This is a genomic window from Paludibaculum fermentans (genome assembly GCF_051172195.1).
Classification (GTDB): Bacteria; Acidobacteriota; Terriglobia; order Bryobacterales; family Bryobacteraceae; genus Paludibaculum; species Paludibaculum fermentans_A.
Genome location: NZ_JBPJAQ010000002.1, coordinates 115,344 through 173,014, shown reverse-complemented (window position 1 = coordinate 173,014; position 57,671 = coordinate 115,344). Strand labels below are relative to the sequence as shown.

28 protein-coding genes (2 of these 28 cut by a window edge) are annotated in these 57,671 nt (G+C 62.2%); 12 read left to right on the top strand and 16 right to left on the bottom strand.

Going from position 1 to position 57,671, the window contains the following annotated elements; all coding sequences use genetic code 11:
- Nucleotides 1-432, top strand: the 3' end of a protein-coding gene (gene hpnE / locus ACR9Y2_RS27375) for a hydroxysqualene dehydroxylase HpnE (protein WP_435045053.1). The gene continues 879 nt to the left of window position 1, outside the view; only the last 432 of its 1,311 coding nucleotides appear in the window; the start codon falls outside the window, past its left edge; it ends in the stop codon at nucleotides 430-432.
- A gap of 9 nt (nucleotides 433-441) precedes the next feature.
- Nucleotides 442-816 carry a hypothetical protein gene (locus ACR9Y2_RS27370; RefSeq protein WP_435045052.1) on the top strand — a complete coding sequence of 125 codons (375 nt, stop codon included), beginning with the start codon at nucleotides 442-444 and terminating at the stop codon, nucleotides 814-816.
- On the opposite strand, the gene ACR9Y2_RS27365 is transcribed toward ACR9Y2_RS27370, so the two are convergent.
- The 3 genes from ACR9Y2_RS27365 to ACR9Y2_RS27355 are packed head-to-tail and all read right to left on the bottom strand — an operon-like array spanning nucleotide 813 to nucleotide 5,102.
- The gene (locus ACR9Y2_RS27365; RefSeq protein ID WP_435045051.1) at nucleotides 813-1,442 is read right to left on the bottom strand and encodes a cyclase family protein; all 630 of its coding nucleotides are present in this window, start codon (nucleotides 1,440-1,442) and stop codon (nucleotides 813-815) included. The two genes, ACR9Y2_RS27370 and ACR9Y2_RS27365, sit on opposite strands and share 4 nt — an antisense overlap.
- Nucleotides 1,443-1,447: 5 nt before the next feature.
- Nucleotides 1,448-2,212, bottom strand: coding sequence for a 3-keto-disaccharide hydrolase (locus tag ACR9Y2_RS27360; protein ID WP_435045050.1), 765 nt, complete (start codon nucleotides 2,210-2,212; stop codon nucleotides 1,448-1,450).
- 7 nt (nucleotides 2,213-2,219) lie between these two features.
- Nucleotides 2,220-5,102 carry a hypothetical protein gene (locus ACR9Y2_RS27355; RefSeq protein ID WP_435045049.1) on the bottom strand — a complete coding sequence of 961 codons (2,883 nt, stop codon included), beginning with the start codon at nucleotides 5,100-5,102 and terminating at the stop codon, nucleotides 2,220-2,222.
- A gap of 183 nt (nucleotides 5,103-5,285) precedes the next feature.
- On the opposite strand from ACR9Y2_RS27355, the gene ACR9Y2_RS27350 reads away from it, so the two are divergent.
- Nucleotides 5,286-6,656, top strand: a complete 1,371-nt coding sequence (locus ACR9Y2_RS27350) for a hypothetical protein (RefSeq protein WP_435045048.1) — start codon at nucleotides 5,286-5,288, stop codon at nucleotides 6,654-6,656.
- A 10-nt stretch (nucleotides 6,657-6,666) separates the two neighbouring features.
- On the opposite strand, the gene ACR9Y2_RS27345 is transcribed toward ACR9Y2_RS27350, so the two are convergent.
- Nucleotides 6,667-7,587: an alpha/beta hydrolase gene (locus ACR9Y2_RS27345; protein WP_435045047.1), complete on the bottom strand. Its 921-nt coding sequence runs from the start codon at nucleotides 7,585-7,587 to the stop codon at nucleotides 6,667-6,669.
- An 82-nt stretch (nucleotides 7,588-7,669) separates the two neighbouring features.
- Here ACR9Y2_RS27345 and ACR9Y2_RS27340 point away from each other — a divergent pair, with 82 nt between their 5' ends.
- Nucleotides 7,670-8,353, top strand: a complete 684-nt coding sequence (locus ACR9Y2_RS27340; RefSeq protein ID WP_435045046.1) for a DNA alkylation repair protein — start codon at nucleotides 7,670-7,672, stop codon at nucleotides 8,351-8,353.
- A 56-nt stretch (nucleotides 8,354-8,409) separates the two neighbouring features.
- Entirely contained in the window at nucleotides 8,410-8,835 is a 426-nt protein-coding gene (locus ACR9Y2_RS27335; RefSeq protein ID WP_435045045.1) for a hypothetical protein, read from the top strand.
- A 91-nt stretch (nucleotides 8,836-8,926) separates the two neighbouring features.
- Here the strand turns inward: ACR9Y2_RS27335 and ACR9Y2_RS27330 are convergent, their stop codons facing one another.
- Nucleotides 8,927-15,658, bottom strand: a complete 6,732-nt coding sequence (locus ACR9Y2_RS27330) for a hypothetical protein (protein ID WP_435045044.1) — start codon at nucleotides 15,656-15,658, stop codon at nucleotides 8,927-8,929.
- A 693-nt stretch (nucleotides 15,659-16,351) separates the two neighbouring features.
- Here ACR9Y2_RS27330 and ACR9Y2_RS27325 point away from each other — a divergent pair.
- Nucleotides 16,352-16,531 carry a hypothetical protein gene (locus ACR9Y2_RS27325; RefSeq protein WP_435045043.1) on the top strand — a complete coding sequence of 60 codons (180 nt, stop codon included), beginning with the start codon at nucleotides 16,352-16,354 and terminating at the stop codon, nucleotides 16,529-16,531.
- Nucleotides 16,532-17,337: 806 nt separating this feature from the next.
- Here the strand turns inward: ACR9Y2_RS27325 and ACR9Y2_RS27320 are convergent.
- Together ACR9Y2_RS27320 and ACR9Y2_RS27315 are read right to left on the bottom strand one after the other, a co-directional pair.
- Nucleotides 17,338-24,624, bottom strand: a complete 7,287-nt coding sequence (locus ACR9Y2_RS27320; protein ID WP_435045042.1) for a putative Ig domain-containing protein — start codon at nucleotides 24,622-24,624, stop codon at nucleotides 17,338-17,340.
- Between the two features lie 243 nt (nucleotides 24,625-24,867).
- Complete coding sequence (locus ACR9Y2_RS27315) at nucleotides 24,868-25,770, bottom strand: hypothetical protein (RefSeq protein WP_435045041.1); 903 nt, start codon at nucleotides 25,768-25,770, stop codon at nucleotides 24,868-24,870.
- Nucleotides 25,771-26,054: 284 nt separating this feature from the next.
- Between ACR9Y2_RS27315 and xrt the strand changes: the two genes are divergently transcribed.
- The gene (gene xrt, locus ACR9Y2_RS27310) at nucleotides 26,055-26,855 is read left to right on the top strand and encodes an exosortase (protein ID WP_435045040.1); all 801 of its coding nucleotides are present in this window, start codon (nucleotides 26,055-26,057) and stop codon (nucleotides 26,853-26,855) included.
- The gene (locus tag ACR9Y2_RS27305; protein ID WP_435045039.1) at nucleotides 26,848-27,513 is read left to right on the top strand and encodes an exosortase C-terminal domain/associated protein EpsI; all 666 of its coding nucleotides are present in this window, start codon (nucleotides 26,848-26,850) and stop codon (nucleotides 27,511-27,513) included. The genes xrt and ACR9Y2_RS27305 overlap by 8 nt, the downstream gene beginning before the upstream one ends.
- 231 nt (nucleotides 27,514-27,744) lie before the next feature.
- On the opposite strand, the gene ACR9Y2_RS27300 is transcribed toward ACR9Y2_RS27305, so the two are convergent.
- Complete coding sequence (locus ACR9Y2_RS27300) at nucleotides 27,745-34,254, bottom strand: BACON domain-containing protein (RefSeq protein ID WP_435045038.1); 6,510 nt, start codon at nucleotides 34,252-34,254, stop codon at nucleotides 27,745-27,747.
- A 553-nt stretch (nucleotides 34,255-34,807) separates the two neighbouring features.
- The gene (locus ACR9Y2_RS27295) at nucleotides 34,808-41,650 is read right to left on the bottom strand and encodes a hypothetical protein (RefSeq protein WP_435045037.1); all 6,843 of its coding nucleotides are present in this window, start codon (nucleotides 41,648-41,650) and stop codon (nucleotides 34,808-34,810) included.
- A gap of 294 nt (nucleotides 41,651-41,944) precedes the next feature.
- On the opposite strand from ACR9Y2_RS27295, the gene ACR9Y2_RS27290 reads away from it, so the two are divergent.
- The gene (locus tag ACR9Y2_RS27290; protein ID WP_435045036.1) at nucleotides 41,945-43,348 is read left to right on the top strand and encodes a sulfatase family protein; all 1,404 of its coding nucleotides are present in this window, start codon (nucleotides 41,945-41,947) and stop codon (nucleotides 43,346-43,348) included.
- 134 nt (nucleotides 43,349-43,482) lie between these two features.
- Nucleotides 43,483-44,886 (top strand): aldo/keto reductase, encoded by a 1,404-nt coding sequence (locus ACR9Y2_RS27285; protein WP_435045035.1) that lies wholly within the window; start codon nucleotides 43,483-43,485, stop codon nucleotides 44,884-44,886.
- Here the strand turns inward: ACR9Y2_RS27285 and ACR9Y2_RS27280 are convergent.
- A complete protein-coding gene (locus ACR9Y2_RS27280) occupies nucleotides 44,864-45,493 on the bottom strand; it encodes a PAS domain-containing protein (protein WP_435045034.1) in 630 nt (209 codons plus the stop codon). The two genes, ACR9Y2_RS27285 and ACR9Y2_RS27280, sit on opposite strands and share 23 nt — an antisense overlap.
- A 232-nt stretch (nucleotides 45,494-45,725) precedes the next feature.
- Between ACR9Y2_RS27280 and ACR9Y2_RS27275 the strand changes: the two genes are divergently transcribed.
- Complete coding sequence (locus tag ACR9Y2_RS27275; protein ID WP_435045033.1) at nucleotides 45,726-50,597, top strand: tetratricopeptide repeat protein; 4,872 nt, start codon at nucleotides 45,726-45,728, stop codon at nucleotides 50,595-50,597.
- Entirely contained in the window at nucleotides 50,594-51,448 is an 855-nt protein-coding gene (locus ACR9Y2_RS27270) for a VWA domain-containing protein (protein ID WP_435045032.1), read from the top strand. The genes ACR9Y2_RS27275 and ACR9Y2_RS27270 overlap by 4 nt, the downstream gene beginning before the upstream one ends.
- Nucleotides 51,449-51,466: 18 nt before the next feature.
- Here ACR9Y2_RS27270 and ACR9Y2_RS27265 read toward each other — a convergent pair whose 3' ends face one another.
- From ACR9Y2_RS27265 to ACR9Y2_RS27240, 6 genes are all read right to left on the bottom strand, one after another.
- The gene (locus ACR9Y2_RS27265) at nucleotides 51,467-51,973 is read right to left on the bottom strand and encodes a hypothetical protein (RefSeq protein ID WP_435045031.1); all 507 of its coding nucleotides are present in this window, start codon (nucleotides 51,971-51,973) and stop codon (nucleotides 51,467-51,469) included.
- Nucleotides 51,970-52,923 (bottom strand): heme-binding domain-containing protein, encoded by a 954-nt coding sequence (locus ACR9Y2_RS27260; protein ID WP_435045030.1) that lies wholly within the window; start codon nucleotides 52,921-52,923, stop codon nucleotides 51,970-51,972. Before ACR9Y2_RS27260 ends, ACR9Y2_RS27265 begins: the two co-directional genes overlap by 4 nt.
- A gap of 162 nt (nucleotides 52,924-53,085) precedes the next feature.
- A complete protein-coding gene (locus ACR9Y2_RS27255; RefSeq protein ID WP_435045029.1) occupies nucleotides 53,086-53,982 on the bottom strand; it encodes a glycosyltransferase family 2 protein in 897 nt (298 codons plus the stop codon).
- Nucleotides 53,964-55,844, bottom strand: a complete 1,881-nt coding sequence (locus tag ACR9Y2_RS27250) for a Gfo/Idh/MocA family protein (protein ID WP_435045028.1) — start codon at nucleotides 55,842-55,844, stop codon at nucleotides 53,964-53,966. Before ACR9Y2_RS27250 ends, ACR9Y2_RS27255 begins: the two co-directional genes overlap by 19 nt.
- Nucleotides 55,845-55,964: 120 nt before the next feature.
- Nucleotides 55,965-57,284 (bottom strand): Gfo/Idh/MocA family protein, encoded by a 1,320-nt coding sequence (locus tag ACR9Y2_RS27245; RefSeq protein ID WP_435045027.1) that lies wholly within the window; start codon nucleotides 57,282-57,284, stop codon nucleotides 55,965-55,967.
- 93 nt (nucleotides 57,285-57,377) lie between these two features.
- A protein-coding gene (locus ACR9Y2_RS27240; RefSeq protein WP_435045026.1) for an FAD-binding protein crosses the window boundary here: on the bottom strand, nucleotides 57,378-57,671 show its end. 1,053 nt of this gene lie beyond the right edge of the window; 294 of the gene's 1,347 nt are visible here — the last part of the coding sequence; its start codon lies beyond the right edge, outside the window; the stop codon is at nucleotides 57,378-57,380.

Here is a 57,671-nt window from a genome sequence, read left to right as displayed (position 1 = left end):
TGGTTCGATCGCCCGGTGACCGGCCTGCCGCACGCCACCCTGCTCGACCGCACTATCCAATGGGCGTTCAACAAGCAGGATGGGCGCTATATCCAGTTGGTCGTGAGCGCCTCGCGCACCCTCACTGATTTGCCGCGAAACGAAGTGATCGATCTGGCCGTCCGAGAATTAAAGGAGTTCTTCCCTGACGCGCAGAACGCGCAGCTGGTGAAAGCACACGTCGTGAAGGAAGTCCGCGCCACGTTCTCAGCCAGACCGGGATTGGAGCAACTGCGGCCGGAAGCGCGCACCCACATCCCCAATCTGGTCCTGGCCGGTGACTGGACCCGTTCCGGTTGGCCTGCCACGATGGAAGGCGCGGTTCGCAGCGGCTACAAGGCGGCCGACGTTGTTTACCCGGCTGGAAGCTACCTTCTGCCCGACATCGCTTAGAATTAGAGTATGCGATCGCGTTTTTTCGCTCTGATGGCCCTGCTGGCGTTCGCCTTCCCTGTGCTGGCCGACCCGCCGATGACTTCGCTGAAGATCGAAGTGAAGACCTACACCGAGAAGCCCATCGATCGCGCCAGCGTGATCGTGAAGTTCTCGCCCGGGCGGAACTACGTCAAGCTGGGTAAGCGGACCCACACTGCCTGGCAGATGAAGACCAACCAGGAAGGTGTGGCGAAGATCCCGCCGTTGCCGCAGGGCAATATTCTCATCCAGGTCATCGCCAAGGGTTACCAGACCTTCGGACAGACGTTTGAAGTGAACGAGGCGGAGCGCACCATCGAGGTGAAGCTCAACGCCCCGCAGCCTCAGGTCAGCGCCCACTAGGGCAAGGGTCGAATCAACGCCCGGGCCGGCGATCCGTCCGAGCCCGGAATCAGCAAAGGCAGACACACCAGTTCATACGAACCTGGCTCGACGTGTGTGAGCACCAGGCCTTCGATCACATAGATCCCCGCACCCAGCAGCACTACGTGGGTCTCGCGCAGGTCGTTCCGGAAGCCGCCCACGGACAGGTAGTCCACCCCGACCATGCGTACCTGGGCTGCCGCCAGCTTCAAGGCAGCTTCTTCCGAAACGTAGACGAACTCCTCGACGAATTCCGGGCAGGCCAGGTACTCCCGCGAGTTCCTCGTCTTGAATATCACCCGCGCACCAGGCGGCAGATCATCCGGCACGTGCCGCGCCCGCACGGCTTGCGGGTCATCGACATCCACGACAAGGGCCGGCCCCATCAAGGTGTCCAGCGGCATGTGCTCCATGCTCACGCCGCCGGCCAGGAAATGGCGCGGCGCATCGACATGCGTTCCGGTATGGGCGGTCATGCCGAGCACTGTGAGATTGAAGGGATCACCCCGCTCCAGCGACATCGTCTGCTCGACGCGGACCGGCGTGTCTCCGGGCCACACGACCATCCCGCTGCGGACTGGGGTGGAGATGTCGATCCAGCTCATGCGCGTTAACGTTCGGGGATCTCGCCCAGCGGACGCCAATAGATGTTGCGGAAAGCCACTGGGCCATGGTCGCCCTGCAGCATCAGGGAATTCATAGCAGCTTCTGGAATCTCCATATGCGCCCGTGTGCCTTCGGGCACTTCGACATCCCGCTGCACTTCCACTCCGTTGAACATCACCAGCAGGAACCGGGCGTTTTCCGTCTTCTTGCCTGAAGCATCGAACCGCGGAGCACGGAACCAGATGTGATACCGCTGCCAATTGCCCGGCGCCAGCATGGCATTCACCCTCGGAGCAGAGCCGCCCACGGGTCGATTGTTGATCCAGCGGTGATAGACCGCAGCGCAGTCGCCTGTGGTCAGATCCTGCGATCCGAAGCTGTCCAGAATCTGGATCTCATACAACCCCTGCAGGTACACACCGGAGTTTGCTCCCTTGGGAATCATCCATTCGATGTAGAGCTCCACATCGCCAAACTTCTGATCGGTGACGATGTTCTGAGTACGGCCGTTCTTCCCGTTCACCATGCGATCGCCCGAACTTCCGACAAAGGACAAGGCCTTCGGCGAGTACATACGGTCGAAGCGGATGCCGCGCGCCGCCACCCATTCATGCGGCTTCGTCGGATCCATGGCGTGCCATCCTTCGAGGTTGTTCCCATTCAGTAGAGGCTTCCATCCATCCTGGATGAGATAGGGCGCGTCCTGGGCCGACAGCCCGAGCGTCGCTACGAGGACGCTGGCGAAGAGGAGAAGACTACGTCTGAACATGGGGACATTATTTCACGGCGCCAGCAGGAGGGGGAGCGCTTTCATTGGGCGGAGGCGCCGCGGGCGGAGGCGGCGGCGGAGGCGGAACCTCGATCTGAACAGTCGCTACAAAGTAGGGCCGCGTCTGTTCAGGATCCGGGTAAAACCAGCCCGAGCCCTCGTTGTTCAGGATCTCGAAGTAGTACTGCAGATCCCAACGTGGATCCGTGTCCTCCGCGGTGAGCTGGAACAGGGCATGCTGCGGTGTCGCCTCCATCGTCTTCCAGGCCGCCAGTTGGTTCAACGGCCGGTAGTGCAGCCGCACTGTTTTCACGTTGTTGAAGGGATACACACGCAGCAGCAGTTGAATGGGCTTGCCGGCGAAGATCAGCCTGGGCGCGTTGTGCTCGATCGTGGGTTTGGCCACGGGATTGGGCCAGCGTTGGGGGATGGGCGGCGGCGCCGTGTTCTGCAGGATCAGGCCGCTGTACTGCCAGGCACCGTCCCGCATCGCCACTTCCAATACGCCTGACTGTGCTTTGACCGTGCTCTCATCCACGCTGCCATCCGGTTTCACGAGCAGCGCCTTGAACTCTTCGCCCTTCACTTTGACCCGAAAGATCTGCGCGCCAGCACCCTGGATGGAGTCGCCCAGCAGAAGATTCGACGGCAAATGCTTTGGATCCCGCGCCACAGCCCGAACTTCGGCATACGGCACCAGGGGAAGAGGATTCGCGGTTCGCTCGCCCGTCTGGACCCAGCCGTAGCCGCGCTGCTCGTCATAGAGCGTTTCCGGCGAGACTGCCGCGAAGCCGGCCAGAACATTACTCTGCTCGATCGAGCGGTTCTGGCGATAGCTGCTCTCGCGCGGCTCCTGAACAGCCGCTCCGAAGTCGAATCCGTAATCGGCCCGGCCATACTTCTTCCAAAGTTCCACTCGCTCTTTCAAGGTCTGAACGTCGTGCTGTGGATAGGCCACCTTGTCTTTCCAATGACCCACATCCTCAGGACCAAAAGCCATCTCAGGCGGATACAGTCCATCCGTCAGCTTCACCAGTTGCAGCCAGACCAGGAGCGCCCCGGACACCTCGCGCTGCGCCGCATACAGTGCATTCTCATCGCTGGTATGTTCGAACCACACCAGGTGATCCGCCGCCATCTGTTTGCGGCCGTGATAGCGGGCCAGCAGCGTCAGCACATCCAGATCAGGCTTTGTACCAGACCATTCCTGATGGCCATCACCCAGCACCGCCTGGGCTCGCGCGACCGCCTGCTCCGTGGCTAAGGCGTAGGCGTGAAAGTGTTCCGCCGTCTCCACCGCCGTCTGCTTGGCGGAGCCGCGCCCTTCCAGTCGATTCCGCGTGCGCTCTTCAAACGACGCGACATACCGCCAGTCGCTGGGCCGCACATCGGCGTAGGAATCGATCAGGCCGCCGGGATTGATCTCCGGCCAGATGTACATATTGGGATCGGCCAGATGCACCGCCACCAGTTCGTTCAGAAACTTACTGGCGTTTCGCGTAGCCTCGAACACATCTTTCCCCGCCGCCCCAAAGCGGCGCTGGAACTCGTCCATCCAAAGTCGCGCGGGCTCTTCGGGGTTGTAGCTGAGCCGGCCCCACAGCAGGTAGAACAGCCAGTACCTTTCCCATTCCCACTTCCAGAACACCCGGCTCTGCTGGCCCTCCGCGAAAACACCCCACTGTCCCGGGTGATTGCCAAAGCCCTTTTGCGCCAGCGGCGGATCAATCTCGAAGCCCGCCGCGCCGCTCATCGGGAACGTCGCCACTGCCCGCTTCACATAGTCCGGATCACCCCACATCAGCAGCCTGTGCGAGCCCAATCCCCACAGCTCCCAGTAGAACTGCCACAGCCGGGGCCGCTCCGAAACGGGCGGCTTCTCCAGGAAGTTCAGGAACGAATAGTTCGGCCAGGTCTCCGCCGGCGGATACGGCCGTCCAAGGTCTTCCGCCCAATACTTGGACGACAGCCGCAACGGGACCTTGGCACTCACCGCCGCCTCCATCAGCCCGGACTGCATCAGCCAGCCGCGCAGGTCCAACTGCACCAGCCGGCCCGTGTCACGCAGTGCTTTGAAGACGTAGTCACGGTAGAACGCCACCTGCCGGTCGGATGGGATACCCGACTCACCATTCGTCCGCATCTGCACGCTGCGGATGCCCGGACAGGCCTGCAGCACCATCTTCAACGCCGCGTAGGAGTACTGTCCGATGTTGTCGGGAGTCAACCCTTCCACGCTGGGCGTCATCCCGCGCTGGATGTCATGCTCCCAGACGCCCAGCGTGAAATCGATGCCGAACTCATTCGCGGTCTGCGCGATGAACTTGAGGGTCTCCAGGTTCTTTGCCCGCTGTTCCGCCGTCAGCCCCTTGGCGCGAACCTGCGGAAACTCCGGAACCTCCACCCAGAACGGATAGGGCGGCGCCAGGTAATCCGTCTGGTGCGCGAAGACCAAGTTGAACCGGTTGTAGCGGTTCCGCGCCAGCATCTCGAAGAAAGCGCGCCAGTGCTCGTGGTCGTAATACCAGCCGCGTTCCAATTCCTCGTTATGCAGGAACCAGCGAATTCCACGCATCTGATTGGGCGGATCGACCTTCGCCGGAGCCAGATGGCCCAGCCGCCGGATCTGTTCGGCCGCCTCCAGCAGTCCATACATCAGGCCGCGCTGGCTGCCGCCTCGGATGATATTGCCGGTGATCGAGAAGCCGTCGCCGGAAAGCACCATCGAGAACTCAGTGAGAATCTGGTTGCGTTCCGGAGCCAGGCCCCGGGCCTCCAGGGCCTTCCTGTACTCCGCCATGCCGAAGTCGAGCGGGCCCGCAGCCCGCAGCGCCCCACCAGCGGCCAGCAGGGCAATCGCGGTCTTGAAGAACCAGGAGGAGAGATGCACGGCGGCCTCCATTATAACGGCGGATCCAGGCACTCAGGCGGCCGGGCCGATGTTTGGAATTTCCGGATACTTCCCCAAAACATCCGTAAATTCAGCGCGAAGCACCACGGCAAATTGCTCGAATTCGGGAACCAGCGTGGTGTGGTCAGTGTCTCAATGCACAACAGTCCACATGGAGAAGCCATGCCCATAAGTCTTTCGGTCGTGGCAGGTTCGCGCCCGGTCGAGGACTTTGCGGAACCTGACCTGCCCTGGCTCCCGTTCGCAGCCTGCCTTGTGGCGGGACTGGCCGCTGCGGCACTCACCGCGCCCAGGCCGCAGCCCATGTCGGATCCCGCGGGCTGGACTCTGGCGAAAGCAGTCTTCACCGTGGCGATCGCCGCGGGCGCCACAGCGCTCGTGGCGCGGCTCACCCTGCCCTATTTCACTGCCTGCTCCGACGAACAGGCGTCCCGGCTCGCCTGGAGATCCGCGGCGATTGGCGTCTGGTTCGCCCCGATGGCCGCTCTCGCCACTCAGCAATCACTGCTCGCCCTGCCCGTCGCATTGGTGTGCGGCCTCGCCGCGGGCCGCCTGCTGCGCGGATCCGCGCGGCTCATTACGGAGCCGGCGGCCGCCAGGGATGACGATCCGGCCCCGATCTTCTCCGCACATTACCCCAGCCCCCTCACCCGTGAACTCGCCTATGCCATCGCCGCGGCGGCCACCCTGGAGTTCTCAGCGATCAGTGCCGTCGGCGGCCAAATCCTCGGTGCCGCGATCCTATCGGGTGTCGCGGCCTCTCTTATGGCTGCCTCGGCGCCGGATACTCAGGCCCCTGAGGAGAACGGCCGCGCGCCGCTCCGCTTCCTGCTCCAGGCCGGCCTGGCCCTGGTGTTGGCTTGTTTTGCACTGATCCCCCTTCCGGCATTCCGTGCCGTCAAGAGCCGAACCGTCGCGTCCCTCGGGCACGAAATGGCAGGCGGCCCATCCGGCGCGGATCTCATCTCCGGGGCCATCCTTCTGGCCGACAGCCGGAATGCGGCCAAGCTGACTATCCCAACTCCATCAGGCCGCGCGGGATCGGCCCGGCCTCGGGCAACCCCACCTTCGGTCCTGCCCTTCTCGGGTCTCTATTGGATCCTCTCGCCGCCTCACCGGCGCCCCTCAGCCAGTGCCCGTGTCTATCACGACTCACCCATCAGCTACAGCTTCACTGCCGGACATCACGGCTTCATCACGATGCAGGCCCACCAGCAACTGCCCGCCGCCCTTGATCCGCGTTGCTGCTCGGCCCTGGATGTGACCGTCGAGAGCGCCGACCCCCAGCCGCAGTCCGTTGCCTTGGAGGTCTTGCTGACAATCTCCGAACTCCGTAAGGCTCCTCGTCAGTCTCTCGGCGTGCAACGAGTCGACGGGACAGGTGAATCAGTCCTGCACTTCCCCATCCCAGCGCGCCCTACCATCGATAGCTTCGACCGCATCATCATTGATTTCCATCTGGGTGGCCGGAGGTTCAACCAAAGCGCCAACGTCGCCATCCGAAGCTTCACCTTCGTCCCCAAGGCCCGATGAGGCGCCCCCCTCAGTTCTGCGGCATCGGCTGCGGCTGCACCGGATGCGGCTGCCCCATCGGGAAGCCCGGCGTGTGCGCCAGAATGCCCAGGAAAACATCGATCTGGTCGTCCCAGAAATCCCACGAATGCACACGCGGTGAGATCTCCCGGTATTCGTACGGTATCTTCTTCGTGGCCAGCAGATCGACGAAATCCCGATTCTGCTTGATCAGGAAGTCCTGGCCGCCGCAAGCGATATACAGCAAGGGCATCTGACCCGCCGGAACCTTGTCCAACAGTTCGAAGGGATCCCGTTCTTTCCGCGCCGCTGAGTCAGCGGGACCGAACAGCGAGTTCATATCCTCGGTCCGCTTACGAGCCTCGGCCGTAGCAGTCGAAGGAACAGACATAGGCGCGCCATGCGAGATCGCCAGGGCTCCGCTGAAAGCGCCAATTGCCGCAAAGCGCCCCGAGTGCTTCAAGCCCAGGAACATCGCCCCATACCCGCCCATCGACAATCCGGCAACTGCCCGCGCACGCCGCAGCGGGATGCTGCGATAGTTGCTGTCGATGTAAGGAATCAGGTCCTTCACGACCATGTCTTCATACTTCGCGGCGGGATCGGCCGCGCTGTTCACATACCAGTTGCGGCCCACATCCGGCATCACCACAATGATCCCGAAGCGGCTCGCATAGGCGGAGACATTGGTCATGAACGTCCAGGCGGTGTTATCGTCGCCGAGCCCGTGCAACAGGTAGAGCACCGGGTATCGGCGAGTCGACTGCTGATAGTCCATGGGCAGGATCACGGTGCAGAGGCGATCGGCATTCAGCGAGTCGCTGTGATACCTGAGTGTCGAAACGTTGCGCGCCGCAACGCCTTTACTGACTTCGGCAGCCTGCGCGATGCCCAGCACGGCAACCAGGGTGAACAGAATTCGGTGAATCATGCTGAGGCGGAGTATATCGCACGGTGCCGCCGCTCATCCGGGCTGCTATCCTGTGCGGATATCGGGTATCGAGGAGGGCAGTATGAACCTGCAGGAAGTGATGCAGACACTCGAATCGCTGGGGACTGAGCAGGCCCGCAAAATCTATCGACGCCATGGAGCGGTCGATCCCATGTTCGGCGTATCGTTTGCCCATCTCGGCAAACTCCAGAAGAAGATCAAACGGGACCACGCATTGGCTGCCCAACTCTGGGCTACCGGCAACTTCGATGCCCGCGTGCTGGGGACAATGATCGCCGATCCCCAAGCCATGACTCCGGCGGAGCTCGATCGCTGGGTCAAAGACCTGGAAGGCGCTCCGCTCACGGATCTGTTCGGGAAGTTCGCCGCCCAGACGACCCATGCCCGTAAGATGCGAGAGAAGTGGATGAAGTCGAAAGAGGAGTTCACCGCCCAGGCCGGCTGGTTGCTTCTGTCCTACGCCGTTTCGGGCGGCGAGGATCTCTCCGACGACTACCTCAAAGAGACGCTCTCCTTCATCGAGAAGCACATCCATGGATCGATGAACCGGGTACGCCATTCCATGAACGGCGTACTGATCAACATCGGCGTCCACCGCGAGCCGCTCCGCCCGCTGGTGCTCGCTACCGCGGCCCGCATCGGCAAAGTCGTGGTCGACCACGGTGAGACTTCCTGCGAAACGCCGGATGCCGCGGCTTATATCGCAAAGACCTTGGCCCACTACGCCAAAAAGAAGAGAGCCTGACCGCATGACATTCTGACGGCTTGATCTATCCGAAGTGACTATCGTAGGATAGGAATATGACCAAGTTAGTCATGTTCACCCTCGGGGTGCTCTGCGCCCTTCCCTCGTTTGCCTTTGACCAGCCCAGGATTGTTGTCCTTGACCGTGCCAGAGACTTCGGACCCCACATCCGGCGCGCGGCCGAGAACCTGAAGCTGAACGTGGAATTCCACGAAACGCACACAACTCCGCACTTCACCGTGAATCTGGGCCCGAAGTTCGAGACCGTGGCGGCCCAGGTCATGCACCGCAAGGTCACGGGCCGGGCTGAAGATGCCAGGCTCGAACTCCGCGAAGCCGCAACCCGCAAGGTACTCACCTCGCATGAGTTCCGGATGGGCACAGACGACTCGTCGCGCCGGGCTGCGGCGAAGGAGTTTGTCCTGAAACTCCGCCAGCATTTGGACCCCGCGGAGCCGGCCGCCTTCGAAGTCCGGGAGTGATCCCCGGTTCGATCCGAAGAGTAGTTACCGCCCGCACGCCGACTCAGGTGTGCGGGCGCCGGTAGTCGAGGGCTCGGTGCAGTTAGTCTTCTTATGGGATCGTCCAGGTGCCTTTCTGCTGCCAGCCGGTGTCGCGGTTTATCGCATCCAGGGTCCGCAAGTAAGTGTTTTTGGTTCCGCTCATCGTGGATTTTAAGTTCACAGGAATACTCAGGTTGAGATTGCCAGCGCTGTTTTGCACCACCGTTCCGGCTGTGTTCACGGTACAGGCGGAACTGCTCAGCGCGGTCGATGACACGCCTGGCGTCACAGGCCCCAGGAAGAAGCCGACATCGGAGGAGTACATCCAAAGCCCATTGCCTGCGCGGTCATAGTGGACGAAGCAGAATGGCTGTCCACCCCCATCGGTTGCGGCTGCTACCAGGAATTCCTCCCAACCGAGTGCCGATCCGGTAAACCCTGCCGGGTCCGGGTAGGTCAGGATGAAGGTGGGATTGGCGCCAGTCCCACTGACTGGAGTCACCTCAAGTGCAGCCACCGGAGCGGCGACCTGCGTCCACATGCCACGCAGTACTGTCCCCGTATCGTAGTCGGTATTGTCCATGACCCGCATGTAGACATTGCGGGCAGCGGCGGCCTTGAAAACCACGCTCATGCTCACGGTGAGATTGGAACCACTGCCGGAGATCCAGGAGTCTCCTGTATTGAGCGCGCAGTGCGAACCCTGTAGTTCGCTGGAGACCACGCCCGGCGCAACCGGACCACGGAAGAAACCGAATACATCGGAGTAAAGCCAGAAGGCATTGCCCTGCACGTCATAGTGCAGGAAGCAGAAGGGCTGCCCACCGCCATCCGGAGCCGTAGCAAACAGAAGCTGCACCCACCGCAATTTGCTGTAACCTTGCGCTCCGGTGAAGGAAGCCTGGAAGATCTGCTCGGAGCCGCTGCCCGAGGAAGGGGTGACGCTCAAAGCGGCCGTCCCGCCGACGCTGAGTGGATCACCGGTCACATTGTTATTGGCATCGGCATCGCTCGCATTGGAGAGCGAGGCGATGTTGGTGAACGACGCGCCGGCCGCGGTCAAGACGGTAGCTTTGATGGTGATGACGCTGGACGCGCCAGCATTGATCGGGCTTGGATTCGTGCAAGTGACGACCTGCCCGGACGCGGTGCAGGCCCAGCCCGAACCAGAGGCGCTAACAAACGCGAGGCCCGCAGGCAGCGTGTCCGTCACGGTCGTGGCGCCTGTGTTGGTATTCTGACCCACATTGGTGACAGTGATCGTATACGTCGCCTGACCTCCGACAGCCACGGAACCAGCGTCTTTGAGCGAGATGCTGAGATCAGCATTGCCGAGAGGCAGAGAGGCTATGGGCACGAAGGAGTTTGCAGCCTTGCCATCGCCAACCTGCCCGTAGGTTTCCGACCCCCACGCATAGACCGTGCCATCGGCCATCACCGCAAGACTATGGTCCCCACCGGCGACAATCGAGGATACGTTCAGCGGCAGTGGGACCGGGATGGGCGGGAATCGGGTCGTAGTGGTTCCGTCGCCAATTTGACCTGAGGCGCTGTTGCCCCAAGCCCAGACTTTGCCTGTGTTCTGTAGCGCCATGCTGTGAGAACCACCGGCCGATATCGCCGCTATGCCGGAGAGCATGGAGACCGAAGTTGGCGCGGTAACGGGAGAGGAGCCCGAGTAGCCCAGTGCTGCCCGGCCGGACCCCCAAACCCAGACCGTCCCGTCCGTCTTTAGCGCCATGCTGTGGACATAGCCGGTCGCGATTGCCTTCACACCGGAAAGGCCTGGCACTTGCGTGGGCGTCGAATGCTGAGTAGTGGTGCCATCACCAAGCTGGCCCTCAGTGTTCCTACCCCAAGCCCAGACAGTTCCATCGGATTTGAGCACCAGTGTGTGCTCGTCACCTGCAGCGATGGCTGTCACCCCGGCAATTCCGGCAACCTGCAGCGGGGTATTGCGCTCAGTCGTAGTGCCGTCGCCCAACTGGCCCGAGTCATTCGCGCCCCACGTCCAGACTGTGCCGTCACCCTTCAGCGCAACACTGTGGAGATAGCCCCCAGCTACTTTGATGATTCCGCCCAGGCTGGCGATCTGCGCTGGGGTCGAGCGGTTGCTATTTGTGCCGTCCCCCAATTGCCCGTAGTCGTTGCCTCCCCAACTCCAGACTGATCCATCGGCTTTCACGGCCAGACTGAACTTGTCACCGGCGGAAGCCGTCAAAACGCCGCTGATCCCGCCGACTACTACCGGAGTGGAGCGCAGCATGGTGGTGCCATCACCCAATCCGCCATACTCGTTGGAGCCCCAACTTCTCAAGGTGCCATCCGTCTTGAGGGCAAGGGTGTGCACCCAACGCGCACTGGCGGAGGCGACCCCGCCAAGCCCTGGAACTATACTCGGAATTGCGCGCCGACTCGGAGCGCCCGTGCCCAGGGTGCCGTAGACATTGCTACCCCACGCCCACTGGGATCCATCATTCTTCAGCGCGATGCACCATCCGTCGTTGTAGTAGCCGGCCCCTGCCAAGGCGGCCACCCCGCTGAGCCCGGCAACCACCACAGGGGAGGTCCGATAGACATTGGTGCCATCCCCAAGTTGCCCGGAGCTGTTGTTGCCCCACGCTCGAACCGTACCATCGCTGAGCAGAGCGTAGCTCGCATAGGAGATACTGGCCACTACTGCCTTTACTCCTGACAGTCCGGCAACCTGAATTGGGGCCAAACGCGACGAGGAGGAACCATCGCCCAGTTGGCCGTAGAAGTTGCCACCCCACGCCCAGACTGTTCCATCGGCCTTGAGACCGAGGGAGTAGTCGTAGCCAGCCGAGAGAGCAAGCATGGCACTCAACCCGTTGATCTTCACAGGGGTCTTCCGAGTTGAAGTGGTACCGTCGCCGAGTTGGCCGCCTTCGTTGCTGCCCCAGGCCCAGACGGTGCCGTCTGCACGAATGGCCAGTCCATGCCGCCGCCCGGCCGAAATAGCTGTGATCCCGGAGAGGCCGCTCACCGCGGCAGGTGAGGATCGTGCAGTGGTAGTTCCGTCACCAAGTTGGTAGTTGGCGTTGTACCCCCACGCCCACAGTGTGCCATCTGACTTGAGTGCGAAGGAGCAGTAGATGCCGGCGGCGACCGAAACAACACCACTGATTCCGGGCACCTGAGTGGGTGTGAGGCGTTGCATGGTCGTACCGTCACCGAGTTGCCCATAGGAGTTATAGCCCCAGGTCCAGACGGTCCCGTCCGACTTTAGCGCAACGCTGTGATAGTAACCCGCGGCAATCGCGATGGCATTGGTAAGACCAGGAACGGGCACAGGAATGTTCCTGCGTGTAGTGGTGCCGTCGCCCAGTTGGCCGTAGCCATTTTCCCCGGTAGCCCACACAACCCCGTTCGATGCCAGACGAAGCTGATGGTAGTACCCCCCAGCTAGGGATGCCTGGTTGGCCCCTGTGCCCTGCAGCGATACCGGGGTGACCGTGGTAGCGGAGTTATTCGCCGCGTTGGCATCTCCGCTGGCTGTCACCGTAGCCGTGCTGGATACCGATGGGTAGGCCGCCGCACCGACCTTGGCCAACAGGAAGATCTCAACGACTTGTGCAGCGGCCAGCGGGTTGTTGCTGGCACAAGTGACTGTCTGCCCTGCGGCTGAACAAGAAAACCCGATGCCCGATGCGGAGACGTAGGTCAGTCCGGCAGGCAGTGTATCGGTGACCGTGACCGCTCCAGTTGTCGGCAAACCACCCAGGTTGGTGACCGTGATCAGATATCCGGCAGAACCGCCAACTGCGAAGGACGGCCCGGCTGTGAGGTTCAGTGCAAGATCCATGGGTGCTGGGGTGGCACCAATCACCGGAGTGACATGCAGCAGCGAGGTTCCGTTCCCCAACTGGCCGTAGCCTGAGTGGCCCCAGGCCCAAACGGTGCCGTCTGATTTCGCCGCCAGCGAGAACAGAGAACCTCCAGTGATAGAGGCCACACCTGTCAGCCCGGAGACCTGGACGGGCGTCGACCGGTTCACGGTTGTGCCATCGCCAAGCCTGGCCTTCACGTTCGAGCCCCAGGCCCACACCGTACCGTTGTTCTTAATTGCGAGGCTGTGGAGGGCTCCGCCTTGAATGGAGACGATTCCGGTCAATCCGCTGACCTGAACAGGCAGCAGGCGTTGGGTTGTGGTTCCGTCTCCCAGGCTGCCGACGCTGTTGTAGCCCCAAGCCCAAACAGTCCCATCGGTCTTCAGAGCGAGGGAGTGACTGTCCCCGGCGGCAACGGCGGCCACCCCGGTGAGATTGCTGACTTTCGCCGGGAGGATGTGCTGCGTGGTAGTGCCGTCTCCCAGGGAACCAGAAGAGTTATTCCCCCAAGCCCAGACGGTGCCATCGTTCTTTAACGCAAGGCTGAAATTGAAACCGGCAGCCACTGCTACTACCCCGGTGAGACTGCTCACCTGAACCGGCGCCAAACGTGTTGTCGTCGTCCCGTCACCCAATTGTCCACTTGAATTCGAGCCCCAGGCCCAAACGGTGCCGTCGTTCTTCGCGGCCAGGTTGTGCCCGGCGCCGGCGGAAAACGCGATTACACCCGCCAATCCACTTACCTGGACGGGGAGGGGACGATCGATTGTTGTCCCGTCACCAATCCGGCCCAGGTTGCTGCCCCAGGCCCACAAGGTTCCATCGTTTTTCAGCGCCAGACTGAAAGAGGTGCTCGCTCTTACAGCGGTGATCCCACTCAGGCCGCTGACCTGTACTGGGGCCAGACGCTGAATGGTGGTTCCGTCTCCCAACTGACCGTTGGAGTTGTCACCCCAAGCCCAGACCGTCCCATCCTGCTTGCGCGCCAGGCTGTGTTGGTACCCGGCCGCCACGGTCGAAACTCCGCTTAGGGCGGCCACCTGTTGGGGCACGGGCTGTATCACCTTAGACCCGAGTCCGAGTTGGCCCTCCTCCTCGAATCCCCATCCTCGGATGGAACCATCCGACAGCAGTGCAGCCCCGGTGCGCGTACCCGCTGCTATGGCGACTGCGGTTGCAATGCCGGTGACCTGTCCTGGCACCAATGACTGGCTCATGATCCCGTTACCCAGTTCTCCACGTGTGCCAATGCCCCAGGACATCACCGAGCCGTCGCTCTTCAGGGCAAGACTGAAGTAGTCGCCACCCGCAAGCCCAGTCACACCGCTCAGTCCGCTGGTCTGCACGGGGGTGGTCCGGCTGACCTTGGTCCCGTCCCCAAGCTGTCCATAGCTGTTTTGCCCCCACGCCCAGACCGACCCGTCTGTTTTGACTGCCAGGCCGTGATATGTGCCAGCAGCAACCGACTTGGCGCCAGTCAGGCTTGTTACCTGAACTGGAGTCAACTTATTTACCTGGCTCCCGTCTCCAAGCTGCCCACTGAGGTTGCCGCCCCAAGCCCAAACAGTTCCGTCGCTCTTCACTGCTAAGCTGAACCCTCCCCCTGCTGCAATGCCGATCACGCCCGTGAGCCCACTGATTTGAAGGGGGGTGATTCGATTCGTAAGCGTCCCATCTCCCAATTCTCCGGAGTAGTTGCCGCCCCAAGCCCAAACTGTGCCGTCGAGCTTCAGCGCCAGCATGTGATTGCTCCCGCTCGCCACCTTGGCCACACCAGAGAGCCCAGGCACCTGCACCGGCGTCAGCCGGTCGGTGGTCGTCCCGTCTCCCAACAAACCGCCGCTGTTGCTGCCCCAGGCCCAGAACGTGCCATCCGCCTTCACGGCATAGCTACGCGCGGTACCTGCCGCGACTGCGACCACGTTGGTCAACCCGCTCACCTGCACCGGGGTCGTGCTGTCCGTGGTCGTCCCGTTGCCCAATTGGCCGGATGCATTTGCCCCGTAAGCCCAAACCGTGCCGTTCGCATTGATCTTCAGGCCATGGTAATAGGACTGCGAAATCCAACCCATACCCGCCGCCAGCTTGGGCGTGGCACCTGTCGCAGAGCCCAAGCGGCTCTTCCCCGCCACTCCGGCGTTCCCCGCAGCACCTTGAACCGAATCCGGCGCTGCGTCGTGTCCGCTTTCGCGCCCCTCATCCGAACTCGCTTCGATCCAGGCCACCGCCCAGCCCGCAGCCACATCGAGCACCTTGCCGGTCGTGGCGATGCTCGCAGCAGCCAGACCGGTCTCCTCTACGTTGATTGCTCCCTCGCGCCACACGACCAATCGCTCGCGGAGATCTACTCCTGGCCACGCGGCGCTGTTCCGCAACTCAGCCGGATCCCGCTCGACAATCCTGCCCCCACGCCACTCAATCTCACCCTTCAGCCGCAAGCCCTCGATCGCCACCGGCCGCATCAGCAACCGCTGCGTCTCGGCAGGCGCCACACCTTCCCAGTTGCCGCCAAAAGCCAGTACCGTCCCATCTCGAGTCAGGGCCGCACTGAACCGCGCACCAGCGGTGATAGAGACGATACCCTTGAGCCCAGGCACCTCTTGCGGCCTGAGCTGGGGCAGTAATGTTCCGTCGCCCAGTTGCCCCTCAAGATTTCCACCCCAAGCCCAAACCGTCCCGTCCGCCCGCAGGGCCAGCGAATGCTGCTCACCCGCAGCCACCGCGATGACCTCGCTCAGTCCTTCCACCTCGCGCCAGCCGTCCACTGGCTTGTCGTCACCGGTTCCCAACTGTCCGTAGGTGTTGTCACCCCACACCCACACCTTGCCGGCGCCGGTCAGTACCATCACGTGGTGTCCCGTGGCCGGAATGGCCAGCCGCTTGGCTCCCTCGATCCTGGCAATCTCCGCCACCGGATAGTCCGCCTGTCCGCGATCGGCCGTCTCCTGCACTAGAAGAATGCTTCGAGGCGCGCGCTGTGCGGCGACAGGAGTCAAGCTGAGAAGCAAGCAGAGGGTTGCCGGAAAGACCAGGTTTATCCCGTTGGTGCGTGAGCAAGAAGTTGACATTGGGTTCCTTTGGAGGCGAGGCGCAGGCCGCGCACACCGGTGTTCAGAGATTTAGACTTTTTCATCCGTTTTTAGGGACATTAATTACGCTACACGTCGACCTCGGGCTGGAACGGAAGCGCGTGAGCACTCCCGGTGGGGGCTCTGTGCATGGCGGATGCCGGCACGGCGCAACACGCAGCGCAGCTGCGCCTCCGGCTCGAGGCCGTTCCGATGTGAACGGATTGAGCGGACCGGGCAGAGCCCGCGGTGGGTTTGTTCACTCAGATTCCGTGGTTGAGTCGATTGGAGGTGGCAGTGGGTTTGTTCACTCAAATCCTGCAGTTGGGTCGATGAGGGGTGCCAGTGGGTTTGTTCACTCAAATTCCGTGGTTGATGTGTCGGTTTGGCTTTGGGGTGGGCCGGGTTCCTAATCGGCACTGGCCGGGTGCGAAAGTGGGTTTGTTCCCTCAAATCTCGAAGTTGATGCCCTTCCGGGCGGGTGCAGCCCGCCAAAGAGGTGAAAGACGGGTGTGGTTCTGAATGGCTTTGTTCCTTCCCCGCGGTTGGATTGGAGACCAGGAGGCTGCGCAGGCGGTGAGCGATTTGCTTCTGGAGAGCGTCGTTGCGGGCGCTTTGGAGACTGGTGGTTTCGCCGCGGCTGGGTTGGGGTTCGCAGTCGAACTGGAGGTCGAGTGCTTGGGCGCGGAGGGCGGAGGTGCGGCTGATCTCCCAAGCGATGATGGCAAGGTCGCGGATCAGGGTTGGCTCGAATGAATCGGCGGGGCCGCCATGTTTGGCGGAGTGGCAACGGAATCGGGCATTGCCTATGGGCGTGGTGGGTCTGCGCGGGCGCGCTTCGTCCATGTGCGCTTGTTCTAATCCCGATCGATCTTGCATAATCCACCTCGGCCGCAATTGTAGGGGAGGGGTGGAAGGAACCAGTTCCCGCGGCGGGCGCTGCGGGACAGGTATGTCCATGCTTTTTCATGGCTTTACGGGGTGTTAATAAAAATGTCGAAACCGTGTGACCGAATTGGACGGGGACGGAGAATTGCGGGTGAGCTCGAGATTGGGGCTCTGCGCGGGTGCTCGCCGGAGAGCCGCAGTGCTGGATGGAAAGGTCATGACGATGCGGCAACGCGGGCGGCGGGAGGTTTCAAGATCAGCAGTCTGATCGGGGCGGTTGTTGTCCGATTCCCAACCGCGTATTGCCTTGGATCACTCTCCACGGACACGGCTCCAGGATCGGTTCAGAAATCGGGACGTCCGGATGTGTCCTGGTCGCAGCTTCTTTGAGCGATTCAGGATAGCCGATGCTTGTATGCCGTCGACGCCCGACGAACCGACAATCATTCAGTCCTCGACCGTCAGGCTTCGGCCCTCTACACCCTAGAGTTCAACGGAGTGGCCATCCGGTAGGCGGCCTGCGTGCGGAAGTCGAGTGGCCGGCGGTGGAAAGTGACAAAGCCATGGCTGCCCGCCAATCCGCGCGGCCGAGAACGGATGTTTCTGAGTGAAAATGCCGAGTGAGCGATCAGGAGGTCCCCTGACCTGCCCGGCCCCCCATGCCTTGCGATTTTCTACTTGATCATGCACTCTATTTTTGGTCGATCCGGAGGCGGAACTGGGGGGAGTTCCATGGCTTCTTCTCCAGCGGCCCAATGAAGCAAATAGAAAGCAATCTGTTTATAGTTAGCTGCGACACACCCGGTCACCTTTTTGATGATGGCTGATTGCCTTATTGAATTCTTCAGATTTGTGACATACTCACCCAGGGCCGAAGCGCCGAGTGGGTCATTAAAGTACCCAGGGTTGTTGTCTGCATAACGATAGAGGTAAGGTGGCAGGGGATCCTCACCGACGAAGCGCCCCACGAGGTTGCTGTACCAGCGTGCACGAAAATACCACAATCCCAGATTCTTGTCGAATTCACGACCAGTGAACAAGACGTCATTCTCGCTCCCAGTATTGGCCACGACGCTCACGCGTCCGAAACTGTCGTAAATGTAGCGACTGAGCACGGAGGTATCATCGGCCACGAGTCCCCGGACAGTGCCCACTTGGTCTGTTGTGAACCAGCGGGTCTGCCCGCCCGACTCGTCAGCCAGGATTCCGTCGATTGAAGAGGTGAATAGTCGGCGACTTGCAATCAGCCCCGCGTCGCTCATCTTCAACACAGGATTCAGTCCGTCATAGACGAAATGCGTCGTACCTGAAGTGATTCTGCGATTAAGAGAATCGTAACCGTACCCAGATCGCCGCTGCTCCACACCTGCCGAGTTCTTTTCTATTGCTGTCGTCATGCGGTTGCGATGATCATATGAGTATTCAGTCCACGTCCCGTCGGCTTTCGCGACTCGCCTCACCTGGCTCCCCTCATCATCGTATTCATAAGTGTACGAACTATCGTCTGTGAGCCGGCTCTTCGTGTAGCTGTACGATGGGCTCAAATGGCTAATGATTCGATTTCCGACCTCATCGTAATTGTATGTTTCATTTTGTTGTATTGAGGTGTTCGCATGAACCGCACTCAGCAATCGCCGCAACTTGTCGTAAGTGTAGTTGTGCGCTCCCTCCTTGTCTGTCATCGTAAGTACATTTCCGAGAGCGTCCCGTGCAAATGTCATATCGTGTATGACGCTATTGTCGGATGCCTTGCGGTGCCGGATAGCGGTCAAACGCGCCGAGCAGCCACCGCACTCATATTCGTACTTCGTATTGGCTACGGATTGGGTTCCAGCCAAATCGGCGTATCGCCGCATTTCCGTCAGCAAGCTTGCAGCGCTGTAAACCAAGTCCACTCGCTTCTCATTCACCCCCCCTCCTGATTGTGTTACGCGGCTCAGCCGATCGAGGGGATCGTAGGAGTACCCAGTCATGCCGCCTAGCGAGTCTGTGACGGAAATCGCGTTGCCATTCGCATCATAGGCATAACTCATCAGGACGCGCGGCACAGAGGGCGTCCCCTGGTTGTCTACCGACTCAAGTTGCCCCAATGACGTGTATGTGAATGTTAGCTTGCTTGCGGGGTCGGCGGCCGAAAGGAGTGCTCCTGTCGAGTCGTAGCTGTAGGTGGTCACCCTCGGTGGAGTCGTATCCCAAGTCTCCTTCACCACCCGGTGATTGGCGTCATACTCGAAGTCGATGCGCCGGCCGATGCGGTCCACTCGGGACAGAAGATCGCCGGCAGCGCTGTAAGTCAGCTTAGTTGCCTTCCCAAATGGGTCGGTCACCGTCGTTGCGTAGCCATTGCTGTCGTATGCCCACTTCCAGGTGCTTCCAATGGCGTCGGTCATTCCGATTCGCTGGCCCGCAGCACTGTACTGGTACTGCGTTACCCCATTCAGAGGATCCTTCACAGAAGTCAGGTTGCATGCCGCATCATAGCCATACGTCGTCTGATTACCGGCCGCATCGGTCTCGGAGGTGACCAAATCACACGCTCCGTAGGTATACGTCGTCGTGCGACCGCCCGGATCCGTCGCAGTCAACTTGTTGCCGCGAGCATCATACGTGAAGCTCTTGACGTTGCCCCCGGGGTCCTTCTCCGACAACAGGTTGTTGTTCGCGTCATACGTCCGCACAGTCTCCACGTAATTCGTGGCATCCAGGAATCGACGCTCCGTCACAACATTCCCCCGATCATCGGAGTACAAATCCGTCCGGAAGCCACGGGCATTGGTGGCCGAGAATACGCGGGCCACGGTGTCCGAAGTGAACTGAATGCAACCAGCCAGTGTCACGACATTCCCGTTGACGTCACATTGCGCCACCATGCGCCCCTGAGCGTTGAAGACGGTCCGAACGGCCGGGCGATTCAGGGGATCGAGGATCTTTGTCAGATAGTGTGGGAATTTTGAGTTCTCGTAGAAGTAGCTGACCTTGTCCCCAGATTGATTGGTGAAATCGGTGAGGTTGCCTGCGACGTCATAGGAGTACTTCAGAGTCTTGCCTGAGGGATCATTCACCGTGGTGATGCGTCCGGAGACATCACGCTGGAACGTAATGGCGGAACCCCAGGAGGTCGTAACGCCGGTCGACGCCACGCTGAGCCAGTTGCCGTTTCTGTCTTCCAGGCGCTTCATCGCCCCGCCGTCGATCGTGTACTTCAGGCCGGTCTTTGTTGTGAGCAGGAACTGCGTTGGTTTCGCGCCAAAGAGATTGCAGGAATAGTTACCGGCTGAACCAATCATCATTGGGCAATCCAAGGCAGCCAAGGTGTCGCTTACGCCTGGATCAGCGGCATACGCCGTGTCGAACACTGGCAAGATTGACATTCTGGTTGGAGCCAACGTGAACTTCACTCGACGTCCATCCGGGAGTGTCAGGAAGACGTTTCCGCTGGCATCCTGGCGTAGGTCGATGTCGGTAAGGGCCAGGCTCCAGCCCACACCGAAATCGCCCGTCTCCGTCCGCCGGGAGTCGTACTTTCGTCCAATGCTGAGCGGGAAGGAAATGCCTGGCAGCACCAGATCCTGGAAGGCGAGGGTAAACGCACCCATCTTCAGCTGCCCAGTGTTGACCAAGACTTCGATCTCCATTGAGCTCGACTTCGACTGATCGCGTGCAACGAGCATCAGGCGGTAGGGGTTGTTCAACAGAAGAGTCGCGGGGAACGAAGCCAGCGGCTGGTTTTCGATGGACTCGGTCCCCTTGGCTAGTTCAAGCCAAGTGCTTGAGCTGATGGAACGATACGACAATGTCCAATCGCGGAGGTTCTCATCCTTGGCGGTGCCATAAATCGTGATATCGCCATTCAAGGAAGAGCCGCTGAGAGGAGAGAGGATTTCCGCCGTCGGAGGTGTGTTGTCCAATGGCGAGACTGTTATTTGGAAATCAACTTGGCCCGTCTTTCCGGTTTGGTCTGCTACACGCACAGAGACGGAATGCCCCCCAATCTGAGAGGCGGTGGGCGTCCATTGGACTACACCCGTCGCGGGGTGGATCGTCATTCCTGAAGGTGCAGTAGGCAGCGAGAAGGTAAGAACATCCCCGGCCGCCCCAGGGATCGCATCAAAATCAACCGCGTACAGAGCGGCGACAGTCGCCTTTGAAGGAGGCACAGTTGAGATGACTGGCGGACCAGCCGGTGGGCCGACATTCAGTGTGAATGCTTGCGTGGCGGACAGGCCTCCGGAGTCGGTGACTTTGAGTGACACCGCCTGAGGACCAAGAGAGGCAGGCCCTGGCGCCCAGGTTGCCAACCCGGAACGCGCGTCGATCGCCATCCCGGCTGGAGAACCTGTTAGGGCAAAGACCAACGTCTCCTGTGGGTCTGGATCGGAGGCAATCACCTGATAGGAATACGCACGTGCTGCACGCGCAGCAAGAATAGGCGTCGAAACAATCCGTGGTGCCCGATTGCCTTTTATGACCGTGATGCGGAACGTCTGCGAAGCTGACGCGCCGCTGAAGTCGCTCGCGCGGATGGTCGCGCTCGCCACTCCGATCTGCGTGTAAGCAGGGGTCCACTGAACCAATCCGCTGTTCGGGTTGATGATCATTCCCGCCGGACCGGAGACGAGAGTCCAGGCAAGAAGCTCGCCATCAGGATCACGGCCGATCGCCGGGTAGCTATAGAGATCCCCGGTCGCCCCGCCGGATGGAGCAGTCGAGATGATCGACGGCGGTGTGTTGACAACCTGAAGTTCGACGAATACGCGGTAGGTCTGCTCCGCCGTTCTTTTGCGGCTGTCCTGGACCAACACTCGAACCGTACTGTAGCCGGCGAGTGCATTGGTCGGAGCCCATTGGATCAGCCCCGAAGTTGGATGAATTGTCATCCCAGCAGGTGGGCTGGTAAGAAAGAATGAAAGTTTGTCTCCCGGGTTCGGGTCCTGGACAATGACCTGATAAGCGTAGGCTTGGCCGGCGATCGCGCGCGTAACAGGCACCGAAAGAATCGTCGGCGCCTGATCACCACGCTGAGTTTGCAGGGGCCCTGTCGCGCTCAGTTCCGAGCCGTCACCGGACTCCCGGCCCGATCCATCGATCCAACGAACAAGGTAGTAATAGGTCACTCCCCCGGCAGCCGTGGTGTCATCCCAGACTTGGCCCTGGTACCCGGCCTTCAGTTTTTGAGGCGCACCTTGTGCTCCGGCCCGGCGATAGATGTTGTAAGAAAGAGCTCCCGCGATTGCGCTCCATCGGAGCTCAATTGAGGACTCCTTCGCTCGGACTCTCAAGTCGTCGACAGTGGGAAATGGTCCGGATCCTAAAAGGACATTCGCCCCCGCCTTATTGTTTGTCTCGTCACCCTCGTTAATGCTGCCCTTGCCGGTGCCGTCGTCGTCGGCGACAACCACGATGGGGTGCAACCCAACAGCCGGGTTGTTCCAGGTGATTTTCACATCCTCGTATTCGCCAGGTTCTAGTGGTTTGGTGGTCCGGGTGGTGCCGATCAAGGTTCCGCCGGAAGCCGGGTCGCCATGATAGAAAGAGACTGGACACGCCGAGCTCTTGGTCGCTGATGCTCCCAAGCCAGTAGAGATGGACACCTGAAACTGGCCAGAATTGTTTGTCCATTGCGTGCCATCCATGGTTCCGACAAATAGCCGAGTGGCCCCAGCCGGCGCTTCGAATATGACTTGCTCCCCCGTTTGAGTTCGTCCGTCACCAATGAAAAACATCTGCTTCAGTTCAGGGGCAACTCGGTTGGAGAGCGGATGAAGTACGAATGGCGCCGGTGCAGGACTGAGGTCCGGCCTTCCTGGCCCCAGGAATACGCCGATCAATGAGTTGAGCGGGGCACTCAGGTCAGATAGACCGTTCTCTGCTCCGTTAGCGTGGGGGTACGAGTCGTACCCCCTGGGAGCATCGCCACCGCATCCGCCCGGAGTGTTATTAACGCAGCCTGTAACCGCAAATGTCAGTTCGCTCTTTGAGGCGATTGATATCCCGACAACCTCAACGGGAGACTGAGCGGGCGCAGAATCGGAAGAGCTGGCAGTCGAGCCATCTGGCATGCCAGCAAGCCAAGGATCGCTGGTGCCTGGGACGACGACCGACACAACCGAATTGGCCGAAATACTGCCAGATCCACCATTCCCTATACGAGCGCCCAGTTCGACCGAGGTCGGGAACCTCGCATCATTCTTACTGATGAATGAGGGAATCAAATCCGGAGCGGCTGTGGCTTTCTCGGGCTGCAGGAACGTATTCAGTCGAAAGTTGTTAAGGCCCGGGATCAGCCAGTTTGCCTGTTCGTTGCGCGGGATCGTCCCGTCGTCGTTGATGTTGGTGATGTGGTAGGTGTGTTGGTTCCAGATGTTGCGCGTCTTGACCCAACTATTCGTCCCGCTCGCCAGTACGTAGATTCCATTCTGCGTCCCATATCCGCCTGAGGAATTGGCAGGAGCAACGATATTGGCCGCGCCATCTCCGTCGACATCGACCACCAACGGAGTCTCGTATGCTGTGGCACTGCTCTTGGGCTGTTTGAAGAGCTCCGTCCCGTCCGCTCCTCGATACACTCGCAGGTATACTTCATCGGCATAGACAACCTCTGCCGCCCCGTCGCCATCGAAGTCAAATACTGATGAGCCCGTGACTCCCGACGAACCGTCTTGGATGAGCGCTTTCCAGAGCAGAGCGCCGTCGCTGGTGAACACGCTGTAGTACGTCGAGCCTGAAACGCCGATTTCGAGCTTTCCGTCCCCGTTGAAATCAGCGACTGTTGGCGGGCCGCCCAAGCCCCCGCTAGGAAGCGGCACTGGACCCCATTTGACCGTCCCATCATGTTCGAGCAGGGAGACATTGCCGTGGGCTACCAAAACTATCTCTGGAAATCGATCGCTATCAAAATTCGCTACGGCGTTAAAGCCATCATTCAGGGAGGGGTTGTTCCAATAGACGGATCCGTCCGCACGATAGACTGTGTGTCCAGCCAGAATCTCGAGATTCCCATCCAGATCTAGATCCGCTGGGACTGACAAAGACCCAAACCCGCCGTCGCCTTGGCCCAGTTGACCAATCCACCGTAGTGACCCGTCGCTATTTACGACCATCGCTCCGAATACCAGCTCAGGTCGTCCATCGTGGTCGAGGTCAGCAATTGACGGTGCGCCCCAGGAGCCATTCCAACCACCTCCAGGTACCGGGGGCCCGCGCCATTTGAATTTTCCATCGTGCTCAAATGCAATCAAGCGATTGTCATGAGCAACGGCAATGATTTCTGGCCTATTGTCACCATCGATGTCTCCGACGGCCACGCCACTAAGAGCGCTGAGTTGATATGTTGCATCGACGATGGTCCAAATCTCTTGACCATCAATCCCGCTGATCACTCGGAGATTCCCCCCACTCGGAAAGTCCGAGTAGGTCGTGAATACCACATCGGGAACGCCGTCCCCATTGACGTCTATGACAACGGGTGGCATGCATACTTGGTTTGAAGCAGGCAGGACCGAGAAAACATCCTTCTTCCACTTCAGAATGGGGTCCAGTGTACTTATCGGAGGAACAAACTTGCTGGCCTGCCCCGTGTTGCGTCTGTTATTGGTTCTATCCGAATCCTGGATCAACCTGTCCGCATCCGCGACTCCGTAGATCAGGTTGCCCTTGAAGGTTACGACACCGCTCAGTGGGACAGCGACGGTGGCCGTTCCAGCAGCAGGCAGTCCTGCCGTAAACGTAACCGAGCCTAACAGCGCATCCGTGGCGGCATCATACATCTGATTGGCATTGCGGTCTTCGAAGGCGATGACCTTGAATGGCTGCACGACAGCCCCGCTACCGAGGTTCTTCAGCGTAACACCCAGGTTCCCGGCGACCACCAATGTCTGGCTGTCGGTCACAACTGAGGTGGTGCTCAATGCCGTGAGAGCGATGTCAGTGGTGCTTTGGCCAAGTGAGGGCACAGCGGTCACCAATAAGGCACATATGCTCCCGGCGAGGGCGAATGGGCTTCTATATGTCATCGTGTGCTCCCTTGACGCTCGTGATCCCGGCAATTCTTACGGCTTCCACACTCGGACGGACTGGAACGGCCTGAGTCAACTGCGGCGATGCGAATCGCCCATCGCGATGCCTCTGCAGATAGCTGGCACTCGATGCGGCACCACCAAAACGAAATGGGTATTCCATGGCTACGTGCGTTCCCGAAGAACCCTTCACTCGGCCTGCTCAGCAATGGCGAAGGCCTTCATCGGCTGTGAACGACTCGAGCCGACATTGGTGTCCTGGGCAGAACAGGTGGAGTGAAGCATGCCTGAACTCCCTCCCACCGCCACCAGCAGGACGACCATCAGCAGCGTCGCCCCGCGCCGCCACTTCCGCCAGCGATACGCCGCTCCGCCCGCCAACCCGGTAATGACCAGAATCAACGACGGCGGTGCCGGCGTCTCCGGCAGATGGGGGTCCTGCGTGCCGGCAGCCCCAAACGTGGCGTAACCGTTCAGCCAGGTCGAAACGTTCGAATCGGGATCCACTTGCCTGAGTCCCCCGATATCGATGCGGCTGGTGCGCAGCACTAGCGTGACCGTGGCCCCCGCCTTGATATCGCCAAGGGGAAACCCCAGTGCCATCGAAACATCATCCGGCGTGCTCGCCGGCACGGAGTTGGTGTTATCCAACGCACCTGCCACCAGATGCTGATAGATGTTGCCGAAGAGGAACCCTGGCTCGTCTATCTCCCAACTGGTGGCCGCGATGGCGCTTGCGGGTGTGCCCGGTGGCAGCGAGAGCGATGTGAACACCCCATACTCGTTGGCGTAGCCATTCAGATCCCGGTCGACATCCAGATCCACAAATGCGATCAGCTTCGCGGCGGTCTGGGTCTTCGCGGTCTTATTGGTGTAGGTGAAGCGGATCTCCCCGTAATTGTTCGCGTCGAGCGTGGTGGCCCATTCGGTGGCGCTGCTGTCAAACTCCCTAACCAGGGCGCCATCCGCATGGAGAAAGGCTCTCATCTCGCTGATGCGCGCCTGACGCCCCTCTACCCCCGCCGCCGAAGACATCGCGCAGCGCGACTTTTCGACCCGCACCGCCGCCCGCGAGCGACTGCTCACCTTCAACCGGCTAGCTTGGCAATCCTGTTCAGCTTGAAGCTGCGAGGCAGAGAATAGTAGGACGAGTAGAGCGATCGTGCACCCGGCGGCCTTGTTTCCGAACATTCAATCACCTAAATGAGGACCACTTCCAGCTGTACGGGATTTGAGATGGTCGAGGCTCTCAACAACTGGGCTTTAGAACGGGTTAGGTGCTGACAGTCTCAATGAGGGACATTAAGTTCTCTAAATATGAATTGAGCGATTCTCTCAAGGTGCATCAAGCTATACTCTGCGGTGTGAGCAAATCAGTGCTCCTCCTGATCACCGGCCTGCTGCTCGTGCTCGCCTACTGGGGCGCCCTCAGCGGCATGGCCGAGCAGTGGGCGACCGACGAGGATATGAGCTACGGCTTCGCAGTGCCTGTGGTCGTCGCCTGGGTGGTCTATCGCGAGCGTGGGCTGCTCAGTACGATCCCAGCGAATCCTTCGAATTTGGGCCTCTGCCTTGTGCTGCTCGCGGCTGCACTCGTCCTTGCGGGTAGCGTCGGGGCCGGTCTCTTTGTCGCCGCTGTGGGCTTCTGGCTCGCTGTCGCCGGATCGATCCTGTTTCTGGGCGGATGGCCGTATGTCCGTGCGCTCGGCTTCCCACTCTTCCTGATGCTTTTTATGCTGCCGAAACTGGCGTTTGTGTATGCGGAGGTAACCCTGCCTCTGCAACTGACTGCCACTCGCCTGGCGGGAGCCATCCTCTCCACCTTGGGTGTGACGGTGGTGCGCACTGGAAACGTCCTTGATCTTGGACAGGTGCGGCTCTCGGTCACTGAGGCCTGCAATGGGATGCGCTTCCTGTTGTCATTGGCGTTCCTGGCTGTCGTGTTCGGCTATGCCATGGGACCATCGGCCTGGATCCGATGGGCACTGCTGGCGGCGACGATCCCCGTGGCGATTGGCGCAAATGCCCTGCGCGTCGCCGCTATCGGACTCTTGGCGGCGAAAGACCCAGCCCTGGCCAACGGGTTCCTGCATTTCTTCTCAGGGTGGCTGGTTTTCCTGGTCTCGCTTGCCGTCCTGGCGCTCGTCCGGAAGGGACTTACCCGGATTCATGTTTGATCGCAGGGCCGCCATCCTCTGCTCTGTCTTCGCGGCGCAATTCGTGCTGACTCAGTTCCACCGACGAACCGAACTGACTCCACCCGTGCCAGCCCTGAATCTGTTCCCCGCGGAACTGCCCGGCTGGGCTTTGCTGGGGGAGCACCCCATCGAAGCGGATCTGGCGGCGGCGCTCAAAGCGGATGCCACCCTCAGCCGGACCTATGGTCAACGAGGAGGCTCGGCGACCGCCGAGCTCTTTGTGGCCTGGACCCAGTCCCAGCTCGGGGGTCAGCGGCAACTTCATTCACCGAGGGTCTGTCTGCCTGGGGGAGGCTGGACTGCGCTTTCCACGAGTACGGTTCGCATCGGTGGCACCGAAATGCGCTACGCGGATGTCGTGAATGCCGCCAACCAGGCAACGGTCTACTACTGGTACGAAACGCCCTTCCACACGACCCCAGACGAGTGGGTAGCCAAGTTCTGGCTGGCCGCCGACGGCCTGCGCTACCAACGGACTGACGCGGCTTTGGTGCGGGTGGTGTTCATGGGCGGGCAGGAGAGCCTCGCCCAGCGGCGTTTCCTGGAGGTCGTTCAAGAACCCCTGCGGCGCCTGCTGCCCCACCGCCCTGGCGGACCCGCCAGCGTTGCCGGCGCGGCCAACCCGGAGAGTCATTGAGGCTGGCTCGCCTCACGGCTCTGCGCGCGGACGCCCTCTCGGCACCATATGGTGTCTCGAACCTCCATCACAACTCAACATGCTGAGGCCCGCCGCCTGGGAGGAACCGCGCAGCATCCCAGCCACTCCGGCCCGGTCTCACCCCAGTTGCTCAGACAAGATGAACCAATCGTGTGGGAGGGGCATGCGGGCCCCGCTCCCATGTCACCAGCGTGCTCGTCACCCGTCCACTCAGTCCAACCGTTTTGGGATCAGGTCCAGGCCGCAGGTGAGTTGGGAATTGGCGTTGAACGTCACGGACTTCAATTTGGAGACACGCGGACCTTCGACGGTATTCTGCGTGTACTGGAAATGGAGCCCGGAGATGTAGTTTTGAATATCCGGTCCGGTGACCGTGAACCTCGCCTCCTCCCAATCTCCCTCCGAGGCCGAGGCGGAGAGTTTGGCGATGGGCAGCTTTTTGGCCGTGAAGCCGGCGACGATCCGGCCTCCGAGAAAAGCCTGAGTGTCCACAAACTTGATCTCGCCAATCATGCCGGGCAGGAACTGCGCGTAGCCCACACTGCTCGTGCCGGCCGCTGGAGCGACGAAAAACTGGCAGATGCCGCCGGGACAGTTCATCGTGGAACCCTCAGGAAGCCAGAACTGCAGGCCGATGCCTTCCGCGCAGGCCGCCGTTGTGCAATCAAACGTTGCCTTCAGCGAACAGTAAAGGCGCCCCGCTTTCGCCATACGGGCTTCGCTCAGAGTAGGGCTCCATTCGACGCGGACTTTGGCCTTCTCCCGCAGAGTGTCCGGGGCCGCCGAGGCCGACTGGATCACCATTGCGGTGTACCAGGTCTTTGGCCGGATTTCCTCCTTCTGACTGGGGTGAACCTCCAGGAAATCCGAGAGAGGCAGTTCCTGGAAATAGCAGTAGGACGAAGTCCCGCAGGTCCCGATGTGCGCCAGCGCCGCGGTGTTCGACCGGACGCCGATGGCAGCGCGTCCGAATTCGGTCTGATCTTTGTTTTCCGGCAGGGCATAGAGCGCCACGCCGTAGTCGGCTATCTCGATGTCGTCGGTGCGGACGCCATTGACTATTCCGTCGCCCCAGGCAGAGCGGCCCGGCACACCCGCGAACAGCCTGTAGAGCGCCTTGAACATGTTGTCGGTGTCGGGACCGTTGTCGGCGTACATCGCTCCGATGGAGAAGTACTGACAGAAATCCCGCCAGAACACATTGAGATCCAGGCCGGACTGAGGAAAGAGAACATCACGCAGGAACCTCACTGGTTCCAGCCCAACCTCGCCAACGTTGTTGCGCCTTGCCTCGATCAACTCTCCGAGCCACTCCGGATGGCTTTCCGTCAGATTTGCATCGAGATGATCTACAAACATGCTGGCCATCTGCCCGTAGTAACGCGCGTAGGCCGACCACTTTTCCGACGGCACCTGACGTGGTCCTGGCCAGGCGAGCCCGGAGGGACCTGGGAATGCGGTGTTGCGGAGCAGCTCCAACCAATCAGGAAGTCTTGTGGGCGATGCACCGGCGGCCATCGCTTCAAACACCAACGAGAAGAGCCCCGTGGGCCATTTGGCTGCTCCTCCCCGATCCCCGCCCATCTCGCGTTCAAACCAAGTGGCGATCGCTTCATCGAACCACAACCACGGATCGCGGCTATTCAGGGTGCGGCCCTCGGACGGTTTGAAGTACCCGTACAGGATGTAGTGAGCCATCAGGTGGGCCGCCATTCCCTGACGATAGGCCCAGTTCCTGGACTCATCGATGAAGACATCGGGCGTTGAGTAGTAGTGAATGACCTGTCCGTCGTTGTACCTCGACAGCAGAATCTCACCGTGGAACTCTCCGCTGAGGGGCCCTGGCCGCTGGCTCAGGCGCACCGGGATTGGGTAGAACCGGCCCGGCAGCGGTTTCACGCCCTTAGCCAACAGTCCGGCGTAGGCCACTTCGAACAGGTTGGCCCACCTCTTCAAGTCCGATGTACCGGAGTTGATTGACTGGCGTGCCTCTTCGGGCGTGGCGAACAACTCCACGATCCCACTGTCGCTGAGTACGGTTATGCCTTCGATGTAGAGGATCAGCAGGATCTGGTCTTCGTCTGTTGCTTGGGCCGATCGGCCGCGCTGATTTGTGCCTTGCCCGCCGGCAGACTGTGCAGCCGGCGCCTGCATGGGCAGCACCAGCGTGAGGCGATTGCCCTCGAGAGCGGGCTTCAGCAGAGTTTCTCCACCCTCGGGGTCGCGGATCACCACATATCCGTTGAGACCTTCGGCGCTCGCGGGCTTCTCGAAGGACACGGTGAGGTTGCCCTGGGTGTTTGCGGGCAGTCCCGCGATGGAGAAGGCAACAGGCCCGGCCGGCCGGCCGGTCACCACCAGATCCGCAGTCCGCGAGAATGCGCCCGGAGGAATCGTCAGGCTGAACCCCTCGCCTGTCACCGTCCCGCCATCGGGGCCCACCTGCGCCGATGCGAGTGGCCGCAATTCCGGTCCCAGGCTGAGCAGTACGCCCGGCTGCGACTCTGCCTCCGCGGCTTTCACCACCAGTGTTACCAGATCTGACGGGGCGGTGGCCGGCACCCGGAAGTCGATGCGGTACATGGCAACTTCGCCCGGCGCCAGGCCGGCAAAGAGCACTTCGGCCGGGGTGCCATCCAGCAGCACCAGTACCTTCCCGGTTGCGGCGTTGAGCGGTCCGTAGGCGCCGCCATCGCCGCCTGCCTGGCCGGCGGTTCCCGCTGGCGTCACTGGTCCCAGTCCTGACACGTAGACAGACACCACCTCGTTCTCCCGCGCCGGCAGCAGCTCACTGACCGGACGGCCGTCGGCGTGGTTGGCCCTGGCATCGCCTTTGCCATCGCTGGAGGACGTGAACACTCGTGGCGCAAACTCCGCAAGCTGGACAGAGGCTTCCGTGCTGGTGCCGCGCGCGTTCTTCACAGCGACCTGAACCTCTTCCGGCAGGCCGAACGGCAACTGAGCCCGAATCTCTCCAGGCGCGACCAGCAGGAGCGGTGCGAGCCAACGCACATCACCGGCGCGCAGTTCCACGCTGACGCCTGCGATCTGATCCGGCAACGAAGTACCGGGAGCCATCTCCGTCACTTCGGAAAGATTGGCGCCGACGATGATGACCAGCGTGCCCGGAGCAATCGCGGCCCCAGCGTCCGCGGCGTTCACGACCCCGTTCGCCGCAATCGAAGGGGGCGTAGCCGGCACAGGCCCGGCCTGCCGCACCGTGTGCGTCTGCCCGCCGACGGTCAACTCAGCGGAGCGAGCAGCCCCTGCGTTGGTGTCCAGTGTGTACTGCACAGTGCCATTGCCCGTGCCCGATGACGTGTCGGAGAGCTTGACCCAGTCCGCCGCACTGACAGCGGTCCACGCGCAATCCGGCTCGGCCGCCACCAGGACGCTGCCCGTGCCGGCGCCGGCGGCCAGGTCGACCGCTGATGGCAGCAATGTAACTTCGCACGAAACGGCGCCGCCTGCCTGCGTGACTGTGTGGATCTGCCCCGCAACGGTGATCGACGCGCTGCGTGTCGCAGCGGCCGGGTTGGCATCCACCGAATAGGTGATGGTCCCCGAGCCAGTGCCCGATGCGCCGGCTGTGATTCTGACCCAGGAAGCCTCGCTGGCAGCCGTCCAGGCGCAGGCGGTGGACGTTGTGACGCTGACAGTGCCCGATCCGCCAGAGGCGGAGAACTGGACAGATGCGGGGGCAAGCGAATAAGAGCAAGTGCCAGGGCGCGGCTTTGCCGGCAGCGTGATGCCTGCCTGGGAAGGCTGGCCCCCCACGCGAACGAGGAGAGACGGCGAGCGGGTATTGACTTGGTCTGGAACTGTGAAGTAAACGATGTAGGCCCCGACGAGCAGGTAGTCGAGTGCGGCGAGGCGGGGCGGCACAGCGATGCCTTGCAGCTCCACCACGACGGAGTCGCTGACGCGGTTGGGCTCGAGTCCGCTCGTCGGATCCACGCCGAGTTGGCCGGCGACTACAGGGGGCGTGACGGCGCCGAAGCCTGCGCCGATGAGTAGGATCTCTTCACCGGGCTCGGCTGGCAGGTCGACCGTGACTTCCCGATTGTCGGCATGGTAGGCCCAGACCGGCCCCAGCCCGCTGGCGTCGGCGCTGTAGAGCCGCGGATTCCTTGCGGTTATCGAGATTGTGCGGACCGGGCTGACACCGGTCTTAGTTACGACGCGGAGACCGGCTGTCGACGAGATTTCGAAGGGAAGCTGGGCGAGGATCCAGTCTTTGGCCACTCCCCCGATGGCCGCAGGCAGTGTGCGACCGCCGCCGGTGACCTCTACCGAGATGCCATCCAGCGTATTAGGCCACGGTACACCGTACTCCAGCATGTTTTGCGCAGGGGCGAAGTCCCCACCCGTGATGAACACGACAGAGCCCGGGGCGAAGGCGGACGTACGATCGGCATCATTGAAGATGTCTGTGATTTCGATGGCTGCGGGGGTGGGGGCAGCGGCCTGGGTGACCGTGAGAGTCCGGCCGGCGATGGTTGCGGTGCCGGTGCGGGCGGCGCCGGTGTTGGCCGCGGCGGCGAGGGCGACTGTGCCGTTGCCGACGCCGGAGGATCCAGAGGTGACGGTGAGCCAAGGCGCGGCGCTGGCGGCGGACCAGGCGCAGCCTGTACCGGCGGTGACCTGGACTGTCAATGTGGCACCAGCGGCAGGAACAGTCTGGGCGGAGGGGTTGATGGAGTAGGTGCAGGTGGTGGCCGCAGCGGCCTGCGTGATGGTGAGGGTTTGACCGCCGACGGTGAGGGTTCCGGTGCGCGCGGGGCCGGTGTTCGCGGCGACGGAGTAGGCGACGGCGCCTGGCCCCGACCCGGCGGCGCCGGAGGTGACGGTGATCCAGGGCACGGCGCTGGCAGCGGTCCAGGAGCAACCGGAAGCTGCCGTGACGGTGACGCTGCCGGTGGCGCCGGCGGCCGGGATGGACAGTGCGGTGGGGGAGATGGAGTAGCTGCAGGAGGGAGGCGGCGGCGAGCCGCCGGAGATGTTGAGCGTGGCGGTGTAGGAGTCGCTGGCTTCCCAGTAGTAACCGGGATCACCGGCAAACAAGCGTCCCATGGCGAAGCCCAGATAGAGCCGTGTGGCCGTCGCCGGGATGGAGAACCTATGGGGTGTGCCACTGGATGTGAGGCCGTCGCCGATCAGGAAGACCTGTCCGATGCCGGGTTCCAACGAGGGAAAGTCGAACGGTTCCTTGAAGACGAGCTTTTCGGGCGGCGCGGCGTCGGGCGTATTGTCGTCCAGGAAGACACCGGCGAGGAAATAAGCGCGCCACTGGGCCTGAATCCCGGAGAGGCCGAAATAGGAGTTGAGATTGGTGTGGTAGGGCGCACCATCGGCGGTGGTGTAGCCGCCGCCGCAGCAGCGCACTTTGCCGGAGACCTGCGGCACGGTGAGAACCTTGCCGGGACCGGGCGTGAGGCGCACCACGGGAGGAAGATACCCGTCGAAGGCGGACTGCCGGCCCGCGGCGTAGAGGTTGGATTTCGCATCGACCTGGAGGGGGGACACACCGGTAGCGGCGCCCGCGGTGAGTTGGATGGATGCGGACAGGGATCCGCCGCCCTGGTAGTACCACCCGGGGTTGCCGATCATCTGGTCGCTGCGAGCGTAGCCGAGGAAGACGCGGGTGGCGTCGTGGGGAACGATAAAGCGTTTGCCGTCGCCGGTGCCGATGTAGAAGGTCTGTCCGATGAGGGGCTCGAGGGTGGTGAAGGCGTCGTTGGTGAAGTTCAGCGCGGTGGGGGGCCAACCGCGAGGCTTGAGGTCGTTCAGAAAGACGCCGACGAGGAACATGGAACGGGAGGGATGTTTGATCCCGGAGACGGCGCCCCAGGGTTCGAGATCGGTTTTGGGACCGCAGGCGGCTGTCCCTTCAGGTGGCGCGGAGATGCCGTCTTTGCAGGTGACGGACCCGGAGGCGTGAACAGTCATGACCCTACCGGGTGCGGCGGTAAACTTCCAACCGGGGGGCATCTCGGTGGGCCAGTTGACGTCGAGGCCGGACCAGAAGATGCTGGATTTCCCGTTCACGGTCATGGTGGCGCCGGTAGCGACGGGGCCTGGGACGAACGGGGTAAGTCCGGTGACGGTGACATTCAGGGAGCCGTTGTTGTCCTGATAGGAAGAGGGCGCGCCACTGAAGGACACGGCGTCAGCGAAGCCGAGATAGAGCCGGGTTGCGGTGGAAGGGACTGTGATCTGCTGGAGCGCGCCGCCGGCTGACCGGCCGTCGCCGATGAAGAAGACTTGGCCGAGGACGGGCGAATATCCCGCAAGATTCTCGGTGGCCGAGAGGTCGATGCGGTCGGGGGCGGGATCAGCGGGTTCGCGCTCATCGAGAAACACACCGACGAGAAACATCGCGCGCGTTTTGTGAGCAGTACCCGATATCCCCGCCCACGAAGAGATAACGGTGCCCTTGCTCCCGCATCCGTTCAATGTGCCATCGGGGCCATGCAACGGTTCGTAGGCGATTCCATTGCAGGCGATCTGTCCCGCCACGCCAGGAAAGCTCACGACCTGGCCGGGACCGGCCGCGAAGCGGAGCGCCGGCGGAACCAATCCGTTGAACGCGGCACCACGCCCTGCAGCGTAGATATTCGCCTTGGCATCCACGGTCACGCTGGTGCTCTGAGCGTGTACCAGAACCGATATTGCCAGGGTTGCCGTAAGAAAGGCCGAGAACCTAACCAGCGGTTTCATGGTGAGCTCCAGGGTTGTACACCGAACTTCACCTACAGAGTGCGTCGCCCCTTGGCTGGCGCGTCCCTTGTGCTGCATCAACTATAAACAGGTCTTTTTATCTGTTATAGAGATGCGGTCCTTCGGAGGGGAATATAGGGTATCCGGCAGGCGGAGTCAAGCGCTGTTGCAGGCAGTGTCGCAGGCAGTGACGCAGGCAGCCGGTGCTGCCGGCAATCCCTGCGACTTCGAAGTCAAGAGCATCGACTCCCTCGGCTGACAGGCGGCCGATGGTGGACGGCTCTTGCGACTGCTCAGCATTCGGCCCATCGCCTACCGTCTCAAGTAGGGTGCCGATCTGAACTGTAGAAACCGGCCTATCTCATTTGCACCGACCTGAGCTTGACGCTGGAACGCCAGTGTCCGAGCCCATGCGGAGAAGCCCCAGGAGATAAAATTCGCCTTGAAATCAGCCGTCCTGGACAGCACGGGATGGCCAAACACGAGGCGCATGCCTTCCGGGGAAGGCATGCCGTTCCGTGCAGGTGTTCTTTCACTGATCTGCTGAAGCGGGCTACGGAATCGTCCAGGTTCCTTTCTGCTGCCAGCCCGTGTCCCGGTTCAGGGCGTCCCGGCTCCGCAGGTAAGTATTCTTCGGGCCACCCATTGTGGGCTTGAGGTTGATTGGCACGTTCATCACCAAGCTGCCGCCCTGGTTCTGAACTGTGGTCCCCGCCGTATTTACGGTGCAGGCTGAACTGTCCAGGGCGTTCGACGCAATGCCCGGAGCCACCGGACCCAGGAAGAATCCGACATCGGACGAGTACATCCAGAGCCCGTTGCCGGCCCGGTCATAGTGCACAAAGCAGAACGGCTGACCGCCGCCGTCCGTCGCGGCCGCGACCAGGAATTCTTCCCAACCCAGTGGCGAACCTGTAAAGCCAGGCGGGTCAGGATACGTCAGGACGAAGGCCGGATTCGAGCCGTTTCCACTCACCGGTGACACCACCAGCGCGGGCAGCGGCGCAGCGGCTTGCGTCCACGTGCCGCGCTGCACCCAGCCGGTGTCGAAGTTGCTGGTATCCAGCGCCCGCATGTAGAGGTTACGGGCGGCGGCCGCTTTGAAGACCACTGCCAAATTCAGGGTGAAACTGGTGCCGGAGCCCGAGACGCTCGACCCAGCCGTGTTCAAGGCACAGTGCGAGCCCTGCAGCGTACTTGAGGCAACACCTGGCATCACTGGCCCCACGAAGAAGCCCAGAGTGTCCGAATACAGCCAGAAGCCATGACCCTGCACGTCGTAGTGGAGGAAGCAGAAGGCCTGCCCGCCGCCGTCCGGGGCCGCGGCGATGAGAAACTGCACCCACCGCAGTTGCTGGTATCCCAGCACCCCGCTATACAACGCCTGGAAGACCTGCTGATCACCCGTGCCGGAAGAAGGTGTGGACTTCACAGCCGCAGTGACATTCACGGTCATTGGATCGCCCGCCACATTGTTGTCCGCTATCGCATCGCTGGCATTGCTGAGCACCGCGATGTTGCTGTACCCCGGCAAGGAGCCCGCCTGCACTTTGGACTTCACGGTGATCACACTCGACGCACCGGGCGCCAGCGAGTTGGGATTCGTGCAGGTCACAACCTGTGTGGAATAGGAACAGGACCAACCGGAACCGAGAGCGTTCATATAGGCGAGCCCCGGCGGTAGCGTATCGATGACGGTGATTACTCCTGTGCTCGACGCCTGGCCCACGTTCGTGACAGTCAGGGTGTAAACAACCTGTCCACCCAAGGGAACCCCTCCGCCGTCGGTCATCCGCAAGCTGAGATCCGGATATCCAGCCGGCAGCGAGGCAACAGGCGTCAGGGAACCGGCAGCCACGCCATCTCCCACCTGCCCGAACATCTCAGACCCCCAGGCACGCACTGTTCCATCCGTTAAAACTGCGACGCTGAACTCGCCGCCCGCTGCGATCGAGGCCGCGCCAGGCAGCGCGCCCACCCGCACCGGCCACATCCTGTCGATTCTCGTGCCATCGCCCAACTGGCCGGCATCGTTGCGGCCCCACGACCAGACGGAGCCGTCGCCGAGCAACACCAGGCTGTGCGACCCGCCGCCCGATGCCGCGACTGCCCCCGAAATGGTGGGTAACTGCACGGGCGAATTGTACTGGCCGGCCGTTCCGTCGCCCAGGCCGTAAGGTGAACTGCCCCAGACCCACACCGTGCCGTCGGTCTTGACGGCGAGACTGTGCCTCCAACCGGTGGCGATCGACGCGACGCCCGTCAAGCCGGGCACCTGGACTGGAGTGAGGCGCTGTGTTGTGGTCCCATCACCGAGTTGGCCCTGCGAATTGTCGCCCCAGGCCCACACCGTTCCGTCGTTCTTCAAAGCCAGGTTGGAATAGTCGCAGGTGGCCAGGCTGATCACCCCGGTCAACCCGGGCACCTGTCCCGGCACCTGGCGGGACGTCGTGGTTCCATCGCCCAACTGCCCTTGCGAATTGTCGCCCCAGGTCCAGACCGTTCCGTTCGATAGAACAGCCGCACTGTGGTACTCGCTGCCTGCCGCCATCAGCACCCCGGTCAGACTACTCACTTTGGCCGGCGCCGGATGCCAAACCGTGGTGCCGTCGCCCAGTTGCCCGGCGTCATTCGAACCCCACGTCCAGAGCGTGCCGTCATTCCTGACAGCCAGGCTGTGGCCAAACCCGGCCCAAACCTGCTTCACACTGGTGAGTCCGCTGACGGCGACCGGGCTGATTCGCGTTGTTGTCGTCCCGTCTCCCAGTTGACCTGCGCCATTGACGCCCCACGCCTTGACCGTTCCACCCTGCGCTAACGCCAGGGAATGCAACTCCCGCGCGGAAACAGCGGACACAGTGGTCAGACCCGGTAAAGCGACAGCGCTCGGGCGGTTGCGAGGGCCGCCGTTGCCAAACTGGCCATACGCGTTCGACCCCCAACTCTGGACGGAGCCATCCGCCTTGAGCGCCATGCAGAAGCTGTATGTAAACGTGCCTCCGCCGGCCATACCAGCTATCCCGGCAAGACCCGGGATCGTGACAGGAGATATGCGTTGAGTGGTGGTTCCATCACCCAACTGACCGGCGGAATTGTCACCCCAGGCGCGCACGCTGCCGTCGCCCATGACGGCATAGCTGCTGTACAGTCCGCCCGAGATCCCAGCCGCACCTGCGAGCAGCGGCAAGGGGACCGGCAGATTCCGCGCCAGGGTTGTGCCGTCGCCGAGTTGACCGAAGCTATTGTCGCCCCAGCCCCACACCGTTCCATCCGTGCGGATCGCAAAGCCAACGTAGCCGCCCGCGGCGATGAACTTGACGGCCGTGAGACCGCTCACCTGCGCCGCCGTAGTGCGGGTAACGACTGTACCGTCGCCCAGTTGGCCGCCGCTGTTCAACCCCCAGGACCAGACCGTGCCATCCGTGCGCAGCGCAAGGCCGTGTCCGTACCCGAGGGCGATGGCCACCATGCCCGTGATCCCTGTTACCTGCACCGGTGCGCTGCGGTTCGTCTTGGTGCCATCCCCGAGCTGGCCAAAGTTGTTATAGCCCCAGGCCCACACCGTTCCATCCGACTTCAGAGCCAGGCTGGTATCCCGACTGGCGGCGATCGCGACGACGTTCGTGAGGCCTGTTACGGGGATGGGAACCGGCGAGCTGTTCGTCGACCCGTCGCCCAACTGGCCGCGGGTGTTCGCGCCCCAACTCCAGACGGAGCCGTCGAGCTTCAGCGCGAGGCTGTGATTTGACCCGGCCGCCACCATGGTGACGCCAGCCAGCCCACTGATCGGCTGCGGCGCATTGCGGGAGGTCAAGGTGCCGTCTCCCAGTTGCCCCGACGAATTCGAGCCAGATGACCACACAGCACCATTGGATGCGAGGCGAAGGCTATGCCCATATCCGGCCGCAATTGCGGTCTGGGCCAACCCGGGCGCCTGGCTCACACTGGCTGTCGCGGTGGACGAATTATTCGCCGCATTGCCATCCCCGCTCAGGTTCACCGTCACCGTGTTCGAAACACTCGGATAGGCCGCCGCGCCTACCTTCACCATCAGAATCAGTTCATTGCTGCCAGAGGGATAGATTGGGGTGGAAGTGGTGCAATTCACCTGCTGCCCAACCGATGAGCAGGTCCACCCGGTGCTGGATGATCCGGAAAAGCTGAGGCCGGATGGGAGCGTGTCAGACACTGTAATCACGCTGGCAGTGGCCACTCCACCCTGATTCGTAAGGGTGATTACATACCCCGCCGCATTGCCGACACTGAATCCGGCACCCGCTGCGGCATTGATCGAGAGATCCACCGGCGCAGGCGCCGCCAAAGGTACGGGCGTCAGATGGATCAACGGCTGGCCGTCACCCAACTGTCCATATCCATCACGCCCCCATGCCCAGACCGTGCCATCGCTCTTTGACGCCAGCGAGTAATCGGGACCCGAAGCCAGAGAGACCACATTCGTCATGCCTGAAATCTGTATTGGAGTAGGATGGCTCGTTCTGGAGCCGTCCCCGAGGACGCCGTAAGCGTTCCCACCCCAAGCCCAAAGGGCGCCGCCCGACTTCACGGCGAAGCTCCTGATCACGCCGCCATGCACAAGCACCACCCCTTGAATCCCGCTCAGCTGGATGGGTGTGCTGCTCTGCCCGTTGGTCCCCTCTCCCATCTGTCCGTTGGAGTTGTTACCCCATGCCCAGACCGTTCCATCGGACTTCAATGCCAGGCTGTGGTTGTCACCGGCCGAGATGGCGGTGATTCCAGTCAGGCCGCCGACTTGAGCCGGAACCGTGCGATTGACGGTCGTACCGTCCCCCAGCTGGCCATTTGAGTTCCGTCCCCATGCCCACACAGTCCCGTCGGCCTTGAGCACCAGGCTGTGGTACAGGCCCGCAGCGAGAGCCGATACGCCCGCGAGGCCCGTTGCCTGGACAGGAGAAAGCCGCATCGTGGTAGTCCCATCCCCCAACTCGCCGCTGCTATTGCTCCCCCAAGCCCAAACGGTGCCATCGGTCTTGAGTGCGAGGGTATGGGAGGTTCCGGCCGCGACCGCCGTCACCCCGGTGAGCCCGGGCACCTGGATCGGCGTATCCCGTTGAGTATTGGTCCCATCGCCCAGTTGTCCAAACGTATTCGAGCCCCATACCCAAACCGAACCGTTGGCCTGCACCGCCAAGGTGTGCATGGAGCCGGCGCCAATCGCGGAAACTCCGCTCAATCCCGCCACCTGCGCCGGTAAGGACCGTCGCACGGTCGTGCCATCGCCCAATTCACCTTTGAGGTTGTCACCCCAAGTCCAAACCGTACCGTCGTTCTTTCGCGCGATGCTGTGGAACTGTGCCGCGGCAACTTTGGTGATGCCGCTCAGGCCGGAAATCTGGCCAGGGACAAGCCTGGCGACGATGGAGCCAAGACCTAGCTGGCCTTCGGAATCGTAGCCCCAGGCAAGCATCGTCCCATCCGCTAAAAGAGCCAACGCGGCATCACCACCCGCCGCCATAGCCACCGCTCCGGCAACCCCATTCACCTGGACGGGCGTGGTTGTCGGAGTGGTTGCTCCACTGCCCAACATGCCGAAGATGCCCATGCCCCAGGCCCAGACGGTACCGTCGTTCTTCAAAGCCAGGGTCCCGAGACTGGCGCCGGCTATCCCCTTGACGCCCCCAAGCCCGCTAACCACCACCGGAAGCAAGCGATTCGTGGTGGTCCCATCACCCAACTGTCCGTACAAATTCAGCCCCCAGGCTCGAACGGTCCCATCCGCCATCCGAGCCACGCTATGGAAGGGCCCCCCCGACACTGAAAGTGCGGACGCCAGCCCTCTTGCCTGCACCGGCGAAGTCTGGTTCACTGTCGTGCCGTTGCCCAATTGACCGAAGGAGTTGCCGCCCCAGGCCCACACCGTGCCGTCACTCATGATCGCGAGCGAATGGTCCTGCCCCGCCCCAATGCCTAGCATGCCCAGCAGCCCATTGACCTGAGTCGGCACAGACCGGTTGGTGGTGGTGCCATCGCCAAGCTGGCCGCTACCATTGAAGCCCCAGGCCCACACCGTTCCGTCCTGCCTCATAGCAAGGCTGTGCGTATTGCCTGCCACGATGGCCACCGCACCGGCCAACCCGCTCACCTGGACAGGCAGGGTGCGCTGTTGCGTCGTCCCATCGCCAAGCCACCCGCTACTGTTGCTGCCCCAGGCCCACACCGTTCCATCCGACTTCAGTGCCAACGAGTGGCTACCGCCGGCTGCGACCGCGATTACATTCGTGAGGCCGTTCACCTGCACTGGCGTCGAACTATCAACCAACGTTCCGTTGCCGAGCTGGCCCCTTTGATTGGAGCCCCAGGCCCAGACGGTGCCATCGGTATTCACCTTTAGTGCATGGGTGTAACTAACGGAAATCGATCCCATTCCTGCAGCCTGGTTTGGGACACCCGTGGACGTGAGCGCCGCTGGGCCCTGCCCCATCCGGGCCGAGTTTCCGCGCGCCGTTGCAACAGGCACCTCAGCCGCATCCTCTTCACTGCTGCCCGCTGTCTCGCTCACTCCTTCGATCCAGCCGAGAGCCCAGCCGGCGGCAAGGCTCAGCACTGGCGCCGCAAGCTCCACTTTCTGGGAGGATAGTCCTGCCTCTTCCACCACCAGCAAACCGGCTGCCCATTGCACCCTGCGAGCGTCGTTCGTTACGCCCCTCCAGTTCACCTGGGTGCGCACTTCCATCGGATGGCGGGCGACAATCCTGCCTCCGCTGACTTCAATCGCACCGTCCAACTTCAGCCCATCCACAACCACCGGGCTCATGAGAATTCGTTGGGCGCTGCCACCCGCTAGTCCGTCCCAATTTCCGCCGAACACCACAACGCGCCCATCTTTCTTCAGTGCCGCGCTCAACGCTGCGCCTGCGGTGATGGACACGACATCGGTCAGCCCTGGCACCTGCTGCGGCCTCCACTGGGGCAGCAGCGTTCCATCGCCCAACTGTCCGTCAAGGTTTGTCCCCCAGGCCCACACCGTCCCGTCCTGCCTCAAAGCCAGGGAATGCTGTGCCCCCGCGGCTATGGCTGTGACGGAGTTCAATCCTCCCACTTCACGCCAACCAACCACCGGCTTTTGATCCCCCGTGCCAAGCTGCCCGTAACTGTTGTCGCCCCAGCCCCACACCTTCCCCTCCCCGGTCAGGACCAGAACGTGCCCCCCGTTCTCCGGTACGGCAATCCGCCTGGCGCCCGCAATCCTTCCGATCTCCACCACCGGGTACTGAGCCTCACCGGTCGCCTTCTCCTGCAACAGGTAGATGCTACTCGCCGGCTGCCCGGCGCCTGCGGCGGGATGACAAAGGGCTCCGCAAAGGACAGTCAGCAAGGCAGAGAACCGGGCTCGGAATATGGGACTGAGGCTCGACATCGCAGGTCTCCTATTTTTGAAAAGGTAGTCGGATTGCAGGTTGACGGCCCTTCCCTGCGCTCAATGCGCCGCTGAACAGCAACGAGACCGCTACACTGATTTGTGGACTATTAACAACTCGACGATAATTCGTTTTTCAGATCTTAATAGCTCTTTACATCTTGCAGGCAAAGTGTAACACGCTGAGAATCGGCGGGGCGGCCTCAATCGGTGGTTCCCGGAACCGGCGCGGCGCTGCACTTGGCAGTCCGATCACAATCGGGTCAGCCAGGTTTGGCGCGTTACCCTGATAACATGCCGAGCCGCCGTTCCGTCCTGGCCGCGCCCCTCCTCCTTCTGCCATCCCGCGCGGCGGCCAGCCGCCCCAATGTCGTGATCTTCATGTCCGACGACCACGGCGCCTGGGCCAACGGCTGCTATGGGTGCAGCGATATCCAGACACCCAATATCGACCGCCTCGCCTCAACCGGAGCGCGCTTCACTGGAGCCTACGCCTGCACCCCGGTCTGCTCACCCAGCCGCATGACGTACATGACCGGCCTGATCCCCTCGCAGCACGGCGTCCAGGACTACCTGCTGCCGCGGGACAGCTTTGGACCTGCCGCCACCCGCTTCCTCGACGGCCACCCTACCTGGAGCGAGGCGCTCGCCGCCCATGGCTACACCCTCGGCCTGTGCGGCAAATGGCATATGGGCGACGACGACAAAGCCCAGCGCGGCTTCTCCTACTGGCACACCGTCCCCGGCGGAGGCGGGACCTACCGCGACCCCGAATTCGTCACCAACGGAGTGCGTCGAAAGCTGACTGGCTACAAGACCAATCTCGTCACCGACGGCGCGCTGGAGTTCCTGGACACGGTGAGAAATAAACCGTTCGTGCTCCACCTGCCGTTCTACGCTCCGCACACGCCTTACGATTACCAACCCGAGGAATTCCGCCAGCCCTATCGCGACTCGAATTTCTCCTGTTTTCCCGACACGCCCAGGCACCCCTGGCAGAACCCGGAACTCGCCCGGCATCACGGGCAGCGTGCGAGCAAGCTGGGCTATTCCGCGCTGATCACCGGCATGGATCACAACATGGCCCGCGTCCTGCAACGCCTCGACCAGATGGGCGTCCGCGAGAATACGCTCGTGATCTTCACGGCCGATCAAGGGTGGAGCGCAGGCCACCACGGGGTGTGGGGCAAGGGCAACGGCACCTGGCCGTTCAATATGTACGAGGAGGCGCTGCGCGTCCCCCTCATCTGGAACCACCCCGGCCGCATCGCCGCCGGCCGAGTCATCCCGTCGCTTGTTTCCAGCTACGATTTCTTCCCGACCATCCTCGACTACCTGGGCGTCCCCGCACCGAATGGCGGCCGCCGGCCCGGGCGCAGTTACACGCGTCTGCTGCGCGGCGATTCGCAAAACTGGCGGAACCGCCTCTATTTCGAATACGCCAATGTACGTGGCCTGCGCACGCAGACCCTGAAGTACATCGAGCGCACCTCAGAGTTCCCCAGCGAGATGTACGACCTCGAAGCCGATCCCGGCGAGACGAAGAATGTCCTGCGCGATGCCGCTTATGCCAGGACGGCAGCCACGCTGCGCGCCGAACTGGCTGGTTTCTTTCGCGCTGCTGGAGCACCCAACCTGCAGGACTGGCGGAGCATGGTCCGGCACGAACTGCACACCTACCCTCCACCTCGGCAGTGAACCGCGAAAGACACCGGCTCCTAAGCTGGCAAACCACCGCCGGGCGTATACTGAACACGACTACAGCATCTGAAAGTCGCTAATGAATTTATGCGCCGCGACCCGCTCAGAAGCCACGAAGTGAAGGAGCCCCAATGATCTCCCGCCGCACCGTTCTCTCAGTTCTCGGAGCCCTCCCAGCCGCCGGAATGCTGGCGCCAGGAACCCTCTACGCCCAGGCCGCGGCCAGATTCCCCCGCCGGCTTCTGGGGCGCACCGGACGCCAGGTTGTGCCGCTGGCCCTCGGTGGCCAGGCCTCGCTGCAGTGGACGAAGCCCGGGATTGATCCGGCTGACATCATCGTGCGTGCCGTCGAGCTCGGTTTGAACTACCTCGACACGGCCAACGCCTACGGTCCCAGTCAGATGAACTACGGTGAGGCGTTCCGCCGCCTGCACCTCACTCCCTCCGATTCCTCCTATGACAAGGCGGGACGCGAACGACTGTTCCTCGCCACCAAGACCGGCCGGCGGCTCGCCCTCGATCCTGCTGGCACGGGCGCCACGGCCGTCGATGATCTGAAACGATCGCTCACGCAGATCTTTGGAGACGGCAAAGGATTCATTCCGGAAGGCGCTTACCTCGACTCCATTCAGGTTCACAATCTCACCACGCTGGAACAGGTGAACCAAATCTACGAAGGCCTGGCCGAGCGCGGCTCAAAACGCCCTGAGCGCATTGGCGCCCTCGCCGCCCTGCTGGACTTCCGTGACGGCACCAACTATACCGGCCTCAATCCGGAGCAGAAGCACTGGATCCGCCACATCGGCCTGACCGGCCACCAGAGTTCCCCTGTATTGATGAGCGCCATCCGCCGCGACAGCCAGAATATCTTCGACACACTGCTGGTCGCACTGAACTCCAACGACCGGCTGTGCAGCTCTCACCAGAACAACGTGCTGCCCCTGGCCGTGGCGCGTGGCTTGGGCGTCATCGCCATGAAGGTCTTCGCGGACGGCGCTTACTATGGGAAGCAACCGCGCTTCTCACGCACGCCGGATGACGTGATCCTGTCAGTGGGCAAGCCCGAAGCAACCGCCTGCTCTGACCCGGTCCGCTACACAGCATCCCTCCCAGGCGTCTCGTGCGTCATCATCGGCACCGGCCGCATCGATCGCGCCAGACCTGAAAACTGCCAGATGACCGCCAATTTGACGGCAGCGCTCTCTGACCTGCCCTCTACCCTGGAGCGCGAACGAATCGAAAACGATTCGGCCGCCCGCCACGGCGCGGCCACCAACTACTTCCAGGAGAAAAGCGGCCTCGTGCAGCCCGCAGCCGTCAAGACCCGCCGCGATGAGGATCGCATCATCGTCGAGTGGAATACGGCGCTCGCGGGCCCGCAGCCGCTGAAGGCTTACCAGGTGAAGGCCGGCGACAGGCTCCTCGTCTCGTTGCCCTTCCGCCCGCAATTGTCAGAGGCCCCACTCTCCGTGGTCATTCCGGCCTCGGCGCCGGGCGATGCGCCTATCACGGTTACGGCGTCAACAGGGGTGTAGGTCCTTCGACGGAGTCCGGATAGAACACCTGCCTGCAGATGCCACAGATCCCGTGACTGACCCGTTTGGGTGGAGCCGCCAGCAACTCCGGCACCCAATCCCAACGGCTGTGGTCGGCACGGTGGCATACCCTTCTGCAATGGCTGCACATCTTGAGAACACCGGCTTCATCGAGGTAGCAGCTGATCTCAGGCGGCAGGGGCACCCGATCGTGCTCGTCGTGCGGTCTCATCACCGTCAGCGAGTTCACCACCACCAGGCCCGAGCCGTCGGGCTCGGCATAAGTCAGCATACGGAATGAGCGAAAATGCGAGGGGCTGGAGCACTCATATGAGTGCTGCCAGGCCTCACGCGAGGTCAACACCCGGCGATACCCGTCCTCGAAAAAGGGCTTGAGCACGTCTGGCACGCAAGCCATCACCGGCTGGCCCAACTGCCGATGGCGCTCCAATCCGGCGCCGCTGTTCTCGCGGGCAAAGCGATCCCAGGCGGCATTGCAGTAGACAATCCTAAGGTCATTATCGAGCGCGAAGATGACAGCCGGATCGTCCTCCAACCGGTCTCTACGGAGAGCCCCACTGCCTTTCGGGCTGCTTTTGCTGTTCACGGCATTCAAAGCCTACCACGCTGTCCAGTCGGCCAGAAACCAATCTGGGCTGCGGCTGGACATCGGCCAACGCTTGGCGATTCCCTATGGTGCCGACCTCACCTCAGTCCTCAATAAGGTGTAGATTGGGACCGTAAAGGCGCATCTACTTCCCCGAAAGCCCAAAGTAGCGGCAAAATCGGCAAAATCAGGGATCCAGTCCGGACACCTCCAGTTATAATGTCGTGACCCCGTGCTCTATCGTCCACTACTGTTGACCCTATGCGCCGTCGCGATCCTGAAGGGTCAGATGGCCCTGGTGCCGGCACCCGCCACTCTGACGATGCGAGGCGCCGAGGTGCCGCTGCGCCTGTCTCCGCCCAGCTATAGCCCGCGCCTCTCCGTCGTGATCGCCGTAGACACCCTGCAACCCGCTGATCTCGACGCTCTCCGCCCCTACCTCCGGCAACTCTACGGCGCACGCAAGGATAAGAGTCTATTTGACCTGATTCTCTTCACCTCCGGCGGCTTCCAACCCCTGGGTCCATACCGGTCGGTCGCGGCCCTGGATAGAGACTTGAAAGAGAAGCTGAAGCAACCCGAGGAGCCCCCGCCCGCCATTGAACCCCTCCGCTTCTACTCGGAACTGCCTCGCGCCCTCATCTCTGAACCCGATCAGGGCTGGCTCACCGTCGTGTTCGCAGGACGTTGGCCAGGCCTGCCGGAACCCATGCTCGACTACACTCGCGCCTGGTTCGGCCGCGTGTTCGCCGCCCGCCGGCTGCGCCCGATCTTCTGGGCGCCGCAGGACCACCAGACCCTCCCCCTGTTCGACTCCATCTCCCGCCAATTCCTGGCCAGCCTCGACGCGCCGCCGCCCGATGCCCAGGAAGCCGCCTGGACCGCTCCGTCCCTCAGCGACGGCTTCCTGCTCGCCCCAACCCTCCTCAAGGATGCCGGCGGCCAGTCGCTGTGCGAATGGCCGGAGTTTATACAGAACCCCGAATTTTCTTTGCCCTCATTGGAGGACTACTCCAGGCTTCGCCAAGCCGTAGCGGCCCGTGCCGCGCTGCCCGAATTGACCGCCGTCCTGGCCATCAATCCGCGCGATGCCAGCGGCATCAACCTGGCGGCTGATGAGGCGCTGCAGTTGAGAGACTTCACTGCGGCAGCCCGCTGGCTGGCCGCCGTGGTCGAACTGGAACCGGCTAGCGCCGATCGCTGGCGGCAGTACGCACACGCCCTCTACGATGGCGGATCTCGACTGGCAGCGGAGCCTGTCCTGCAGCGCGCCCGGCAATTGAATCCGCGCGATCCCCTGCTCGCTGAGCGAGCCGGACGCCTGCGCCTGCTTCGACAGGACGTGCCCGGCGCCCTCGCGCTCTTCGACGAGAGCCTTACGCTCCAACCCGCCAATGAAGACCTCTGGTATGTCTCCGCGGACCTCGGCCGCGAAACGAAAGACACCGCCCGGGAGACCCGCTCCCTGGAGAAGGCCCTGGCGCTCAACGGCTCCAGGCTCGATCGCCGCACCCGCCTGGTTGGCCTGCTCCTCAATGCAGGGGACGCCGCTCGCGCCCGGCCGCTGGTCGAGGAAGCCGCGAAGAGCCTGCCGCCCGAGGTCCCCGTTCTCGCGGACTACGCCGCGTACTGGGAAAAACTGGGAGAGCCGGCGCGTTCCCTTGAACTCTGGCTCAAGACTTTTGCCCTCGACCCTGCGTTCGAACAGGGCTACTTCGAATCCACGCGCCTCCTGATGGCCGCTGCCCGCGATGCCGACGGCTTGCCGGTCAGCGAGGCCGGTCTATTGAAGGCGCCCGGCTCCGCTCGCCTGCATCTGGCCCGGGTCGAAATGCTGGAGCGCCTGGGCCGCCCCTATGACAGCCGCCGCGCGTTGGAAACGGCCGCCGCCCAACTCACCGATCTCGAAGTACAGCGCCGCCGCGCCGCCCAGGAGGACCTCTACGGAAAGTCCGCCGCCCTCGCCTACCGGACGCTGGTGGAATCCCTCGATCGCGCCAAGGCCCCACCCGGCGAACTGCAGGCCGCCACCCAGCGCGGGCTCACCGTCGCACTCCGGGACCACGAAACCGAACTGGCCGCCTGGTTCCAACAGCGCGGCAAGGCCAGTCCCGCTGCAGGAACAGCCGGCGCGCCCGTTTCATCTTCGCTCGCCGCGCCCGACGGACTTGTTCCGGGTGGCCTCGACGGCATGGCTTTCGCCGCCCATATGAAGAAGCGCGCCTCGAGCCCCGCCACCTTTTTCCAGGAGTACAGCCGCACGCTCGCAGATGGACTCGGCGTCTCCGAAAAGAGTGCAGCCGATGCCTATCGGGACGAGGTGTTGACTTACTTCACCAAGGTTCAGCAGCTGCAGGCATTCGGCCGCATCAAGGACGGCCGCTATGTCATCGCCCTATCCACAAAGGACAATAACGCCCGCAAAGCGGCGGAGCGGGTCGTGGAATCGCTCGGCTACAAGCTGAAGGTGAATAAGTCCAAGATCTCCCTCGACGCGGGCGAGAAGAAGGATCAGGCACGCAAACAGGAGCTTCTCTCCGCGCTCGGGTTGGACCCCGTGGAAATGGTCGAGGTCATCGAAGCAGGTAAAGACTATAACCTCGAAGTGGAAGTCGGCTGGGCAAACGTCCTCTTCGGGCAGGCCGCCTGGATGCGTGAGTTCGCACCGAAAGGTCCGCCCGGCGGAGGCTTCTCGGAACTACTCGTACGCGAACCAACCGTGGCGCGGCTCTACGCCGGCCTCGCCTCCGCCGAACCGCGCGCCGCGGAGCTCCTCGCGAAACGCATTGGACTGCGTGTGCTCGCCTCTGAGAAGTATGCCGATCTGCTCTTCGCCTTCGGCCCCGCGTTCGCGTTGAATGGCCAGGGCGAGGTCATCGTCCCCGGAGGCGCCGCCGCAAGGCCCGTGTGGCGCGCCCTGGCGCAAAGCGACCCCTCCGATGCCGTGGCGTTCTATACCAAGCTGCTCCATCAGGACAACGGCAGGCTGCTGGCATTCTTCTCGAACCTGACTCAGCTGGATCCCCTTCGCCAGACATTCTTCACCCGCAATCCGCAGCGGGCAGCAGCCTACTATGCACTTTTCAAGGACTCTCCGGAGATGAAGCCAGGCGCGGCCAAACGTACGCGCGAGGCCTCGTTTCTGGAATTCCTGCGGGAGATTCCACTCGCGAAAGATGGCACCGTCGACTGGCCGGGCAGCGCTGAAGTCTGGACCGTCGCTCGCGGCGCCTCCACGCTGGAGAAGACTCAGCGCATGATGCGCAAAGTGGATAAGGCGGTCGCCCCGGCGTCAGAGGATGAGGTGCTCATCAAGCTGGCCCGCCGCCGCTATGAGGCCGGAGAACAGAAAGTCTCCCAGGTCGACAACTTCCTCGCCGTGGCCCGCATCGACGCCAGGCGCTCCACCCCCCTGACCGAGGCGGAAGCGCTGCTGCTCGCGCAGAGCCTGTCCGACTGCGAGGGAGCTTACCCCTACTTCGCCAGCCTGACGGAACTCCACGAGAAGGACCTTACCCGCTTCCTGCGCCTGGCCGCCCGCGTGAAGGAGTTAAGAGACGTCGACGCCAATCAACTCCTCGCCCACTTTTACGCCGTCGCTGAGCTCATCGACCTGCTGGCCCGTCACGGATCCCTCACCATCGCCGAAGCCTCCACTCTCTTCAGTGAACTGTGCGAGAAACTCGGCAATTCAGCAACCACCGATCTGTGGAGCGAAGCCTCGGCTGCCGTCCTAGAATCGGCCCAACGGCAAGTGAAAGCCCGGGCCGATACACCGGACTCGGCCACTTGGTGGCTGGATGCTCTAGCCGGCCCTGCCCAACTCGGACGCCGTGACGAAATCCGGAAAGTGCTGCAGGCACAAAAGGCGCCGGACCTTGCCCAGTTGCTCGAGATGGTCCGCCACGCCCGTGAGCTGCCTCGAAAACCGCTCGAATCCGCCTTGGCGCTGGAGAAGGGCTTCGCCACCCTGCCGCGTGTTGAATTCTCCAAAAATCAGAAACCCAGGGGTGAGATCCGCCAGACTATCGAGCTCTACAATGCGCTCGGCGGACCCAAAATCCTCGTCGAAGTGAAGAAGCAGGCCGCGAAGAAGAAGCCAAATCCGAAGGAGTTCGACAAACTGTCACGGCAGCTTCTGGAAGAACTGGCCGCACCTCTCGCCTTGGCCGTGCTTTCCCTCGACTACGCCTACTTCCTCCGTACCTCCGATCTGGCAGCAGCCGAAGATGTCCTGCTCGTGCGCAAACACCAGTTCATCGAGCTCGATTCGACAACGAAGAAAACGACCTGGTTCCCGCCGGCCGAGTTCGAAATCAACTCCGACACAATCGGCAGCTTCGCCCGCGGCTCCCTGGCCGGCTTCGCCTATACGGCTGGGAGAATCGCTCGGGCCGGCCGCTCGAATGCCAGCGTCAGCAGCGAAAGCGTCCAGGTGATGCAGACGGCTGCCGTGCGCGCCACTCCTCTCTGGCAGCTCCGCGTCGCAGACCTCCGCAGTTTCAAACTTCGCGTTCTGGCTGCTCGGGAGTGGGTCGTCGAATCCTCCCGCAGCGGCAGGGTCCGTGAGTCCCTGGAAGCCGCCTCTGTCGGCCTGATCGCGCCCAACCGCCGCAGCCGCCTGCTTGCTTCGCTGGCCGCCGGCGAAGTGGCGCCCGCCTGGGAAGTCCTCTCCTTGAGCGACCTCTATTGGCTCGGCGATCGCCTGCCTGCCTCCTATCCCAAGGACGATCCGTGGCCCTCACCCATGTGGCCGGCTCTCCGCCGCGCGTCCGCCACCCCCAACCGTCACAGCCTCCTGGGCTCGGTGCCCCTGTTCATTCACGGTTACTCAACACCCTCCTTCGAACCCCTGCCGCCCTACGAAGACTACGCCCGCTACCTGCTGCCCGACCGCTTCTCTGAACGCGTATCCGAGTTCAAGCTGTCCCTCGCCTGGTTGGCCGATCACGAAGGCATCGACCCGCTGCGCCTCGCCGCCGATGCCGAAGCCCTCATGGATAAAGCCTTCACCTCGCTTCAGATGATTGACTACAACGACTGGGCTTCTGCCCTGAAAGCCTGGAGCGGCCTCAGTCCCGCCTGGCTGCTGGAGAAACAATGAAACGGATCCTTCTCATTCCACTCATGCTGCTACAGGCTCAGGAGCAGACGCCTACGTTTCGCGTCACCTCACGCCTGGTGGAAGTCTACGCCACGGTGTTCGACAAACAGGACCACCGCATCGGCGGGCTGAAGGAACACGAGTTTGACGTCCTCGACGGCGGGAATCCGCAACGGATCGAAAGGTTCGAAGCCAGCACAGAGGGACTCGCGCTGACCATCGTCATGGATACCACCGGCAGCATGCGCGACTCTCTCCCCGTGGTCAAGAACGCCATCAGCCTGCTCATCGATCAGCTTCGGGACGAAGACCTCGTATCCGTCTATGGCTTCGCCGGCAGCCTCGAACGCCTGCAGGAGTTTACCCGCGACAAACGCGCCGCCAAACTCGCCGTGCGCCGTACCCGAGCGGAAGGCCGCACCGCCCTCTTCGACGCCCTCACCCGTGTCTCGCAGGAACTGCATGCCCGCCCCGGCAAGAAAGCTGTCGTCGTGTTCACCGACGGCGCGGACAATTCCAGCGTGTTGAACCTGGAAACCGCCGCGCTGCGGGCCCGCAAGACAGGCGTGCCCGTCTATGTCGTCGCACAGGGAGAGGCCCTCAGCGCCACGAAGTTGATGAAGTCCCTCGAAGTGATCTCTGAGAAGACAGGCGGACAACTGTTCCGCGCGCAGAAGTCCTCGCAGATGGATGAGATCTTCATGGCCATCGCCGCCGATCTGAAGTTCACTTACATGCTCGCCTACTATGCGCCTACCATCGGTACCGGAGAGTGGCGGCCCATCCGCGTCTCCGTCAAAGCCGACGGCCGTTTTCGTGTTCGCTGTAAGGAAGGTTACTTCGCAGAGTAGCGCCGCCTGCTCCGCTGTCTAGGGCATCACGGCCGCGCGCTGGCTTAACAGAAACTGGATCCGCTCATCTGCCGGCGTAGCATCCTGGTCCACGACCCGCTTCAACGGCCTGCCTTCGTATCTCCGGTAGCTGAACAAGCGCTTACCGCCCGCGCTCGAACTCACAGTCAGTACCTCCACTGACCGCGGAGCATTCGGAATCCGCGCGCCGAACCACCGCTCATCCTCAGCCTGTTCCCAGGTTGCCACTGAAAGCGTGGACCCCTGCGGATAGTCCGGCCCGCCCCCAGTCCTCGCATGCTGCACCGCGACCTCATTGCCGGTCATCACCGACATCGTTTTCTCGTTGCTGTCGATCCAACTTGTGATCACTGCGCCCGCCAGCGGCCCGGGCGTCACGCTCGTGATCTCCGATCCAGCCTGATTCAGATGCGGCGCCGTCAAGGGATTCGATCCGGAACACCCGCCAAGCGCCAGGCAGGCAGCCACGCCCAGCACAGACACCACGCACTTCGGCGCCTTCATTGTTGGCCCCTCACCGGCGCCGTGTATACATAGTCGTTGGCACTTACCGGCTCATGACACGACACGCATTCCCCGGTGAATGACGATCCCTTGCCATACGGCTTCAGCTCCGTCCCTACCCAGCGCGCCCAACCCCAGCCCTTCGTCGCCGCATACTTCCGGCTGTCGCGGATTATGAACTCCACTTGCTGGAAGGCGCCGGTGCGAACTTGCCCCGCCCTGTCTTTCAACTGCGACCAGGCAATCTTCGCCATGGCGGAGCCGTCCGGCCACGGATGGATGCGGTTCTCCGCGATCGCTTTCACCGCGATCTCGTTCCCCACGATGACCCTCATCGACTGGTTGTCAAACCGCTCAGTTGCGCTGATCGCTTTCCAGTTCTTATATTCCGGCAGGAATTCGATTCCGTTCGGAGACGCCGCGGGTTTGGGCGCGGCCCCAGCAGCAGCGGCCCAACGCGCGAATTGCTGATCCGCGGCCGCGATGGCGGCTTCCGCAGCCCCGGCCGGTGGCGTCAGCGAGCTGACATACTTTCGAAGCACCGCCAGCTGCTGCTCTGTAACAACCGCCTCCGGATGCAGGCGTCGATACGCCGGCAACGGCATCGCCCCCAATTGCACCTGGCTGATCGCCTCGTACAAAACGCCCCGTTGCTTCGCCGCGGGCTGCAAACCCAGTTCAGAAAAGTTCAGGTGACTCCGCGCGGTCTTTACGTCCTGCACCACCAGCCAGTATGCAGGTACAATCTGATCGAACCAGGCCAGTTGAGTCTCATTCGAATGGCAGTTGTAGCAGGCCGTCCGCAGGATGTTCCGCACTTCGGGCGGCGCCTGCAGTTCACTGGTCACCGGCGGGTTTGTCAGTTCAGGACGCAGGAATTGCAGGCAGGCGAAAACGGCAACACCAGCGACCAAAATCGGAAAGACAGCTCTCCTGAACGCACTCGGCATTTAAGCCATGCCCTCACTTGTCCCGGTGCGCAAGGTGGTGGAAGAGCAGCACTCACCACAGAGGCGGACTCGGTTATTTGGAGTTGGTAACCCTCAACCTGCTGGATGGTCTTCGCCGATCGAAAGGTGCCTCGCCGGAGACCTATCTTTTGCTGGCCTGTCTCAACCCTGTCGATCCGACGGAAAAATCGGCCGCAAATCACGCTGCGGCAGCCGCAGACTCTCCCATAGAAATCCGACCGTGTTGGCCACCTGCCAGGCCGCCACCAACCCGACCGCCAACGCCGGTTTTGGTGATTCCTGCACCGGCCGCACCAGCCAGTCGCGGATCCGCCAGCGAAACGAAACGTCCCGCGTCAGCCGTTCCAACCGGCCCCGATGGAACTGTGCCGCACCGCGGCCATATTGGAAGTGCTGCCGGCAAAATGATGCGAACGTCAGCGAGTGGTAATGATCCACCACCGCGTCCTCCGCGGTCACTATCCGCCCTCCGCCGGCCAGCCACCGTTCACAGAACTCCCGATCCTCACTCGCCACCCGGAACCGCTCATCCAAACCGCCCAGGGCCAGAAACCGCTCACGCTCCACCGCCAGGTTATCTGTCGCAAAGAACCGCGCGTTCTGCGGGTCCGGATTGAAATACCGGTACGCCGCATCCAGGATCGACTGGCTGGCCTGGGAATACGCATTCGTCCTCAGCCCGTTCGCCGTCGTGCCGCCAACCAGTGCCGCTGGATGCCGTCCCAATGCACTCTTCAGCGCAGCCAGCCACCCGGGTCGTGGACGGCAATCGTCGTCCGTGAACGCCAGCCATTCACCGCATGCCTCCTGCGCGCCCCGATTGCGGCCCGCCGCCGGACCCGAATTCACCTGCCGGATCAAACGCACATTCCTGCCCGCCCGCTGCACCGCCCGGTCATCCAGGGCCGCGGCACTGCCATCGTCCACCACCACAACCTCAAAGGCCTCCGCCGGATATGCCTGCGCGGCCAGCGCATCCAGGCACTCAGCCAGCGAGTCGGGCCGGTTCCACGTCGTGACTACGACGCTGAAGTCCACAAGGCCCTCTCTTGCAGTTTGACGTGGTCAGCACGATTGAACTCATAGAACGCCAGCCGGCGCATCGAGTCGCCCGCACCCCACAAATACCCGGCCATCTGGCCGATGCCGTCCAGGACCAGCCCGAAACTCAGCAGCGGCAGCATCTTCCAGAACAACGCGCGGCTCCGCCCCGGCTTGTGCATCTCCCGGGCGCACCGCCATAGCCGTACGGCCGGAATGAGAGGCGAAGCCGCGGCATAGAACCACTTCCTCTTCCAACTCCACGCCATCGCCCGCGAACCGCCGAACAGGCGCCCGCAAAGTAGCTGGACCGGAATCCAGACGCTCAGCCTGGAGTAGTTGATGTGCCGCGCGCGTGCCGCCGGCTCCACTCTCAGCGGAATCCCATTGGCGCTGAGCTCGTAATGCAGCACCGTCTCCGCTTCCAGCAGCGCCTCCATCCGTCCGCCCAGCTCCAGCAGGATGTCCCGCTTGTAGCAACTGTTATGGCCCGGCAGAAAGTCAGGCGAACACGCCGCCATCGGCTCCATCCACGGCCCGTAGCCGATCAGGAAATCGCACCAGCTCACCAGCGTGTCCGGATTGCCGTTCCGCATCACCGGCCCCACCACCGCATAGGGACCCTCGTGCGCCGCCACCAGCGCTTCCGCCCATTCGGGCTCGGGAAAGCAGTGATCCTCAGTGAACACCACCAGCCGCCCCCGCGCTGCCCGCACCCCGGCCGCATTGGCGTGTGCGATGGAACGGACCTCGCCGATCCCAATACGCTGCACTGCCCCGAAGGCCTCCGTCTCCGCGGCAGGCCCGCACAATGCCGCCTCACTCGGTCCCACCAGGATCAATTCCAGCTTGCTCGCAATGGTTTGCCGACGCAGGTAAGACACCGTAGTACGAATCGCGTCATAATCGCGCGTCGTGGAACACACCAGCGAGAGCGGATACTCCACCGGACGAGCGTCCCAGCGCGGAGCCAGCGGCAGTTCCATCGCCGCGTCCAGCATCGAATCCAATGCCGCTACGCCCTCTGCCAGCGTCGCCCCCGTCCAGCGCCCGCCGGCCAACGCGCTTTCAAATGCCCGCCACTGCCCAGTGTAGGATTCCTTCATGCGTCTATACGGAAAGACGCGCGCCGAGCCCGTTTTGCCGATCACCTCAATGTCAAATCTGTCGGTGGAAGCAAGTGAAAGAACGGCGGAGACCAGCGTGCCGCTCGCGGACCGTCCGTGGATAGCTACCGTCTGATCATCAATCCACTCGGAACGCCCCGTCGCCCGGATGCCCTCCACTTCCGAATCCAGCAGCCATCGCCAGAGATCCGTCACGTGGATCCCCAGGTCCAGCATCGCGCCCCCGCCCTGTTCCCGCCGTCGCAGCCAGGCCCGCGGGCTGAGAGCCGAGCCCGAGGTCCAAACCACATTCACCGCCTCAATATCACCAAACTCTCCCGCTTTCATCCTGCGCTTTAACCGCACCAACTCCGGGTGATGGCGCTGATTCAGGGCCGGCACGCACAAGAGCGAGGAAGCTGCGGCTATCTCCAGAATCCGGTGCGCCTCTGCCCGCGTAGCCGCCGGAGGCTTCTCCAGAAGTACCGCCCGGCCCGCCCGCAACGCCCATTCCACAGCACACAAATGGGCCGTGGGCGGCGATGCAATAATCACCGCATCGCACTCCACTGTGCCCAGCATTCGCTCAATATCTGTGAATTCTTGGGGACTTTCGATCCCGGCCAGGTTCCGCTCATTCGGATCGGCCGCGGCCACCAGCTGCGCACCACCCGCGCGCCGCAATGCCGGCAAATGCAAATTCCTGGCAGCCCATCCACACCCAACCAACGCAACCCGCGTTTCCTTCAACACCCCTCCATTCTCTCATTGCGGCGACGGGGCACAGGGCTCTGTAGACAGTTCCGGCCCGCTGGCGCCTCGCTCGGAGCCGCCACCGGGCCGGAAGATCTCGCTCACCAACTCGACGTCAGTTTAGACGACCAGCTTCCACGGATCCCGGTAATTCTCCACCAGGGCCGGCTTCACAGCATCCTGCTTCACCGTCCACGCCTTCTCGTCCCAATCAAGCCATGTCTTGTGACGCATGGAGAGGTTCGCCAGGATGCACGTGGCCGACGAACGCACGCACGTTTCAATATCGCTAGTGGGCCGCTTCCGCGACTTGATGCATTCCATGAAATTGCGCCAGTGCGGCACGTTCATCTGGCTCATCTCTTTGTCTTTTTCCCAGGTCTGCGGCTCCATCTTCGACTTGTTGTTCGGAATCAGCCAGCAGCCCGACCGGTTCACCATCAGGCTCGCTTCGGTCCCATGAATCGTTGTCGCCGCGCCCTGCGTCGTCCCAAACATCGGCAACGGATTGCAGGTCCGGCTCTCGTACGAGCTCAGGAACTTCGGATAGCGGAAAGTGGCCAGCATCGTGTCCGGCGTCTGGACGTTGTCCTTCACATAGAACTTCTCGCCCATCGCCGACACGGAGAGCGGCATCACCTCGTCGAAGCATTGGTGCAGCGGGTCGATCAGGTGCACGCCCCAGTCCGTCATCGCGCCGCCGGCGTAGTCCCAAAAGTATCGGAACGTGGGAAACGTGGTAGTCTTCACGCCCCAGCGGTTGGGATTGAACGGAACCTTGGGAGCCGGTCCAAGCCACATATCCCAATTCAGGTCGGCCGGCGGAGTCGTATCGCCAGGATCGCCGAATCCAGCTTCCTTCGTCAGCCCGGTCTGGTACGCATGGCAGAAGGTGATCTCACCCAGGATGCCGCTCTTCACCAGTTCCGCTGCCTTCTGGAAATACCCGCCGGAGCGCTGCATCGTCCCGGCCTGCACCACGCGGTCGTACTTGCGCGCCGCCTGCACCATCTTGCGGCCTTCATTGATGTACGTGCAGGCAGGCTTCTCGACATACACGTCCTTGCCTGCCTTGCAGCCCTCTACCGTCATGTAGGCATGCCAGTGGTCCGGCGTCGAGACGCAGATCGCATCGATCGATTTATCCGCGATGATGTCGCGGAAATCCGTCACCGCCTTCACCTGTACACCCTTCTTGGCGGCCGCGGAAACGGCCCGCTCGAGGTGCGGCCCATAGATGTCGCAAACCGCCACGGGTTGCGCTTCCGGAACCTGCATCGCATACGAGAGGTTGCCCGAGCCCATCGCCCCGAGGCCGATAAAGCCTACTGCGACACGGTCATTGGCGCCGCGAACCCGGCCGGTGAACAGCGACGTGGTGAATGCGGCAGTGGCGCCGGTGAGAATGCTTCTACGTGGAATGGATGGTGTGTCTGGCATGGCAACTCCCGAATGGATGAATCGATCCTGCCTTATGATCATACGGCGATCCGTAGCCGCCGGAGTGGGCCACCCGCGGCGGTGCCCAGGCTGTCACCGGTTGAACAGGTTGGTGTCCAGAAAATCGTTGCGAAACTTCCCCGTGGGGTCGTACTTGGCGGCCAGCGCCAGGAACTGCGGCAGTTTCTCATACCGCGAACGCAGCGGTGCCGGCGCGATCGTGAACAGCTTGCCCCAGTGCGGCCGGTATTGGAACGCCGAAAGCTCTTTCTCAATCACCGGCAGCACACGCTGCACCGCGGGCCAATCCGGCTTCCAGGTGAAATGGATCGCCACGCTGGGCTGCTGATAGCTGGCGCTCATCCAAAGATCGTCCGCCGCAATCGT

What these genes read in the sequence shown, in the direction of transcription:
- ACR9Y2_RS27365 (WP_435045051.1), bottom strand. Translation starts at nt 1,442, where the DNA reads ATGAGCTGGATCGACATCTCCACCCCAGTCCGCAGCGGGATGGTCGTG.
- ACR9Y2_RS27260 (WP_435045030.1), bottom strand. Translation starts at nt 52,923, where the DNA reads ATGCCGAGTGCGTTCAGGAGAGCTGTCTTTCCGATTTTGGTCGCTGGT.
- ACR9Y2_RS27345 (WP_435045047.1), bottom strand. Translation starts at nt 7,587, where the DNA reads ATGATTCACCGAATTCTGTTCACCCTGGTTGCCGTGCTGGGCATCGCG.
- ACR9Y2_RS27360 (WP_435045050.1), bottom strand. Translation starts at nt 2,212, where the DNA reads ATGTTCAGACGTAGTCTTCTCCTCTTCGCCAGCGTCCTCGTAGCGACG.
- ACR9Y2_RS27270 (WP_435045032.1), top strand. Translation starts at nt 50,594, where the DNA reads ATGAAACGGATCCTTCTCATTCCACTCATGCTGCTACAGGCTCAGGAG.
- ACR9Y2_RS27370 (WP_435045052.1), top strand. Translation starts at nt 442, where the DNA reads ATGCGATCGCGTTTTTTCGCTCTGATGGCCCTGCTGGCGTTCGCCTTC.
- ACR9Y2_RS27265 (WP_435045031.1), bottom strand. Translation starts at nt 51,973, where the DNA reads ATGAAGGCGCCGAAGTGCGTGGTGTCTGTGCTGGGCGTGGCTGCCTGC.
- ACR9Y2_RS27290 (WP_435045036.1), top strand. Translation starts at nt 41,945, where the DNA reads ATGCCGAGCCGCCGTTCCGTCCTGGCCGCGCCCCTCCTCCTTCTGCCA.
- ACR9Y2_RS27245 (WP_435045027.1), bottom strand. Translation starts at nt 57,284, where the DNA reads ATGCCAGACACACCATCCATTCCACGTAGAAGCATTCTCACCGGCGCC.
- ACR9Y2_RS27300 (WP_435045038.1), bottom strand. Translation starts at nt 34,254, where the DNA reads ATGAAACCGCTGGTTAGGTTCTCGGCCTTTCTTACGGCAACCCTGGCA.
- ACR9Y2_RS27285 (WP_435045035.1), top strand. Translation starts at nt 43,483, where the DNA reads ATGATCTCCCGCCGCACCGTTCTCTCAGTTCTCGGAGCCCTCCCAGCC.
- ACR9Y2_RS27305 (WP_435045039.1), top strand. Translation starts at nt 26,848, where the DNA reads ATGTTTGATCGCAGGGCCGCCATCCTCTGCTCTGTCTTCGCGGCGCAA.
- ACR9Y2_RS27335 (WP_435045045.1), top strand. Translation starts at nt 8,410, where the DNA reads ATGACCAAGTTAGTCATGTTCACCCTCGGGGTGCTCTGCGCCCTTCCC.
- ACR9Y2_RS27295 (WP_435045037.1), bottom strand. Translation starts at nt 41,650, where the DNA reads ATGTCGAGCCTCAGTCCCATATTCCGAGCCCGGTTCTCTGCCTTGCTG.
- ACR9Y2_RS27340 (WP_435045046.1), top strand. Translation starts at nt 7,670, where the DNA reads ATGAACCTGCAGGAAGTGATGCAGACACTCGAATCGCTGGGGACTGAG.
- ACR9Y2_RS27350 (WP_435045048.1), top strand. Translation starts at nt 5,286, where the DNA reads ATGCCCATAAGTCTTTCGGTCGTGGCAGGTTCGCGCCCGGTCGAGGAC.